The organism is Streptomyces sp. NPDC051907 (assembly GCF_040681075.1).
Lineage (GTDB): Bacteria > Actinomycetota > Actinomycetes > Streptomycetales > Streptomycetaceae > Streptomyces.
In genome coordinates, this window is sequence record NZ_JBFAYB010000016.1 from 1 (window position 1) to 56,108 (window position 56,108).

Sequence of the window (56,108 nt, forward strand, 5' to 3'; positions counted from 1 at the left end):
GGCGCGCGCGCTGCTCCGGCACCGCCAGCGAGGGCGCGGGCGGCGACGGCGCGGCCGACCCGCCGCCGTCCTGCGACGCGGCCGAGACCACCTGGTCCGGCGTGCCGAGCCGGCCGAGGATCCGGCGCACCGACGCGGGGGTGTCGCCGCCGGTCTCGGCGCGCTGCCGGTCGATCTCGTTCCGGAGCGTCGACACGAGCCGCATCCGCGTGCCGGACGGCAGCTGGCTCTGCTGAGCCAGGTCGCCGACCCGGCTCAGATAGTCGTAGACGAGCTGGTCGCTCTCGATCCCCACCGGCGTTCCCCTGACGTTCCCTACCGGGCCGTCCGCTCTTCCCGGGCCGCCCTGCCCCCGACGGTAGCGCTCCAGGCACTACCGTGGGGCGGATGGGGACCATGCCCGAAGGAAGCATTCCGCGCACGCTCGCCGAAGCGCTGCGCGCCCGCGGCGACGAGGATCTGGCCGCGCTTCTGCGCGCCCGCCCCGATCTGCTGAACCCGGTGCCGAACGACCTGACGCAGCTCGCCACCCGGGCGGGCACCCGCGCCTCCGTCGTACGCGCCCTGGAACGGCTCGACCGGTTCTCCCTGCAGACCGCGGAAGCACTCGCCGTGGCCCCCGACCCCGCTCCGTACGGCGCCCTGCTCGCCCTCCTGACCGGCGACGACGGCGACGCGGCCATCGAGGCGGCCCTGCCGCACGCGCTCGAGGTGCTGCGCACCCAGGCCCTGGTGTGGGGCGGCGACGACCGGCTGCGGCTGGTGCGCACCGCCCGCGAACTGCTCGCCCCGTCCCCCGCCCACCCCTCGCCCACCGGCCTCGGACCGACCGTCGCCGAGGCCACCTCGGGCATGTCGCCGACCCGGCTCCAGGAGATCCTCGCGACCGCCGGGCTGGCCACCACCCATGACCCGGTCTCCGCGGTCGCGGCGCTGACCTCCCTGTTCACCGACCGGACCCGGATGGCGCAGCTGCTGGACACCGCGCCGACGGAGGCGCTGACCGTGCTGGACCGGCTGGTCTGGGGCCCGCCGTACGGCGAGGTGACCGCCAACCCGACCCCGCCGGTGCGCTGGCTGCGCGACCGCGGGCTGCTGCTGCCCGCGTCCCCGCGCACGGTCGTGCTGCCGCGCGAGGCGGCGCTGCATCTGCGCGCCGGGCGTGCGCACCGCACACCGGAGCCCACCCCGCCGCAGATCGCGCCGGCCGCGACCGCGTCGATCGCGCAGGGCCGTCCACAGGTTGTGGACAGCACGGCGGCGGGCCAGGCGTTCACCGCGCTGTCGACGATCGAGGACCTGCTCAAGGACTGGCACGAGGGCGGTCCGCCGGTGCTGCGCGCGGGCGGCCTGTCCGTGCGGGACCTCAAACGCACGGCCACGGCCCTGGACACCACGGAGCAGATGGCCGGATTCTGGCTCGAACTCGCCTACGCGGCGGGCCTGCTGGCCGCGGACGGCGAGGCGGACGAGCGGTACGCGCCGACGCCCGCGTACGACGACTGGCTGGAGCTCCCGGCGCCCGAGCGCTGGGCCGCGCTCGCCGAGGCATGGCTGGCGGCGACCCGTACGCCCGGACTGATCGGCGGCCAGGACGCCAAGGGCCGTACGCTCTCCGCCCTCGGCCCCGACCTCGACCGCGCCGCCGCGTCCGAGGTCCGCAGACGGGTCCTCGAACTCCTGTCGTCCCTCCCCGAGGGCACGGCCCCCGACCCGCAGTCGGTCCTCTCCCGCCTCCAGTGGGAACGCCCCCTGCGCGGCGGCGGCGCCCTCGCCGACCTGCGCTCCCGCATGGCGACCTGGACGCTCACCGAGGCGGAGGTCCTGGGCGTGACGGGCCGGGGAGCGCTGTCGGCGCACGGGCGGGCGCTGCTGCGCGCCGCCCAGGAGCGCGCGGAGCACGGGGCCCTGGGGGAAGGGGCGGAGCGGACCGGAGCGGGCGCGGGACCGGAGGGATCAGCCGCGGGCGCGGCATCCGCATCGGGCGCACGCTCGCGTACGGCGGCGGCATCGGACGCCGTCGTACGCGCCCTCGCCCCGCTCCTGCCCCAGCCGCTCGACCACGTCCTGCTCCAGGCCGACCTCACCGCCGTCGCCCCCGGACCGCTGGACCGGCCGCTCGCCGAGACGCTCGCCGTCCTCGCCGACGTCGAGTCCAAGGGCGGAGCGACCGTCTACCGCTTCACGCCCGGCTCCGTCAGACGCGCCCTGGACGCCGGCCAGTCGGCCTCCGACCTGCACGAGTTCCTCGCCACGCACTCCCGCACGCCCGTCCCGCAGCCGCTCAGCTACCTCATCGACGACGTCGCCCGCCGCCATGGACATCTGCGGATCGGGGCGGCGTCCGCCTACGTACGCTGCGACGACGACGCCCTCCTCGGCGAGATCCTCGCGGACAAGCGCTCCCAGGGCCTGCGGCTGCGCCGCCTCGCGCCCACCGTGCTGGCAGCCCAGGCCGACCCCGGCGCGCTGCTGGAGGGGCTGCGCGCCATGGGATACGCGCCGGCCGCCGAGTCGGCCGAGGGCGATGTGCTGATCACCCGCGCCCACGCCCGCCGCACCCCGCCGCGCACCGCGCCCGTCCCCGTGCCCGACGGGCCGCCGCTGCCCGACGGGACGCTGCTCGGCGCCGCGGTGAAGGCGATCCGCGCGGGCGACCTCGCCGCCACCGTCGTACGCAAGCCCGCCCTCGAGCCCGCCCGCAACGGCGAGCTGCCCCGCACCACCTCCGCCGAGACCCTGGCCACCGTCCAGGCCGCCGCGCTCACCGGCTCGGCCGTGTGGATCGGCTACGTCAACGCGGAGGGCGCGGCCAGCCAGCGCGTCATCGCGCCGGTGCGGGTGGAGGGCGGCTTCGTCACGGCGTACGACCACACCGCGGACGAGGTGCGCACCTACCCCCTGCACCGCATCACGGGCGTCGCGGAGCTCGCGGACGACCCGGCGTGAAGCGGCCTGAACAGGACCTGATCGGCGCGTGAGGCCGGTGATCTGCGAGCCCGGTCAGCTCGAGGCCATGCCGGCGAGCAGCATCGCGATGTAAAACCCCCAGATCAGCCCCATGAGCACCTTCGTGAAGAAGAACGCCGTCATGCAGGCGAGCACCCCCCGCCTGATCCGCATCTCGCGGCGGTTGGAGTCCCCGTCCGGCCGCCATGTGGTCGCCACGACGGCGAGCGGGATCAGATAGCCCAGGGCCCACGAGTGGTCGGTCCACATCCCCGTGGTCGTCAGGTCGACGTACGCCGCCACCAGCACCAGCGGCGTGAACACCAGCGGCACCCGCCACCACAGCGGGTCGGCGACGCCCGCCGCCGCCGGGAACCGCCGATAGGCCGCCGGGCGACGCACCGGCCGCCGCCGGGCCGCCGGGTAGGACGCCGGCGCGTACAGATGCGCCAGCCCGGCCGGCCACTCGCCCGGCGCCTGCTCCGAAAGACGGTTCCGCTGGAGGATTCCCATGCCCCCATTCCACGCCCGGGACCGCGCCCGGGGCAGGGTGCGCGTACTCACTCCCTTCGGCCCAGGTACTCAGTACGGCACACTGGAGGTTTGGCCGCACAGGTCAGACGTATCGAAAGGGCGCAGGTGTGAACGGACCCCTCATCGTCCAGAGCGACAAGACCCTCCTCCTCGAAGTGGACCACGAGCTCGCCGACGCCTGCCGTCGTGCCATCGCGCCGTTCGCCGAGCTGGAGCGCGCCCCGGAGCACATCCACACCTACCGGGTCACCCCGCTCGGCCTGTGGAACGCCCGTGCCGCCGGACATGACGCCGAGCAGGTCGTGGACGCGCTCGTGGAGTACTCCCGCTATCCGGTGCCGCACGCGCTGCTCGTCGACGTCGCCGAGACCATGGCGCGCTACGGCCGCCTCACCCTGTCCAAGCACCCCGTCCACGGGCTCGTGCTGACCACGACCGACCGGCCGGTGCTGGAGGAGATCCTCCGCTCCAAGAAGGTCCAGCCGCTGGTCGGCGCCCGTATCGACCCGGACACCGTGGCCGTGCACCCCTCCGAGCGCGGGCAGGTCAAGCAGACGCTGCTGAAGCTGGGCTGGCCGGCCGAGGACCTCGCCGGGTACGTCGACGGCGAGGCGCACCGCATCGACCTGGACGAGAACGGCTGGGCCCTTCGCCCGTACCAGAAGCAGGCCGTCGAGGGCTTCTGGCACGGCGGCTCGGGCGTCGTCGTGCTCCCCTGCGGCGCCGGCAAGACGCTCGTCGGCGCGGGCGCGATGGCGCAGGCCAAGGCCACCACGCTGATCCTGGTCACCAACACCGTCTCCGCCCGCCAGTGGAAGCACGAGCTGGTCAGACGGACGTCGCTGACCGAGGACGAGATCGGCGAGTACAGCGGCACCAAGAAGGAGATCCGCCCCGTCACCATCGCCACCTACCAGGTGCTGACGACGAAGCGGAAGGGCGTCTACCCGCACCTGGAGCTCTTCGACTCCCGGGACTGGGGGCTGGTGATCTACGACGAGGTGCATCTGCTGCCCGCGCCGGTCTTCAAGTTCACGGCCGACCTCCAGGCGCGCCGCCGGCTCGGGCTGACGGCGACGCTGGTCCGCGAGGACGGCCGGGAGTCGGACGTCTTCTCCCTCATCGGGCCCAAGCGCTTCGACGCGCCCTGGAAGGAGATCGAGGCGCAGGGCTATATCGCGCCGGCGGACTGCGTGGAGGTACGGGTCAATCTGACGGACTCGGAGCGGCTCGCGTACGCGACGGCCGAGACGGAGGAGAAGTACCGCTTCTGCGCGACGACCGCGACCAAGCGGAAGGTGACGGAGGCGCTGGTCCAGCGGTTCGCGGGGCAGCAGATCCTGGTCATCGGCCAGTACATCGATCAGCTGGACGAGCTGGGCGAGCATCTGGACGCGCCGGTCATCAAGGGCGAGACGTCGAACGCGCAGCGGGAGAAGCTCTTCGACGCGTTCCGGCAGGGCGAGATCTCGGTGCTGGTCGTGTCGAAGGTGGCGAACTTCTCGATCGACCTTCCGGAGGCGACGGTGGCCATCCAGGTCTCGGGCACCTTCGGCTCACGCCAGGAGGAGGCTCAGCGCCTGGGCCGTGTTCTGCGGCCGAAGGCGGACGGGCACCAGGCCCACTTCTACTCGGTGGTCGCGCGCGACACGATCGACCAGGACTTCGCGGCGCACCGCCAGCGGTTCCTGGCGGAGCAGGGGTACGCCTACCGGATCGTGGACGCGGACGAGCTGCTGGCGACCGACGCGGAGGAGTGACGCGGAGGAGGAGTGAGGGGCGGGGAGATCGCAGGGGCGTACGGAACCGGGGATCAGTCCGGAGCCGCGGATCAGTCCAGAACTGCGGATCAGTCCGGAGCCGCGGATCAGTGGCGGCAGACGCCCGCCTCCTCGGCGAACTCCCCGAGGACGGCGACGCTGAACACGGCGCCGGCGAAGACCTTGACCGCGCGCAGGGCGTTGCCGATGAGGTGCGGAGAGTGGGCGCCGACGCCGGTGGCCGTCGCGCCCTGGCGGGGGTGGGGGACGTGGGTGCCTGGGCCTGGGGTGAAGGTTGCAGTACTCATGTCTCCATGATGGAATTCCGCCCCCTCTGACACATCGGTCTGCGGACTGAGCTGTGAGATCACCGGTGTACGACTCCAGACAGAGTCCATCCCCTACGGGGAGGACGTACGAGAGTCCTCCCCGTGGTCCGTCGTATGGCCCACGCGCAGGCCCCGCTCCCCGCTCGCGCCCGCGGAAATCCGTTGGGCCGGGATCGGCCGCCTCGCTACAATCGCCGGTCTTGCCCGCCTCCCCTCGTGGAGCGCCGCCGTCCGGACGGAAACCGGCCGGTCGTCCGTCCCGCCCCAGATCCGCTCTGCAGCCGCCGGAGGCGACCCGTGCCCGCGCACGTCCCTGTTCCCGAGACCGACTCCCCCGACTTCCCCGCCGACGCACCCCTCGATCCGCTTGATCCGCTCGATCCGCTCGATCCGCTCGGGCGTGAGCGGGCCCATCTGTCCGCGTCGCGCGCCGCGCTGCGGGCGATGCGCGAGGACGTGCAGTCCCTCGACATCCGCGACGTCACCGCGAACTGGGTCAACGCCGCAGTCCTCGAGTCGCAGATCGAGCAGCGCATCAAGGCGCTCGCCGACCTCTCCCACACCCCGCTCTTCTTCGGCCGCCTCGACTATCTGCACACCACGCAGGAGGGCCAGCGCTTCTACATCGGGCGCCGCCACGTCCACGACGGGGACGGCGACCCCATGGTCATCGACTGGCGAGCGCCGGTCTCGCAGCCGTTCTACCGGGCGTCGCGGAAGGACCCTCAGGACGTGGGGCTGCGGCGGCGGTTCGGGTACACGGGCGGCGACCTCACGGCGTACGAGGACGAGCATCTGACCGACCCGACCGAGCGGGAGCAGACCAGCAAGCTGCTCCAGGCGGAGATCGAACGGCCGCGCGTGGGCCCGATGCGGGACATCGTCGCGACGATCCAGCCGGAGCAGGACGAGATCGTACGGTCCGGGCTGACCGGAACGGTATGCGTCCAGGGCGGCCCGGGGACCGGGAAGACGGCGGTGGGCCTGCACCGGGTGGCCTATCTGCTCTACGCGCACCGGGAGCGGCTGGCCCGCACCGGCACGCTCGTCATCGGCCCGAACCGGTCCTTCCTCCACTACATCGAGCAAGTGCTGCCCGCGCTGGGCGAGTTGGAGGTCAAGCAGGCGACGGTGGACGACCTGGTCGCGCACGTCGAGGTGCGGGGCGCGGACGCGGCGGACGCGGCGGTCGTCAAGGGCGACGCGAGGATGGCGGAGGTGCTGCGCCGGGCGGTGCGCTCGCACGTCGTCGTCCCGACGGAGCCGGTGATGGTGGTGCGGGGGTCGCGGCGCTGGCGGATTCCGGCGTACGAACTCGAGGAGATCGTCGCCGAGTTGCTCGCGCGCGACATCCGGTACGGGGCGGCCCGCGAGGCCCTTCCGCAGCGGATCGCGCACGCGGTCCTGGTCCGCATGGAGGAGGCCGGCGAGGCGCCGGACGACCGGGTGCAGGACGCGGTGGCCCGCAACCCGGCGGTGAAGGCCGCGGTGAAGGCCGTCTGGCCGGCCGTTGACCCGGCGAAGCTGGTGCTGCGGCTGCTGTCCGACGCGGAGTTCCTGGCGGCGCACGCCGAGGGCGTGCTGTCCGAGGACGAACAGCGCACGATCCTGTGGCAGAAGCCCGCGCGGAGCGTGAAGTCGGCGAAGTGGTCGGCTGCGGACGCGGTCCTGATCGACGAGGCGAACGACCTGGTGCAGCGGACGCATTCGCTGGGCCATGTCGTACTGGACGAGGCGCAGGACCTGTCGCCGATGCAGTACCGCGCGGTGGGCCGGCGCTGCTCGACGGGCTCGGCGACGGTGCTCGGAGACCTGGCGCAGGGGACGACGCCCTGGGCGACGGCGAGCTGGGCGGAGGCGCTGTCCCACCTGGGCAAGCCGGACGCGGCGGTCGAGGAGCTGACGGCGGGCTTCCGCGTCCCGCGCGAGGTGATCGCCTACGCCTCCCGCCTGCTCCCCCACATGTCCCCGGGGCTGGCCCCGGTCTCCTCGGTCCGCGAGACCCCCGGCTCCCTGGTCGTCCGCGAGGCGGCGGACCTGGACGCGGCGGCGGTGCGGGCGTGCGAGGAGGCGCTGGCCCACGAGGGCTCGACAGGCCTGATCGCGGCGGACGCGCGCGTCCCGTCCCTGCGATCGGCCCTCGAGTCGGCGGGCCTGCCCTGCCTGGCCCCCGGCGACGAGACGACCGCAGCCTCCCGCCTGACCCTGGTTCCGGCGTCCCTGGCGAAGGGCCTGGAGTACGACTACGTGGTCCTGGACGACCCGATGTCCATCGTCACCGCGGAACCAGACGAACGCACGGGCCTGCGGCGGCTGTACGTGGCGCTGACGAGGGCGGTCTCGGGCCTGACGGTGCTCCATGGAGGCGAGCTCCCGAAGCAGTTGGGGTAGCGGCGCGGGGCGCGGCCCAGCCCCGCACATTCAGCCCCGCCGGCGATTGAGGCGCGGGGTCCGGGGCAGCGCCCCGCGGGCCGCCCGCACAGGGCACGTCACCCCCGCTCCAGGGGGCTGCGCCCCCGTACGGCCTTCGGCCGTGTCCTCAATCGCCGGACGGGCTGAGTTACCCCTCAAGCTCCTTCCGCCACTCCTCCACCGCTCCCGGCCTCACCCCCGCCGACCAGCCGTCCGGCCTCGCCGCGCCGCCGATGTGGAACGCGTTCACTCCCGCCTTCCGCAGCGTCGGCAGATGGTCCAGGCGCAGGCCGCCGCCCACCAGGATCTGGGGCTCGTAGCCCGGCTCTCCCCCGCGTGCCGCTTCCCGCAGCAGGGTCGCGAGGCCCTCGTCCACGCCCGACGGCGAGCCCGCCGTGAGGTATGCGTCGAGGCCGGGCAGGTCCGCCAGCTGCTTGCGGAGCGCGTCCCTGTCCGCCGCCTGGTCGATCGCCCGGTGGAACGTCCACCGGCAGCCCTCCACCTCCGCGGTCAGCCGCTCCACCGTCACGAGGTCCGGGTTCCCCGCCTCGTCGAGGAAGCCGAGCACGAACTCCTCCGCGCCCTCCGCCCGCAGCTCCGCCGCCCTGCGGACCAGTTCGTCCACGTCCGCCGGCGAGCCCGCCGAGAAGCCGTCGGCCAGGCGCAGCATCACCCGCAGCGGGATGTCCACCGCCGCGCGGATGCGCGCGAACGTCCTCCTCGACGGCGTCAGACCGTCCGCCGCCATGTCGGTGACCAGCTCCAGCCGGTCCGCCCCTCCGGACTGCGCGGCGACCGCGTCCTCCGCGTCGAGGGCGATCACCTCCAGGAGTGCACGGTTGCTCATGAGACCCCAATCCTCGGGTGACAGGCGAAACAGGTCTAGTCCAATGTCCAGCCTAATGCGCGCGCACGGCAAAAGCAGCCACACACCCCTCCCCTTCCCCCGATCCCCCCGGACACCCCTTGCGCGAGATACCCCCCAGGGGTATACATGGATCGAGAGCTGTACCCCCAGGGGGTATCAGGTACCATGAACCTCGGGAGGAACCATGTCGCACACCGCCGAACTCTCCATCGGGGGCATGACCTGCGCCTCGTGCGCGGCTCGCATCGAGAAGAAGCTCAACCGCATGGACGGCGTCGAGGCCACCGTGAACTACGCCACCGAGAAGGCGCACGTCAGCTTCCGCGGCGAGGACGTCTCCGTACAGGACCTCATCGCCACCGTCGAGGCCACCGGCTACACCGCCGCCGAGCCACCGCCCCCGGAACCCGCGCGGGCGCCCGGCGCCGCGGAGGCCGGCGCGCCGGAGCCGGCCGACGATCTGCGCGACCTCCGCCACCGCCTCGTCACCGCCGTCGTCCTCGCCCTCCCCGTCGTCGCGATGGCGATGGTCCCCTCCCTCCAGTTCCAGTACTGGCAGTGGCTCTCCCTCACGCTCGCCGCGCCCGTCGTGACGTACGCCGGCTGGCCCTTCCACCGCGCCGCCCTCACCAACGCGCGGCACGGCGCCGCCACCATGGACACCCTGATCTCGGTCGGCACCTCCGCCGCGTTCCTGTGGTCCCTGTGGGCGCTGTTCTTCGGGACCGCCGGGATGCCCGGCATGGTCCACCCCTTCGAGCTGACCATCAGCCGCAGCGACGGCGCGGGGAACATCTACCTCGAGGCCGCCGCCGGCGTCACCGCGTTCATCCTCGCCGGGCGGTACTTCGAGGCCCGCTCCAAGCGCAAGGCCGGCGCGGCCCTCAGGGCCCTCCTCGAACTCGGTGCCAAGGAGGTCACCGTCCTGCGCGACGGGCGCGAGGCGCGCATCCCGGTCGGCGAGCTGGCCGTCGGCGACCGCTTCCTCGTACGGCCCGGCGAGAAGATCGCGACCGACGGCGCCGTGGTCGAGGGCGCCTCCGCCGTGGACGCGTCCATGCTCACCGGCGAGTCCGTGCCCGTCGAGGTCTCCGTCGGCGACGCGGTCGCCGGCGCGACCCTCAACGCCCACGGCCGCCTCGTCGTCGAGGCCACCCGCGTCGGCGCCGACACCCAGCTGGCCAGGATGGCCAAGCTGGTGGAGGACGCGCAGAACGGCAAGGCCGCCGCCCAGCGGCTCGCCGACCGGATCTCCGCCGTCTTCGTGCCGATCGTGATCGTCCTGTCGCTCGCCGCCCTCGGCGGCTGGCTGCTGGCCACGGGCGACGCGACCGCCGCGTTCACCGCCGCCGTCGCCGTGCTGATCATCGCCTGCCCCTGCGCGCTGGGCCTGGCCACCCCGACCGCCCTCATGGTCGGCACCGGACGCGGCGCCCAGCTCGGCATCCTCATCAAGGGGCCCGAGGTGCTGGAGAACACCCGCAAGGCCGACACGATCGTCCTCGACAAGACCGGCACCGTCACCACCGGCCGGATGACCCTCCTGGCCGTCCACGCCGCCGAGGGCGAGAGCGACGCCGACGTACTGCGGCTGGCCGGCGCGCTGGAGCACGCCTCCGAGCACCCCATCGCCCGCGCGGTCGCCGAGGGCGCGGCGGCGAAGGCCGGCCCGCTCCCCGCTCCCGAGGACTTCGCGAACCTCGCCGGCCTCGGCGTCCAGGGCGTCGTCGACGGCCGCGCCGTGCTCGTCGGCCGCGAGAAGCTGCTGCACGAGTGGGAGATCCGGCTGCCCGCGGAGCTGCGGCGCGCCAAGGACGAGGCGGAGGCCGCAGGCCGCACGGCCATCGCGGTCGCCTGGGACGGCGAGGCCCGTGCCGTCCTCGAGGTCGCCGACGCCGTCAAGGAGACCAGCGCCGAGGCCGTGCGCAGACTGCGCGCGCTCGGCCTCACCCCGATCCTGCTCACCGGCGACAACACGGCCGCGGCGCACGCCGTGGCCCGCGAGGTCGGCATCGACGAGGTGTACGCCGAGGTGATGCCCGAGGACAAGGTCGAGGTCGTCAAGCGCCTTCAGGCCGAGGGCCGTTCGGTGGCGATGGTCGGGGACGGCGTCAACGACGCCGCCGCCCTCGCACAGGCCGACCTCGGGCTCGCGATGGGCACGGGCACGGACGCCGCGATCGAGGCCGGCGACCTGACGCTCGTACGCGGAGACCTGCGGGCCGCCGCCGACGCGATCCGGCTCTCGCGCAGGACGCTCAGGACCATCAAGTCCAACCTCTTCTGGGCCTTCGCCTACAACGTCGCCGCACTGCCGCTCGCCGCGGCCGGCCTGCTCAGCCCGATGATCGCGGGCGCGGCCATGGCCTTCTCGTCCGTCTTCGTGGTCGGCAACTCCCTGCGGCTGCGCGGCTTCAAGGCCCTGTAGCCCCCGGGCTCTGCAGCCCACCGCGCGGGGGGGGGGGGCCCCCCCCCCCCCCCCCCCCCCCCCCCCCCCCCCCCCCCGGCGCGGGCGCCCCCCCCCCCGGCCCCCCCCCGCCCGCCTTCTCACGTCGCCCCGTGAGAGTCGCCCCATAGAGTCACCGCATTAGAGTCGCCCCATGGCCGATCTCCGCGACCGCTGGACGCAGACCCTCCTCGCCGCCCGCGACGGCGCGAGCGACCCGGACCCCCTCCCGTACGCCGAGGACCTGCTCGCCCGCTGGGCCGAGCCGCAGCGGCGCTACCACACGACCGCCCACCTCGCCGCGGTCCTCGACCACGTCGACGCCCTCGCCGAGCATGCGGCCGACCCCGAACTCGTCCGCCTCGCCGCCTGGTTCCACGACGCGGTCTACCTCCCCGACCGCTCGGAGAACGAGGAGCGCTCCGCCCGCCTCGCCGAACGCGCCCTCGCCGAGGCCGGCCTGCCCGAGGACCGCGTCGCCGAGGTCGCCCGGCTGGTCCGGCTGACCGTCGGCCACGACGCCGAGGAGCCCGACGCCAACGGCGCGGTCCTGTGCGACGCCGACCTGGCGATCCTGGCCTCGGCCCCCGACGCGTACGCCGCGTACGCGCAGGCTGTGCGCGAGGAGTACGGATTCGTCCCCGACGACCTCTTCCGCGAGGGCCGCGCGGCGGTGCTGCGCCAACTGCTGGAGCTGCCCCGGCTGTTCCGCACACCGCACGGGCAGCGCGCGTGGGAGGCCGCGGCCCGCCGGAACCTGGCGGCGGAGCTGGAGACGCTGGAGCAGGCGCCTCAGCAGAAGTAGACGATCAGCCGCACGCTGCCGTCGCCGTGCAGTCCGCCCCTACGGCGCGGGGCGGTGCTTGGGTCGGCGCAGGCCCGCCTCCGTCAGCCGGCGGACCAGCTCCTTGGAGCCGATCTCCCGCGCGCCCGCCGCCACCGCGTCCCGGTAGCGGTCCGACGGAACGTCGTAGTGGTCCCGCTCGAAGGCCCGGGGCGGGCAGCCGATCGACGCGGCGAAGGCGTGCAGCTCCTCGTACGAGACGTCGCTGACCAGGTGCGACCACATACGGCCGTGCCCCGGCCAGGTCGGCGGGTCGATGTAGAGGGTCACCGGGGCAGCCCGCCGACCCGCGCCACGATCACGCCCGCCTTCCCGCAGACCCAGTGCGGGTCCGGACCCAGCTCCGGCTCCACCTCCAGCGCGTGCGGGTCGCCCACGTCGCACACCGGGCACAGCGGCCACCGGCCGTACCGCTCCAGCAGCGCGTCCTGGACGTCCTGGGCGACCAGCCCGGCAACGTACTCCACGCCCTCCGGCCACTGCTCGACCCACCAGCGGCGGTGCGTCACCGAGTCCTCGACGAGCGACACGACCGTCGCGTCGGCCACATCGCGGGCGGCCAGGTCGGCGAGGACCAGGGCGCGGGCCGCGTGGAGGGCCTGCTCAAGGACGTGCGCGTCGTTCATGGAGCCATTGTCACCCCAGGGGCGGCAGGCGGACCGGGCACTTCGATCAATCCCATCGATGTACTTCGATCAATCCCGTCGATCGAAAGGGAGCGGCAGGGCGCGGTGCGGGGGCCGAAGGGGGTTGACGATGGGCGAATGCCGAAAATATCTTTCAAAGGTGACCTATCCAGTGAAGGAAATTTTCAGCGGTGACGCCCCACCCGCCCCCGCCGCCCTCGCGGCCAAGGTCCGGACCCTCGCGCCGTCCATGACCCGCTCCATGCAGCGGGTCGCCGAAGCCGTGGCCGAGGACCCGGCCGGCTGCGCCGCCCTGACGGTCACCGGCCTCGCCGAGCTCACCGGCACCAGCGAGGCCACCGTGGTCCGCACCGCCCGCCTCCTCGGCTACCCCGGCTACCGCGATCTGCGCCTCGCCCTCGCCGGGCTCGCCGCCCACCAGCAGTCGGGCCGGGCCCCCGCCGTCACCGCCGACATCGCCGTCGACGACCCGATCGCGGACGTCGTCGCCAAACTCGCCTACGACGAGCAGCAGACCCTCGCCGACACCGCCGCCGGCCTCGACACCGTGCAGCTCGGCGCGGCCGTGGCCGCCGCGTCGACCGCCCGCCGCATCGACGTCTACGGCGTCGGAGCGTCCTCCCTCGTCGGCATGGACCTGGCCCAGAAGCTGCTGCGCATCGGCCTGATCGCGCACGCCCACGCCGACCCCCATCTGGCCGTCACCAACGCGGTGCAGCTCCGCTCCGGCGACGTGGCGATAGCGATCACCCACTCCGGGTCCACCGGCGACGTGATCGAGCCGCTGCGGGTCGCCTTCGACCGGGGCGCCACGACGATCGCGATCACCGGCCGCCCGGACGGTCCGGTGTCGCAGTACGCCGACCATGTGCTGACCACCTCCACCGCCCGCGAGAGCGAGCTGCGCCCGGCCGCGATGTCGTCGCGGACCAGCCAGCTCCTGGTGGTGGACTGCCTGTTCATAGGAGTCGCGCAACGCACGTACGAGACGGCGGCGCCGGCGCTCGCCGCCTCGTACGAAGCGCTCGCCCACCGGCACAGCCCGCGCACCCGCTGAACGCAGAGAAGAACACAGAGAAGACACACGCAGAGCAGGAAGAGCGGCCCTCCATGACCTCCACCTCGTCGGCGTCCTCACCCTCCTCGTCCGCCTCGTCCGCCTCGTCGGCCTCGTCGACGTCCTCGCCCGCCTCCTCCGCGGCGTACGGCGAGCTCCGCGCCGAGCTGGCCGCCCTCACCACCGAGGCGTTCCGCCCCGAGCTCGCCGAGATCGACCAGCTCCCCACCCTCGAGATCGCCCGGATCATGAACGGCGAGGACCAGTCCGTCCCCTTCGCCGTCGCCGCGCAGCTGCCGTCCATCGCCGCCGCCATCGACGGCGCCGCCGAGCGGATGGCGCTGGGCGGCCGGCTGGTCTACGCGGGCGCGGGCACGGCGGGCCGGCTGGGCGTACTGGACGCGAGCGAGTGCCCGCCGACCTTCAACACCGACCCGGCCGAGGTCGTGGGCCTGATCGCGGGCGGTCCCGCCGCCATGGTCAACGCGGTCGAGGGCGCCGAGGACAGCGGCGAGCTGGCCGTCGCCGACCTGGCCGCGCTCGAGCTGACCGCCCACGACACGGTGGTCGGCGTCTCCGCCTCGGGCCGCACGCCGTACGCGATCGGCGCGGTCGAGCACGCCCGCTCCGTCGGCGCGCTCACCGTCGGCCTGTCCTGCAACGCCGACAGCGCGCTCGGCGCGGCGGCCCACCACCGCATCGAGATCGTCGTAGGACCCGAACTCATCACCGGATCGACCCGGTTGAAGGCGGGCACGGCCCAGAAGCTGGTCCTCAACATGATCTCGACGATCACGATGATCCGCCTCGGCAAGACGTACGGAAACCTGATGGTGGACGTCCGCGCCTCCAACGAGAAGCTGCGCGCCCGCTCCCGCCATATCGTCGCGCTCGCCACCGGCGCGTCGGACGAGGCGATCGAGCGGGCGCTGGCGGCGACCGAGGGCGAGGTGAAGGACGCGATCCTGACGATCCTGGCGGGCGTGGACGCGCAGACGGCCAGGGAGCTCTTGGCGAAGAACGGGGGCCACCTGCGTTCCGCACTCCAGAGCAGCCCACCCCCTTCCAGCCCCGCCGACGTTTGAGGCGCGCAACCCACGTCACCCTCGCCCCAGGGGGCTGCGCCCCCGTACGCCCTACGGGCGTGTCCTCAATCGCCGGACGGGCTGGGATTCGCCGGCGATTGAGGCGCGGTCGCTGCTACCAGTAGACGACGGTGTAGCCGCTGCCCCCGGGCGTTCCGGGCGACCCAGGCGCGCCGGTGACCACGCCCGAGACGCCGCCCTCTCCCCCGTCGCCGCCGACCACCGCGCCCGCCGGCACGCCCACCGTGCCGTCAGGGGCGGCGCCGCCTTCTCCGCCGTCGCCGCCGGAAGTGCCGTTGCCGCCGGACAGGTTCACGCCGCCGGTGGCGCAGAGACCGGTGCCGCCTACGCCGGGCACCCCGTCCGCACCGTCCACGGCGCCCCCGCCGCCTCCGCCGCCGCCCCCGGTTCCGCCGGTGGCGGTGGCCAGCAGGCCGCCGTTCGGCGCGGCCAGGGTCGTCGCGGTGCCGGCGGTGCCGGGAGTCCCGGCGGTCCCGGCAGAGCCTGCCGAGCCGGCAGGGCCGCCCGCGCCGTTGGGGCCGCCGAGCCCGATGTCCACCACGTAGCTCTGCAGGGGCGTGACCTCGAGGGCGCACCATACGAAGCCCCCGGCGCCACCGCCGCCGCCGGTGCCACCGTTGCCGTTGTTCGGGCTGCTGCCGCCGCCACCGCCGCCCCCACCGCCGCCGCCGGCGCCCCAGACCTGGACGAAGACCGAGGTGACGCCCGCCGGCGGGACGAAGGTCCCGTCCGTGGTGAACTGCCGCAGCCCGTGGGGCGCCTGGGCCGCAGTCGGCGGCGCCGCAGGCGTCGTCGGGGGCCGGGTGGACGCGGGCGCCGTCTCAGGCGCGGGCGCCGTATCGGACACGGGCTGCTGCTCCTGCGCGGGCGGCCGCGCCTGGGCGGGCTGCTGCACCGGCTGCTGCCCTTGCGCCGGCTGCTGCTCTTGGGCAGGCGGGAGTGCCTGGGCAGGCTGCTGTTCCTGCGCGGGCGGGCGCGCCTGGGCGGGCTGCTGCTCCTGCACCGGCTGCTGCTCCTGCGCCGGCGGCCGCGCCTGGACGGGCTGCTGCTGCACGGGCGGGCGCTCCTGCGTCTGCGGCCGCTCCCGCGCCGGCTTCCTCGGCCTGTCGTGCCCGTCCGCCTGCGCGGCGGGAGACAGCGCGAGGATCTGGCCGGTCAGAGCGGCCACCACGGCGACGGAGGCAAGCAGTCGGCGGGAGCGGGCCCGAGGCAGCACCGCGGTGCCGGCCGGGCTCTGGCTGTTCACGTTCATGGCTTCCTTCCCCTCGGCGCCCGCTCGGGCTGCCGAGGGTGTGCGTGGGACGGGCGCGGGGCCGGGTGGGCCCGCACGCGCACATCCCATCGCCCGAGGCGTCCGCCCGCGCGCGGGCAGGTGCGAGAAGTGATCCAGTCAGGTGAGCAGTTGAGCCGACCGGCTTATGCCGATCGGCTCATGCAGAGCGGCTTGCGTCGACCGGCTTGTGTCGACCGGCTTAGGTCGCGGTCGCCGCATGCACCGGGCTCCAGGTCGGGCCGCGCGCCGGAGGCGGAAACGCCGAAGGGCGGCGCCCACTGGGAGTGGGGCGCCGCCCTCCGTCAGGACGGTCGATCAACCAGAGGTCGATCAGAAGTCCATGTCACCGCCCGGCATGCCGCCCGGAGCGGCGGCGGACGCCTTCTCCGGCTTGTCGGCGATGACGGCCTCGGTGGTCAGGAACAGCGCCGCGATGGAGGCCGCGTTCTGCAGGGCAGAGCGGGTCACCTTCGCGGGGTCGATGATGCCCTCGGCGATCATGTCGACGTATTCACCGGTCGCGGCGTTCAGACCGTGGCCGACGGCCAGGTTGCGCACCTTCTCGACCACGACGCCGCCCTCGAGGCCGCCGTTGACGGCGATCTGCTTGAGCGGGGCCTCCAGCGCGAGCTTCACGGCGTTGGCGCCGGTCGCCTCGTCGCCGGTGAGCTCGAGCTTCTCGAAGACCGAGGAGGCCTGCAGCAGGGCCACGCCGCCACCGGCGACGATGCCCTCTTCGACGGCCGCCTTCGCGTTGCGAACGGCGTCCTCGATGCGGTGCTTGCGCTCCTTGAGCTCGACCTCGGTCGCGGCGCCGGCCTTGATGACGGCCACGCCGCCGGCCAGCTTCGCGAGGCGCTCCTGGAGCTTCTCGCGGTCGTAGTCCGAGTCGGAGTTCTCGATCTCGGCGCGGATCTGGTTGACGCGACCGGCAACCTGGTCGCTCTCGCCGGAGCCGTCGACGATGGTGGTCTCGTCCTTGGTGATGACGACCTTGCGGGCGCGGCCCAGCAGGTCCAGGCCGGCGTTCTCGAGCTTGAGGCCGACCTCCTCGGAGATGACCGTGCCGCCCGTGAGGATGGCGATGTCGTTCAGCATGGCCTTGCGGCGGTCGCCGAAGCCCGGGGCCTTGACCGCGACGGACTTGAAGGTGCCGCGGATCTTGTTGACGACCAGGGTCGACAGGGCCTCGCCCTCGACGTCCTCGGCGATGATCAGCAGCGGCTTGCCCGACTGCATGACCTTCTCCAGCAGCGGGAGCAGGTCCTTGACCGAGGAGATCTTGGAGTTGACGATCAGGATGTACGGGTCGTCGAGCGACGCCTCCATACGCTCCATGTCGGTGGCGAAGTACGCCGAGATGTAGCCCTTGTCGAAGCGCATGCCCTCGGTGAGCTCAAGCTCCAGACCGAAGGTCTGGGACTCCTCGACGGTGATGACGCCTTCCTTGCCGACCTTGTCCATGGCCTCGGCGATGAGCTCGCCGATCTGGGTGTCGGCGGCGGAGATGGAGGCGGTCGAAGCGATCTGCTCCTTGGTCTCCACGTCCTTGGCCTGCTCGAGCAGGGCGCCGGAGACGGCCTCGACGGCCTTCTCGATGCCGCGCTTGAGGGCCATCGGGTTGGCGCCGGCGGCCACGTTGCGCAGGCCCTCGCGGACGAGCGCCTGGGCGAGGACGGTGGCGGTGGTCGTACCGTCGCCGGCGACGTCGTCCGTCTTCTTGGCGACTTCCTTGACCAGCTCGGCGCCGATCTTCTCGTACGGGTCCTCGAGCTCGATCTCCTTGGCGATGGAAACACCATCGTTGGTGATCGTGGGGGCGCCCCACTTCTTCTCGAGGACGACGTTCCGGCCCTTGGGGCCAAGGGTGACCTTGACGGCGTCGGCGAGCTGGTTCATCCCGCGCTCGAGACCGCGCCGTGCCTCCTCGTCGAACGCGATGATCTTGGCCATGTGAAGTGGTCCTCCCGGACTGGGGTGGATTTCTCCGGACCGCACTGGCGCCCGCGACGGACGGCCTGCACGCCGTGTGGTTCCTTGCCCCACCCGGCCTGCGGACCTCACCTGAACGGTCCTCGTTGTCACTCTCACCTTCAGAGTGCTAACGCCAATGATTAGCACTCGCCCATGGAGAGTGCAAGCGGCTTCGACGAAGCCCCAGCGTGGGACGGGCGTTCGCCGAGCGCCCCGCGCGGCGGCGGGCCCGGACCATCGGGGGCGGCGGCGACCGCGGGCCCTCGGGGCGCCCGGGAGGAGCGGACTGTCTGCGGACGCGCGAGGGGCCCGCATCCCAGATGGAATGCGAGCCCCTCGTGCGTGAGTGCGTCGGTGGTCTGTCGCGCCGAGATCAGACGGCGAGCTTGACCATGTCCGCCTGCGGCCCCTTCTGGCCCTGCGAGATCTCGAACTCGACCCGCTGACCCTCCTCCAGGGTGCGGTAACCGTCCATCTGGATCGCGCTGTAGTGGACGAAAACATCCGCACCACCGTCGACCGCGATGAAGCCGTACCCCTTCTCCGCGTTGAACCACTTGACGGTGCCCTGAGCCATGCCTAACTCCCCTATTACTGGCCCTTGCACAGGACCGCACTTCGCGGACCCGGGTCAGACCTCACCCCATGCAACCCATCTGGCAGGAGGGGTGTGCGTCGGAACGCGTCGACCGCGGCTGAATGTATCTGCCCAACTGCCCTCTGCAACAGGTCAATCGGACGAGAATTCTGGGCGCGGCCGAAGGGAGAATTGACCTGAATTCAAGAAATTCCGGGGCAAGTCGGGCCCGGCAAATGGCGCATAAGAGGCATTTCGACCGCACACTTTGGCTGCTTCTTGTCGCGCGGCGGACGCATTCTCATATGCGTGCGGCACAAGCAGCGGAGGGGACTTCCCAACTCTACCGCGTTCAACCATGCAGAATTGCCCCCTCCGCTTCTCTTGCGGAGGGGGCAATTCTGGTAACGCTGAGTACCTGGCGAACGGTCAGCAGCCGGGGGCCCGCTCGACGGCCAGAGCAACCGGTCCGGTGCCGGAGGGTCAGCCTCCGGCACGGTGGCTGACGGTTCAGAAGCCGGCACGCTGCTGAAGAGTCAGCCTCCGGCGCGATGCTCGACGGTCAACCTCCGGCACTGTGCCGGAAGGTCAGCCTCCGGCACGGTGCTCGACGGCCGGGGCGGCCGACCCGGCACCGGAGGGCCAGCCTCCGCACGCGGCCGGACGGTTCAGCAGCCGGCACAGTGCCGGACGGTCGCCCTCAAGCCCTGTGCCGGACGGTCAGCCTCCGGCGACGGCCGGGATGATCGAGATTCCCGCGCCGTCCGGCGTCGCCGTCTCGAGGCCCTGCTCGAAGCGGACGTCGTCGTCGTTGACGTACACGTTGACGAAGCGGCGCAGCTTGCCCTGGTCGTCCAGGACGCGCGCGGCGATGCCCGTGTGGTTCTTCTCCAGGTCGGCGATGACCTCGGCGAGCGTGCCGCCCTCGGCCGCGACCTCGGACTGGCCGCCCGTGTACGTACGGAGGATGGTGGGGATGCGGACGTTGACGCTCATGGTGGTGTTCTGCCTTCCGTAGGTAGTCAGCGGGCGAGGCCGGCGTCGCGGAACGCGTCCAGGCTCGGGCGGATCGTCGCGGTCGGGCCGGTCGTCGGCGCCACCGCGTCCAGCGTCTTGAGACCGTCGCCGGTGTTGAGGACGACCGTGGTGAGCGTCGGGTCCAGCACGCCCGCCTCGATCAGCTTCTTGGTCACGCCCACGGTCACGCCGCCCGCGGTCTCCGCGAAGATGCCCTCCGTGCGGGCGAGCAGCTTGATGGCGTCGACGACCTGCTCGTCGTCGACGTCCTCGACCGCGCCGCCGGTGCGGCGGGCGATGTCCAGGACGTATGGGCCGTCGGCCGGGTTGCCGATCGCCAGCGACTTGGCGATGGTGTTCGGCTTCTGGGGGCGCACGACGTCGTGGCCGGCCTTGAAGGCGGTGGACACCGGCGAGCAGCCCTCGGCCTGCGCGCCGAAGATCTTGTACGGCTTGTCCTCGACCAGGCCCAGCTTGATCAGCTCCTGCAGACCCTTGTCGATCTTCGTGAGCTGCGAGCCGGAGGCGATCGGGACCACGATCTGGTCGGGCAGCCGCCAGCCGAGCTGCTCGCAGATCTCGTACGCCAGCGTCTTGGAGCCCTCGCCGTAGTAGGGGCGGAGGTTGACGTTGACGAAGCCCCAGCCCTCGCCGAGCGGGTCGCCGATGAGCTCGGAGCAGAAGCGGTTGACGTCGTCGTAGTTGCCCTCGATGCCGACCAGCTCGCCGCCGTACACCGCGGCCATGACGACCTTGCCCTGCTCCAGGTCGTGCGGGATGAAGACGCAGGAGCGGAAGCCGGCCCGGGCGGCGGCGGCGCCGACCGCTCCGGCCAGGTTGCCGGTGGAGGAGCAGGACAGCGTGGTGAAGCCGAAGGCGCGGGCGGCCTCGACGGCGATGGCGACGACACGGTCCTTGAAGGAGTGCGTCGGGTTGCCGGAGTCGTCCTTGACGTACAGCCCGCCGGTGACGCCCAGCTCGCGGGCGAGGTTGTCGGCCTTGACGAGCTTGGTGAAGCCGGGGTTGATGTTCGGCTTCTCGGCCACGTCGGCGGGGACGGGCAGCAGGGGGGCGTAGCGCCAGATGTTGTCGGGTCCGGCTTCGATGCGCTTGCGCAGCGCTTCGGGGTCGCCGCTCGGCAGGTCGTACGCGACTTCGAGCGGCCCGAAACACAGGGCGCAGGCGAAGATGGGGCCGAGGTCGAACCGCTCTCCGCATTCGCGGCACGACAGTGCGGCGGCGGGACCCAGGTTCACGGGGGTGGTGGCGGTTGAGACGGTCTGCACAGCCATGTTGGCGAGGCCCTTTCTCCTCATCTTCCTCATGGCGCATTTCGCCATAAGACGGAATTGGCACCTTCCCCACCGTGACCTCGCGGTCGGCGGGAGGGTTGCCGGGGCTTCAACGGGCCGTTCCCTCTGCCCCTCTGGATGAGCGGTATTCGATTGTCAGCGCGACGACCCCGGCATGCGACGGCCGTCGGCGTTGTTCAAGACTGTAACCGAAGGCCGCGACTGTTGAGATAGTCGTCCGAACCGCGAGATGGATCACTCGGTCCGCGAGCAGAGGGAGACGGGCACGTGCTGGAAGAGGTGGAGCGCTGGCTGACCAGGCGTTCCTGGTCGGCGGCCGACCGCCCGCTCGACCGGCTGATGGCCGCCAAGCGCGGTACGACCGTCAGCGTCGTCCTGCCCGCCCTCGACGAGGAGTCGACCGTCGGGGACATCGTCACGGTGATCCGCCGCGAGCTGATGGAGAAGGTCCCGCTCGTGGACGAGCTGGTCGTGGTGGACTCCGGGTCCGGCGACCGCACGGCCGAGGTGGCCGCGGCGGCGGGCGCGCGGGTCGTGCACCGGGACGCGATCCTGCCCCGGCTGCCGGCCGTCCCCGGCAAGGGCGAGGTGCTGTGGCGGTCGCTGCTGGCCACCAGCGGCGATGTCGTGTGCTTCGTCGACGCGGACCTGCGGGACTTCTCCGCGGACTTCGTCTCCGGAATCGTGGGCCCGCTGCTGACCGACCCCGATGTGCAGTTCGTCAAGGCGATGTACGACCGGCCGCTCGGCGCCGTGGCGGGCGAGGGCGGGCGGGTGACCGAGCTGGTGGCGCGGCCGCTGCTCAATCTGCACTGGCCGCAGCTGGCGGGGTTCGTCCAGCCGCTGGGCGGCGAGTACGCGGCGCGGCGCTCGCTGCTGGAGCGGCTGCCCTTCCCGGTGGGGTACGGAGTGGAGCTCGGCCTGCTCGTCGACGCGCTGCACACCGTGGGCCTGGACGGGCTGGCGCAGGTGGACGTCGGCTCGCGCAAACACCGCCACCAGGACGGGCAGGCGCTCGGCCGGATGGCCGCCGCGATCTACCGCACGGCTCAACTGAGACTGTCGCGCGGGCACTTGGTGCGTCCGGCGCTGACGCAGTTCGAGCGGGGCGAGGACGGTTTCGTACCGCGTACGCATGCGGTGGACACGGAGGAGCGGCCGCCGATGCGCGAGATCGGTGAGTACGCGGCGCGTCGCGCGGCATAACCCGTACATAACCAATCATTTTGTCTACATTTCCCATGTATGGGCTTGAGACACCGTATGGGCGCTCCGCGCCGCATTGCCGGGCTGTCCCGGATCCTCGGGGCTCTGGCGGTCGTGACCACAGCGACGGCCGCGCTCACCGCGGCGGCCGTCCCGCACGAGGCCGCCGCCGAGGCTTCGGCTCCCTTCGAGAAACGTCTTGAGGAGCGTCTCGAGACGCGCCTCGAGACGCGCCTCGACGAGCGTTTCGAGAAGCGTTTCGAGGCCGCGCTCTACGGCGACTTCGCCACGATCGGGAACACGGTCATGGTCTGCCCGGACAGCCCGGCCGACGAGGCGGCCCGGTGCGCCCTGGCCGCCGACGGGCTCGGCGGCGACGACAACGACGCCTTCGACATGCGGCGGACCGACACCGCGGGGATGACCGAGGGCTTCGGTTCGAGCACCGGCAAGGTCACCGTCCCGCCGGGCGCGGAGATCGTCTACGCCCGGCTCTTCTGGGGCGGCAACGCCGGCGCGCACCGCGCGGCCGACGGGACCGAGCGCATGCGCTGCGACAACGGCGGGGGCGGTACGGGCGGGGTTGGCGGTACGGGAGGTGCTGGCGGCGCCGGCGCGGACGCCGTCCCCTCCCCGGGCAGGCCCCTCGACGCCGTGCCCGCGATCGGCGTGGCCGGCGGCGTGCCGGTCAAGGTCTCCCCGAAGAACCTGGTCAGGGACCCGGCGACGACCAGCGGGGCGCACTACTACACCGGCGAGGCCGACGTCACCGCCGCCTTCGACGGCCTCACCGGCTCGGGCGCGGCGATCCCCGTCGCGGTCGGCGACCTCTGGGCCGCGAACGGCCGGGGCTGCGTCGCGGGCTGGTCGCTCACCGTCGTCTACGGGTACGACGGCCCCGACGAGACGTACGCCCCCGAGCGGCGCCGCGTGTACGTGTACGGCGGCCACGCCCTCCAGCGCCCCGGCGCCCCCGCGACCACCGTGGCCGTGGACGGCTTCCGCCGGACGGGCGACAGCGCGGTCCGGGCGAGCGTGACGGCGCTGGAAGGCGACTGGAACGCTCCCGGCGACCGCTTCCGCGTCCACGGGCGCGAGATCGCCGACGACCGGGCCGACGGCGCCGCGAACTTCTTCGCCGGCGCGAGCGACGGCGCGGTCGACCCCCAGTACGTCGACAACCTCGGCGTCGACGCCAGGGCCTTCGCGCTCCCGGCTGCGACGATCCCGCCCGGCGAGACCTCCACCACGCTCTCCCTCGCCACCGAGGACGACTCCTACCTCTCCACCGCGCTCGCGCTGTCGGTCCCGGTCGCCGACCTGGAGGTCACCAAGACGGCGTCGGCGACGACGGTCGCGCCCGGCGATACCGTGACGTACACGATCACCGCGGAGAACGTGAGCGGGCGGGACTACCCCAACGCCCGGTTCGGCGACGACCTGACCGACAACCTCGACGACGCGGTCTACAACCTGGACGCGCGGGCGACGGTCGGCACGGTCTCGTACGAGGTGCCGAGGATCCGTTTCGTCGGCGACATCCCGGCGGGCCGGTCGGCGACCCTCACCTACACGGTCACGGTCGACGACCCGGTCACCGGGGACGGCCGGCTCGGCAACAGCGTCGCGGTCGACTCCCCCCGCTCGAACTGCGGCCAGGACAGCGGGGATCCCCGGTGCGGCGCGACGCCGCTGCTCGCCCCGTCGCCCTCGCCGTCGCCGTCGCCGTCGCCGACCCGAACGATCCAACTCCGCCCGGCGCCGGCGCCCCCGACCCCGACCGACGCCCCCACGCTCGCCCACACCGGCACCAAGGCGGAACGCCTCTGGCTCCTGGGCGGAGTGGCCCTCAGCCTGACGGCAGCGGGGGTGGTGGCGGTGGCGGCGTCGCGAGGTCGCCGCCAATAGGGCGCGGCCTGAGGCGCGCATTCAGCCCCGTGGGGGTCCCCCCGGACGAAGTCTGGGGGAGATTGAGGCGCGGGGTCCGGGGCAGCGCCCCGCGGGCCGCCCGCACAGGGCACGTCACCGTTGCCCCAGGGGGCTACGCCCCCGTACGGCCTTCGGCCGTGTCCTCAATCGCCGGACGGGCTGAGTTTCCCGGCGTTTGAGGCGCGGGGTCCGGGGCGGAGCCCCGCGGGCAGCCCGCACAGGGCACGTCACCGTGACAGGCTGAAAACGCTGGAATCGGCGCCTTGCGTGACGTACTCACGTTTGAACATTTACGCGACTGGCTAGGTTCGCCACATGGTCTCCGCGCCGCCCCCGCCCCCCGCCGCCCAGGTCCTCGTCGCGTCGAATCGAGGGCCCGTCTCGTACAGCCTGCGCGACGACGGCGGCCTCGACGCCCGTCGCGGCGGCGGAGGGCTGGTGTCCGGGCTCTCGGCCATCGGGGCCGAGGCCGACGCGCTGTGGGTGTGCGCCGCGCTCGGCGACGGCGACCGGGAGGCCGTGCGGCGCGGCGTCGGCGAGCCCGGCGTGCGGATGCTCGACATCGAGGAGTCCGTCCACTCCGACGCGTACAACGGCATCGCGAACTCGGTCCTGTGGTTCGTCCACCACATGCTGTACCAGACCCCGCTGGAACCCGTCTTCGACGAGGAGTTCCGGCGGCAGTGGGCGGCGTACGAGACGTACAACCGCGCCTTCGCCCAGGCCCTGGCCGACCAGGCCGCCGACGGCGCCGCCGTGCTGATCCAGGACTACCACCTCGCGCTCGCCCCCGGCATGCTCCGCGAGCTCCGGCCCGACCTGCGGATCGGCCACTTCTCGCACACGCCCTGGGCCCCCGTCGACTACTTCCGGATGCTGCCCGACGACATCGCCGAGCAGCTGCTGCGCGGACTGCTCGGCGCGGACCGCACCTGCTTCCTGACCCGCAGGTGGGCGGACGCGTTCACCGCGTGCTGTACGGAGCTGCTGGGCGCCGACTCCCTCTCCGGCACCCGGATCGGGGTGCACGGCCTCGGCGCGGACGCGGACTTCCTGCGCGAGCGCGCGCACCGGCCGGACGTGGACGAGCGGCTCGAGGCGCTCCGGGAGCAGATCGGCCCGGGCCGGAAGACGATCGTCCGGGTGGACCGCACCGAGCTGTCGAAGAACATCGTGCGCGGGCTGCTCGCCTACCGCCATCTGCTCGAGTCCCGGCCCGAGTGGCGCGAGCGGGTGGTGCACATCGCGTTCGCCTACCCGTCCCGGCAGGACCTGGCGGTCTACCGCGCGTACACCGCCGAGGTCCAGCGACTGGCCGAGGAGATCAACGCGACGTACGGGACGGCGGGCTGGACCCCGGTCGTCCTGCACGTCAAGGACGACTTCGCCCGCTCGCTCGCCGCGTACCGGCTGGCGGACGCGGCCCTCGTCAACCCCATCCGGGACGGCATGAACCTGGTCGCGAAGGAGATCCCGGTGATCTCGGAGCGCGGCTGCGCGCTGGTGCTGTCGCGGGAGGCGGGGGCGTACGAGGAGCTGGGCGAGGACGCGCTGGCGATCAATCCGTACGACGTGACCGGCACGGCGCAGGCGCTCCACGAGGCACTGACGATGCCGGACGGCGAGCGGTCGGAGCGCAGCAAGCGGCTCGCGGTCGCGGCGACCGCGCTGCCGCCGCAGCAGTGGTTCCTGGACCAGCTGCGGGCGCTGCGGGAAGGCGGCTGACGCGGCGGGTCAGCCCCCCGCGCCTGCCCAGAGGCGGACCGCTCAGAGGTGGATCGCCAGAGGTAGACCGCTCAGAAGCGGACCGCTCAGAGCTCCCTGGCGAGCGCCGCCAGGAACTCCACGACCGCCGCCGGCCCCGGCACCAGCAGATCCGCGCGGGCCGCGACCTCCTGCACCTCCGCGCTGCCGCTGCACACCAGCAGCCCCGGCACGCCGTCCGAGCGGAGCTTCTCGACGGCGGAGAAGGCGGGCAGGTCGCCCAGGTCGTCCCCCGCGTACAGAACCGCCTGGGCGTCCACCTCGCGTACGTACTCCTGAAGCGCCACGCCCTTGTCCATGCCCGGCGGGCGCAGCTCGAGGACCATGCGGCCCGGCTCCAGGATCAGGCCGTTGCGGGCGGCCAGCTCGGCCAGCGGCCCGCGCAGGGCCTCGAAGGCGGCCTGCGGGTCGGACGCGCGGCGCGTGTGGACCGCGACGGCCTGGCCCTTCTCCTCGATCCAGGTGCCGCGCCAGGCGCCGATCCGGTCGAGGAACCCGGGGAGCTCGGCGCGGGCGGCGGCGACGCCGGGGTGCGCGGCGGGGGTGCGGACGGTGCCGCTGACCGCGTCCCAGCGCTCGGCGCCGTAGTGGCCCAGGACGACGAGGTGGTCGAGGCCCGGCACGCCCGCGAAGCCGCCGTACCGCACGGCCACGCCGGCCGGGCGGCCGGTGACGACGGCGACGGAGGCGACCTTCGGCGCGAGCGCGGCGAGGGCGGGGACGGCGCCGGGGTGGGCGCGGGCCTGTTCGGGGTCGGGGACGATCTCGGCGAGGGTGCCGTCGAAGTCGAGTGCGACGACGGCCTTGTCGTGCCGCGCGAGGAGCGCGGCCAGGCCCTCACGGCCTGCGGGGGTGGACGGCGTCGGCAAGGGGTGCGCGTACGGGGAGCTGCCCATGCCCCGACCCTATCGGCGGGCTCTCCGCGCGTCTCTGACTCGGCGCAGCCGGTTGACGGTGACGGGGTCGTGGGCGAGGGCGCGCTCGTCGTCCAGGAGGGCGTTGAGGAGCTGGTAGTAGCGGACCGGGGAGATGCCGAGCTGCTCCCTGATGGCGCGTTCCTTTGCGCCGGGGCCGGGCCAGGAGCGGTGCTCCATGGCCAGTACGGCGCGGTCGCGCTCGGAGAGCGCCGGCGTCTCGGTCATACGATCCAACATATCGGCCTCCGCCGGGACGCATCCCGCATTCGGCCGAGGGAGCACCGCGACGGGGGACGCTGCCCGATGCGCCCGGGCGGCTGGGGCTGGTCGACCACCGGGCTCGGCGGCCTTGGCTGCTCGACGACCGGGGCTGGTCAGCGGCCTTGGCTGCTCTGCTCGACGACCTCGGCTGCTCGACGACCGGGGCTGATCGGCGACCGGGCCGCTCCCCGACGCGCCCGCCCGCTACTCCGCGCTCTCCGCCACCGTCGCGTCCCGGGAGATCTTGCCGAGCGTCGCGGACGGGCTGCCGCCCTTCCCCACCGCCTTGCCGATGTTCTGCTTGATGCTCTCGCTGACCGCGGCCCACGAGGTCTTGCCGACCGGCGGCAGCACGGAGGTGTCCAGCTCCTGGAGGAACTTCCTCAGATCCGCGTGCTTGGCGTCGCCCTCCATCGCCTCGGAGGCGGAGACGGTGACCGGCAGCAGGTCGTTGTGGCCGGCGAACTCCAGGACGTTCTCGTCGCTGAAGACGAAGTCCAGGAACGTGCCTATCTCCTCGCGGTGGCCGTTCTGCTTGAAGCCCATGATCCAGTCGGCGACGCCCATCGCCGCCTTGGCCTTGCCGTCGCGGCCGGGCAGCGCCACCATGCCGACGTCCACGCCGGCCTTCTCGGCGGCCTGCATCAGCGACGGGTGGCCGTTGAGCATGCCGACCTCGCCGCGGGTGAACGCGTCGAAGGCGTCCTTGCGGTTGAGCTCGGCGGGGGCGATGGGGCCGGTGAGGCCCTTGTCGACCAGGTTGTCCTTCAGCCAGTCGAAGGTGGCGACGTTCTCGGGCGAGTCGATGGAGTACTTGTCGACCGCGTCCGTGTAGCCGTCGCCGCCGCTGAGCAGCCACATCATGGTCTCGGCCTGGGCCTCCTCGGGCCCGAGCGGCAGCGCGAAGGGGAACTTCGCGTCGGTGCTCGCCTTGATCTTCGCGGCGGCGGACTGGAGGTCGTCCCAGGTCTTGGGGTCCTCGGTGACGCCGGCCTCGGCGAAGAGCTCCTTGTTGTAGAAGAGCAGCCGGGTGGAGGCGACGAACGGCAGTCCGTACTGCATGCGCTGCTGCTCGCCGGCGTCGACGAGCGGGCCGAGGAAGTTGGACTGCACCGGGATGGAGAGCAGCTGGTCGGCGGTGTAGAGCTTGTCCTGCGCCGCGTAGTCGGCGTACGCGCCGATCTGGGCGATGTCGGGGGCGTCGCCGCTCTTGACCGCCTCGGCGACCTTGCGGTCGACGTCGCTCCAGGACTCGATCTGGACCTCGACGTCGATGTCGGGGTTCTGCGCCTCGAACTCCTTGACCAGGTCGGCCCAGTACTTCTTGGTGCTCTCGTCGCCGGCGACGTCGTAGTCGGCGGCGATCAGCTTGAGGGTGACGTCGCCGGAACCGCTGGAGCTGCCACAGCTCGTGAGCACTGCCGTCATACCGAGCGCGGCGACTGCCGCGGTCAGACCAAAGAAGCGCCGCTGCAAGGCTCTTCCCCACCCTCTGCCGTTGATTGCTTTTCTGATCGTCCTCGTGGGTCCCCCGAGACGCCAAACCGAGATGAGCTGCGATTTTCTCTCATCCGGAGGCATGAGGTCTACACCAAGGTCTACACCACTCTGGTATCACTTCCGCAACGCGGGTCCAGGGGCGGTCCAGGGCGGGTCCAGGGGGAGGGCCGTACGTTACCCGACCGTATGGGGCGGGTAGGCACGGTCCTGTCCCCGCACGGCGCAACTCCCGTCGCCGACTCGCCCGCACCTGTTACCTGGTAGGAGAACGCCTCGCATGTCCCGTACCTCAGCAGAGATAGCCACCCAGCCGGCCTGCTGGCGCCGAGCGGCCGAGGCCGCGGCGTCCTTCGAGGGGCTGCCGCAGCCGGGCGAGCGGGTCGCCGTCACCGGGTGCGGTACGTCGTGGTTCATGGCGATGGCCTACGCGGCGCTGAGGGAGGCGGCGGGGCAGGGCGAGACGGACGCGTTCGCGGCCTCGGAGTTCCCCGCGGGGCGTGCGTACGACCGCGTGGTCGCCATCACGCGCTCCGGCACGACGACGGAGGTGCTGGAGCTCCTGGCGGGGCTGCGCGGCGAGGTCCCCACGCTCGCCCTGACGGCCGACCCGCGCACCCCGGTCATGGCGGCGGCGGACGCGGTAGCGGTGCTGGACTGGGCGGACGAGGAGTCGGTGGTCCAGACGCGGTTCGCGACGACGGCGCTGGCGTTCCTGCGGGCGGGACTGGGAGCCGTACCAGGCGTGAAGACGATCGCCGAGGCGGCGGTCGACGCGGAGCTGGCACTGACGGAGCCGCTGCCGGAGGCGGTCCTCGCGGCGGAGCAGTGGACGTTCCTGGGCCGGGGCTGGGCGTACGGCCTGGCCCTGGAGGCGGGGCTGAAGATGCGCGAGGCGGCGGGGGCGTGGACGGAGTCGTACCCCGCGTTGGAGTACCGCCACGGCCCGATCGCGATCACCGCCCCCGGCCGGGTGACCTGGATCTTCGGCCCGGTCCCGGAGGGCCTGGCGGCCGACGTCTCCCGCGTCGGCGGCACGCTCGAGGCGAACCACGTGGACCCCCTGGCAGACCTGATCCGCGCGCAACGCCTGGCGGTCACCCTGGCGGAGGCGAAGGGCTACGACCCGGACAGACCGAGGAACCTGACGCGCAGCGTGATCTTGGGATAGCGGGGGGCTTGTGGCGCGGGTTCACCGTGGGTGCGGGGGCTTGGGCGTGCGGGGGTGCGCGGGGCGGCCGGTCTTGTTCGGTGCGGGGCCTGAGCCTCCGGGCCCCGGACCGGCGGTCCTGTTTGGCGCGGGCACCCGGGCACGCGGGGTGCCCCAAGTCGCGGGCTCTCCATAGGTGCAGGCACCCGTGCCTCCGGGCCCCGAGCCAGCCCGTCCTGTTCCATGCGGGTGCCCGGGCACGCGGGGTCGCCCGAGCCAGCCGGTCCTGCTCGGTGCGGGTGGCGCGGTGCCCCTCCGGGCTCGACTCCTCGGGGTCGGCGGCGTACAGGCTCTTGTCCCGCGCACCCCGGTTCTGCCGCCGATCCCCTGCGGGGACGACCCTGCACGGCCCCACATGGAGCACCCCAGCGGACCAAGACCCCGCACCGCTCCAACTGCCGAAGGACACAGGGCCCATAGGCCTGAGGCACCCTCGCGGCGCGAAGCCGCCGCGAACGGGGCTTGTAGGGGCGCAGCCCCTCCATGAACCCCGGACTCGGCCCTCCGCCCCGAGCACCACCGCGGCAGCGGCGCGAGCCGCCGCCGGGGCGTGGTGCCCCAGACCCCGCTCCCCTCGGCCGAGAGCCCGGGCGCTCTCGCGGCGCGAAGCCGCCGCAGCCGAGGCTGTAGGGGCGCAGCCACTCCATGAATCCCGCCGAGGGATTCCGCCCACCACCCGAGTCCCCCGCCGCGCCAGCGGTGCGAGCCCGGCCGGGGGCAGGGGCGCAGCCCCTGAGTCCTCGAGCGACTCGGTCCTCCGCCCCGAGCACCACCGCGCCAGCGGCACGAGCCGCCGCACCCAGGTCGGGGCACCCCAGATCGAATCCACCGCCGTAGGCGTAGAGGCCCGGGCGCCCCCGCGCCCGCCGGGCAGCGCAGGGGGCGCAGCCCCCTCGCTCACCCCAATCCCCCGCGGCGCGAAGCCGCCGCCCACCGGGGGTGCGGGGCCCCGCCCCCACACCCCACCTCCCCCTTGGGGGGCTGGGGGCTTGCCCCCAGTTCAGGGAAGGGGCGGGGTGGGGGAGAACACACCCCGTTTGTATGGGGACGCAACAAATCCGTGACGCAGTGGACTAGACCTTTCCCCTCTCCACCCGCCAGACTGTCCACGTGAGACACGTCATCGCCCTCGATGTGGGCGGCACCGGAATGAAAGCCGCCCTCGTCGGGGTGGACGGGGCCCTGCTGTACGAAGCTCGGCGCGCCACCGGGCGGGAGCGGGGGGCCGATGCCGTCGTCGAGTCCATCCTCGCCTTCGCCGCCGACCTCCTCGCCCACGGCCGCCGGCGCCTCGGCCAGCGCGCCGAGGCCGCCGGCGTCGCCGTTCCCGGCATCGTCGACGCCGAGCACGGGGTCGCGGTCTACGCCGCCAACCTCGGCTGGCGCGACGTACCCCTGCGGGACCTGCTCACCGAGCGACTCGGCATCCCCGTCGCCCTCGGGCACGACGTACGGACCGGCGGGCTCGCCGAGGGGCGGATCGGGGCCGGCAAGGGGGCCGACCGGTTCCTCTTCGTTCCCCTCGGCACCGGAATCGCCGGCGCCATCGGCATCGCGGGGTCCATCGAGGCCGGCGCCCACGGCTGCGCCGGCGAGATCGGCCATATCGTCGTCCGGCCCCAGGGCGCCGAGTGCGGCTGCGGCCAGCGCGGCTGTCTGGAGACCCTCGCCTCCGCCGCCGCCGTCAGCCGCGCCTGGGCCCAGGCGAGCGGCGACCCGGACGCCGACGCCGCCGACTGCGCCAAGGCCGTCGAGTCCGGCGACGCCCGCGCCCGCGCGGTCTGGGACGAGGCCGTGAGCGCGCTCGCCGACGGCCTGGTCACCGCGCTCACCCTGCTGGACCCCCGCACTCTCATCATCGGTGGCGGTCTCGCCGAGGCAGGGGAAACCTTGTTCACACCACTGCGGGCCGCCGTCGAGGAGCGCGTCACGTTCCAGAAGGTGCCCGCCATCGTCCCCGCCGCTCTGGGAGACACCGCCGGATGCCTCGGCGCGGGCCTGCTCGCCTGGGACCTGCTCGACACCGACGCCGACACCGAGACGGACACCGACGCCGACACGGACGCCAACGCCGACAGCCACACCGACACGGAGGTAACCGCCTGATGGCCGACCGCATGGTTCTCACCGGCGCCAAGGTGGTGCTGCCCACCGGAGTCGTCGAGATGGGACGGGTGATCGTCGAGGGCGCGGAGATCGTCGGCGCCGCCCCCGCCGACGCGCCCTCCCACGACCTCGCCGGCCACTGGGTCGTCCCCGGCTTCGTCGACATCCACAACCACGGCGGCGGCGGCGCGTCCTTCACCTCCGGCAGCGCCGAGGACGTCCTCAAGGGCGTGCGGACCCACCTCGAGCACGGCGCCACCACCCTCGTCGCCTCCACCGTCACCGGCGAGATGGACTTCCTCGCCCACCGGGCCGGCTTCCTCTCCGAGCTCGTCGAGCAGGGCGACCTGGCCGGCATCCACTTCGAGGGCCCGTTCATCTCGCCGTGCCGCAAGGGCGCGCACAGCGAGGCGCTGCTCCGCGCCCCCGACCCCGCCGAGGTCCGCAAGCTCGTCGATGCCGCGCGCGGCACGGCGCGCATGATGACGCTCGCCGCCGAGCTGCCCGGCGGCATCGACTCCGTACGCCTGCTCGTCGAGCACGGCGTGGTCGCCGCGATCGGCCACACGGACGCGACGTACGAGCAGACCGTCGAGGCGATCGACGCGGGCGCCACCGTGGCCACCCATCTCTTCAACGCGATGCCCCCGCTCGGCCACCGCGCCCCCGGCCCCATCGCCGCCCTCCTGGAGGACGAGCGGGTCACCGTCGAGCTCATCAACGACGGCGTCCACCTCCACCCCGCCGCCCTGGAGCTCGCCTTCCACCGCGCGGGCGCCGGCCGCGTCGCGTTCATCACCGACGCCATGGACGCCGCCGGCTTCGGCGACGGCCGCTACCAGCTCGGCCCGCTGGCCGTGGAGGTCAGGGACGGCGTCGCCCGGCTCGCCGACGGCGATTCGATCGCCGGCTCCACGCTCACCCTGGACACCGCGTTCAAGCGCGCGACCACCGTCGACCGGCTGCCCGTCGAGGACGTCGTCCAGGCCATCTCGGCCAACCCCGCGAAGGTGCTCGGGATGTACGACCGGGTCGGCTCGCTGGAGCCCGGCAAGGACGCGGACCTGGTGGTCCTCGACGCGGACTTCGAGCTCAAGGGCGTGATGCGCAAGGGCGAATGGGTGATTGAGCCGCAAGTAGGGTGATTTCTGGGCAAGTTACGGCAAGGCGGTTGGTCGAAGGATCCATTCCGGGGTCTGGGCCAACCGCCTTCCGTTTGGCATGATCAGGACCGTACGAACGCGACCAGCACGTTTCCGGGGGGTGTCCACGGGTGATCCTCACGGTCACGCTCAACACCGCACTCGACATCACGTACACGGTCCCGGCCCTGGTCCCGCACACCGGCCACCGCGTCGGCGACGTCCGCGAACGCCCCGGCGGCAAGGGGCTGAACGTCGCCCGCGTCCTGACCGCCCTCGGGTACGAGAGCGTCGTCACCGGCTTCGTCGGCGGGCCCACCGGGGCCGTGGTCCGCGAACTGCTCGCCCCGCTCGCCCCGCACGACGCCCTCGTCCCCGTCGCCGGGGCCACCCGCCGCACCGTCGCCGTCGTCGACGCGTCGAGCGGCGACACCACCCAGCTCAACGAGCCGGGACCGACGGTCGGCCCCGAGGAGTGGGCCGCGTTCCTCGCGTCGTACGACTCCCTGGTGCGCGAGGCCGCCGCGGTCGCCCTCTGCGGCAGCCTGCCGCCCGGCGTCCACGTCGGCGCGTACGCCGAGCTGATCCGCCGGGCCCGCGCCGCCGGAGCCCCCGTGCTGCTGGACACCAGCGGCGAGCCGCTGCGCCGCGGCATCGCCGCCCGCCCCGACCTGGTCAAGCCCAACGCCGAGGAGCTCGCCCAGCTCACCGGCGGCCGCGAGCCGCTGCGCGCCGCCCGCGACGCACGCCGCCGAGGGGCGCACGCCGTGGTGGCCTCCCTCGGCGCGGAGGGCGTCATGGCGGTCACCGCGAAGGGCGTCTGGCACGCGATCCCGCCGGCCCCGGTGAAGGGCAACCCGACGGGCGCGGGCGACTCGGCGGTCGCCGGGCTGCTCTCCGGCCTGGTGGACGGGCTCTCCTGGCCCGACCGGCTCTCCCGCGCGGTGGCCCTGTCGACCGCGACCGTGCTGGCCCCGGCGGCAGGCGAGTTCGACCCCACGGCGTACGAGGACCTGCTGGAGCGCGTCACGGTGACCGAACAAGCGGTCGCGGCGTGAGAACGAGCGGCTGCGGCATGCGGACGAGCGGCCTCTGCCTGAGAACGGGCGGCCGCGGTACGAGGACGAGCTGTCGCGGCATGCGGACGAGCGGCCGCGGCCTGAGTCCGACGCCCCCGGTGCCCCCGGCGAGCCCAGCCGAGCCGCCGCGCCCAGCCGACCCGGCGGACAAGGCCCGAGATCCCCACGATCGGGCGCGCCCGCCCGGGAAGTGAGCTGGACCATGCCCCTCGTCTCCACCGGTGAACTCGTCTCGGCCGCCGCGGCCGGATCGCACGGCGTCGCCGCCTGGAGGCCGACGGCACGACCGTGGACCCCCGGAAATACCTCGCCCCGGCTCGCGAGGCGATGACCGGGACGGTGACGGAGTTCTTGAAGACGCTCGGCCAGCCGGCCGGCGCCTGACGGATTCAGGCCGCCCGAGTCAGGGCGCCCGCGCCGGGCTGGTGGTCGGGCTCACAGGCCCTCTGTGCCACCTGGCCGGGCTGTCCAGGCCGCCCGCGCCGCCCCTGCCCGGCTGCTGGTCGGGCCGACCCTGCCGGAGCTGACCCGACAGGGGCTCGGTCAGCTCTTGACCTGGCCCGGCTTCAGCGACACCTGGTCGAGGAACGCCTCGCACTGGTCGCCCTGCTCGCAGGAAATCTTCAGGTCGTTCTTGCCGGGCTTGAGGTTCACATAGGCGTAGGTGCGGGTCCAGCCCTTCTCCCAGTCGCCCTCCTTCGCCCTGGCGAAGTTCGACATGTTGATCGCGCGAGGAGTGCCGCCGTTGATGGTCAGCGTCGTCTTGGCGTCCTTGCCCGGCACGCCGTACGTGATGAACATCGTGTACTCGCCGCCCGCGGGCACGTCCACCGACCAGCTCGCCGAACCGCCGACGCCGTTGAACGACACATACGCGCCGTCAGCGCCCTTCGCGCCCTTGACGTCGGTGGCCAGCCTCGCAGGGCCGCCCAGCTGGAGCGTCGCCGCGTCCTGCGCCGGCAGGTCCTTCGGGGGCTCCTTCGAGGCGGACGGCTCGGAGCTCGGCTTCACGGTGTCCGCCGCGGTCGGGCCGCCGGACGAGCCCGGCTCGCTGGCCTTCTTGTCCTTGTCGTCGCTGGTCATCAGGGCCGCGCCGATGCCGATGACGACGACCGCGACGACCGCGATGGCGCCGATGAGCAGGCCCTTGGTGTTGGGGCCGCCGCTGCGCCCGCCGCCGCCGCTGCCGTGGCCGCCGGGCTGCGGGGTCTGACGGGTCGGCGCGCCGCCGGGGTAGGTCTCGGGGGCCGCGTAGTGCGCGGTGGGCTGCTGCGCGCCGGGCTGGCCGTAGCCCTGCTGGCCGTACGCCTGCTGCTGCGGCACCTGCTGGCCGTACTGGCGCTCGCCGACCGTGCGCACCTGGTTGTACGAGGTTCTGGGGACGCCCGGCTGCGCCGCCGGACCGGGGTAGCCGTAGCCGCGACCCTGCCCAGGCGGAGTCGCGCCCGCTGCCTGACCGTCCGCGTACAGGTAGCCGAACGGGTCGTCGTCCTCGGGCGTGCTCGCGCCGTTGTTCGCGGCCGTCATCCCTAGTCACTCCTCACCATGTCGTCAGCACATCGCCGACGCGGGCGAGCCTACCCGGTTCGGAGTAGCCAAACAGGCGGCTCCGGCCTCAGCCTGCCCTGCGGTGCACCTTGGCCCGCGAACGCTTCTCGATGTACATCCGCTGGTCGGCGGATTGCAGGACCTCCTCGACGGACATCCCGCAACTGGCCCAGCCGATGCCGAAGCTCGCCCCGACCCGTACCCCGCGACCGCCCACCCGGATGGGCAGGATGATCGCGTTCCGCAGGCGTACGGCCAGGTCGGCGGCGTCGGCCGCGCCCAGGCCGTCGGCGAGGACGACGAACTCGTCGCCGCCCAGCCGGGCGACCGTGTCGCCCTCGCGCACCCCCGTGGTGAGGCGGCGCGCGACCTCGACCAGCACGGCGTCGCCGGTCTGGTGACCGAACCGGTCGTTGATCGACTTGAATCCGTCGAGGTCGCAGAAGAGGACGGCAAGCCCCTTGGCGCCGTCGTCGACGTCTGTGTCGGGGGCCACGGTGTGGACGTGGTCGAAGGGACCGGCCGGCGCACTGTCGAATCCGTCACTGCGGAAGGCGTGCTCGCCGTCGGCGGACTCCGCGCTGTCGTACGTGTCGTAACTCTCGTACGGATCGAAGGAGCCGTAGGCCGCGGCGGTCGTGCGCGCCGAGACCGGGCGCTCGCACAGCCGGGCGCTGAGCCGGGCGCGCAGCTCGGCGCTGTTGGGCAGCCCGGTGAGCGAGTCGTGCGAGGCGCGGTGCGCGAGCTGGAGCTCGTGGCGCTTGCGCTCCTCGATGTCCTCGACGTGGGTGAGCAGGAAGCGGGGGCCGTCGGCGGTGTCGGCGACGACGGAGTTGCGCAGCGAGACCCATAGATACGTCCCGTCGCGGCGGCCCAGGCGCAGCTCGGCGCGCCCGCCCTCGGCGGACGTGCGCAGCAGCGTGCCGACGTCCTCGGGGTGGACCAGGTCGGCGAAGGAGTAGCGGCGCATCGCGGAGGCGGGGCGGCCGAGCAGCCGGCACAGCGCGTCGTTGGTGCGCAGCAGCCGCCCGTGCTGGTCGCCGCCCATCTCGGCGATGGCCATGCCGCTGGGGGCGTACTCGAAGGCCTGCCGGAAGGACTCCTCGCTGGCGCGCAGGGCCTGCTGCTCGCGCTCGAGCCGGACCAGGGCGCGCTGCATGTTGGCGCGCAGCCGGGCGTTGCTGATGGCGATGGCCGCCTGGGAGGCGTACATCTGAAGGGCCTCCTGGCCCCAGGGTCCTGGGCGGCGGCCGTTGCGCGGGCGGTCCACGGAGATCACGCCGAGCAGCTCGCGCCCGCCGCCGGAGGCGTACATGGGCGCGTAGAGACGGTCCTGCGGGTGCCACTCGTCGTCGAAGCGGGGGTCGGGGCCCTCGGTGTGCCACTGGGGGACGTCGTCCTCTATCAGGACCCAGCCCTCGGTGTGCGGGATGAAGCGGAGCTCGCCCCAGGCCTCGCCCATGGAGAGCCTGCGCTCCCAGGAGGGGCGGGAGCCGACGCGGCCGGTGATCAGGGCCTCGGCGGCGGCGCTGCCGGCGAAGGCGGCGACGACGAGGTCGCCGTCGGGGCGCACGAGGTTGACGCAGGCCAGCTCATAGCCGAGTCCGGCCACGACTCCGTCGGCGACGGTCTGCAGAGTGTCGGCCAGGCTCCGGGCGGTGTTGAGCTCGGCGACGACCTGATGCAGCTGCCGCAGGGTCGCAAGACGGACGTAGGGCTCCGACTCGGTCTCCATGCTCGCTCTCCCCGAGACCTCGACAGCAACTCCAGGGTTCTCATCGGCATTCTTGGTGCGGTATCACGGCCACTGAATCACAGCGAGCTGCCCACTCGGTACACAGGGTCAACAATTACTAGGCTCTGTGACTCAAGTCACATCAGAGGGTGGAGAGTTGCCCGATCCCTGTGGGAGCGCTCCATAGATTTGTTGAATACACATCAAAATTCCGGACCAGCTCCGTCCGCCGCCGACGGTCCTAGGACCAGGCTGGTCCCCTGGTCCGATGCCCCGGGCGGACGGCCGAGACTAGCGTTCCTCGTGTGTTGCAGACGACCCCTTCACCCGGCCCTGATCTCATCCCGCATGCTGAGGGGGTGAGCAACGAGGAGTTCCGCACCGCCATGTCCCGGCTGGCGGCGGGCGTGGTGCTGGTGACCGCGCACGACGCCGAGGACGGCCCGCGCGGCGAGGACGTCGGCATGACGGCGACGGCCTTCATGTCGGTCTCCCTGGACCCGCCGCTGGTGCTGGTGAGCCTGCGCAACGGCTCCCGCATGGACGACCTGCTCGCCGAACAGCCGCTGTGGGGCGTGTCGGTGCTCGCGGAGAGCCAGCGTCAGATCGCGGGCCGCTTCGCAATGAAGGGCCGGGTGAGCGACCGGCTGCTCTTCGCGGACGTCCCCAGCCGACGGGGCGAGACGAGCGGGGCGCTGCTGGTCGACGGAGCGCTGGCCACGCTGGAGTGCCGAACGGAGCAGCGGGTGGCGGCGGGGGACCACACCCTGGTGATCGCCCGCGTGCTCACGGTCGGGCTGCCGAGCGGGGACACGGGACCGCTGCTGTACTTCCGGGGGAAGTACCGGCACTTGGGCTGAGGGGGGCGGGGGGCGAAACGGGGTCCCCGAGCGTCAGGGCGGGCGGCCCGGCGGAGGACGCCGAGGCGGTGAGCGGGGGTGCCGAGCCGGTGTCCGAACGGCCCGGCGGGCGGGCCGGCGCGACGTCCTACGAGCAGCATGCGGCGGCGCCCGCAGTGCTCGGCCGACTGGGCGAGCGGCTCTGTCGTGAGGCCGCTGGGGCCGACGAGGGGTGCGGCACGGGGCTGAGGCACGGGACGTGCCGATGGGGCGTGATGGGACGTGCCGATGGGGTTGGCCGACGAGGGCTGCGCCCAGGAGGCGACCGACGTGACGGGACCGGGAGGGCGCTCTCGGCTGGCCGACCGCGGGCTGGCCCGGTGCGCTGCCGGGACTACCAGTCGCGAGACGAACGGCCGCGCTTCGTCTCCGAGCGCTGCTTCTTCTCCCGCAGCCGGCGCTCGTTGATCCCCCGCGGGATCCTCGTCGGGCGCCGCGGCCTCGGCGGCGGGGCCGTCGCCTCCGCCAGCAGCGCCGCCAGCCGGATCGCCGCCGTCTCGCGGTTGCGCCACTGGGAGCGGTGCTCCGAGGCCCGTACGGTGATCACCCCGTCCACCAGCCGGCTCGCCAGCCGCTCCAGCGCACGCTCCTTCCAGACCGGAGGCAGCGACTCCGTCCGCGCGAGGTCGAAGCGGAGCTCCACCTTCGAGTCGGAGGTGTTGACGTGCTGGCCGCCGGGCCCGGACGAACGGGAGAAACGCCAGTTGAGCTCGGGCTCCGGGAGGGAGACCGAGCCGCGGATGAGATAGGGGCCGGACATGCCTCCATGGTCCCGTGCCCCCGACCTTCGCGTCACCCTCTTTTCATTCGCGGCTTCCGTATGGAACCTCGCGGTCCCCTGCCGGCGTTATGACGATTGACGGTAGCTTCAGGAGCGCTCGAAGCCCGCACACTCGAACACGAAGGGGACTTCCCAATGGCAGTAAGCCTGTCCAAGGGCGGCAACGTCTCGCTCACCAAGGAGGCACCGGGCCTGACCGCCGTCACGGTCGGCCTCGGCTGGGACGTCCGCACCACCACCGGCACCGACTTCGACCTCGACGCCTCGGCGATCGGCGTGAACCCCGGCGGCAAGGTCGCCTCGGACGCCCACTTCGTCTTCTTCAACAACAAGGCGACGCCGGACCAGACCATCGTCCACACCGGTGACAACCGCACCGGCGAGGGCGGCGGCGACGACGAGCAGATCAACGTCAACCTCGCCGGTCTGCCCGCCGACGTCGACAAGATCGTCTTCCCGGTCTCGATCTACGACGCCGTCAGCCGCAGCCAGAACTTCGGCCAGGTGCGGAACGCCTACATCCGCATCATCAACCAGGCCGGCGGCGCCGAGATCGCGCGCTACGACCTGAGCGAGGACGCCGCCGTCGAGACCGCCATGGTCTTCGGCGAGCTCTACCGCAACGGCGCGGAGTGGAAGTTCCGCGCCGTCGGCCAGGGTTACGCCTCGGGCCTGGAGGGCATCGCCCGGGACTTCGGCGTCAACCTCTGAGCCGTGCGGCTCCTGTAGCCGCAGCTCTCGCTGTGAGCTCTCGCTGTGAGCTCTCGCTGTGAGCTCTCGCTGTGAGCTCTCGCTGTGACGAGGCCCCGGCCGCCGCGACGCGGAGGCCGGGGCCTCGTCGCGTCCAGCAGGGGGGCGAAGCAGGGGTGAGGGGGTCAGGGCGTGTCCGGCCTCTCGTCCCCGTACAGCCAGACGTCCCACACCTCGCTCAGATCCTCGCCCGACTTCTCCTCTACGTACTCGGTGAAGTCGGCGGTCGAGGCGTTCCCGTACCGGTGCTCGGCCGGCCAGCCCCGCAGGATCTCCCGGAAGACGTCGTCGCCGACCGCCTGCCGGATCTTGTGCAGCACCATCGCGCCCCGCCCGTACACCGGCGCGCTGGAGATGTCCGCGGCCGAGGGCGGCGCCGCGGGCGGAAACTCCCAGTTGGCCTCGTCGGCGAACGCCTCGTCGAAGCTCTCCTGCGCCGGCATGTCGTCGAAGTCCTCGGCCCAGAGCCACTCCGCGTAGGTGGCGAAGCCCTCGTTGAGCCACATGTCCCGCCAGCTCGCGGGCGACACGGAGTCGCCGTACCACTGGTGCGCGATCTCGTGCACCAGCGTCGGGAGGTCGAACTGCCCCTGCGGGAAGACCGGCCTGGTCTGCGTCTCCAGGGCGTAGCCGACGTCGCCGTCCGGCACGACGATCGCGCCGGCGGCGGAGAAGGGGTACGGACCGAAGTTCTCCGTCCCCCACTTCACGACCTCGGGGACGCGGCCCAGCAGCGCCTTGCTGTCGTCGGCGAGCTCCGGGTCGACGGCGTTGACGACGGGCAGGCCGGAGGCGGTCCGGGTGGACTTCACGTCGTACGGCCCGATGGCGAGCGTGGCCAGGTAGCTGGCCATGGGCTCCTTCGACGTCCAGACGAAGGACGTGCGGCCGCCGTCGGCGCGCTCGCTCTCCAACTCGCCGTTGGAGACGGCCTTGAGCGGCTTGGGGACGGTGACCGCGATGTCGTACGTCGCCTTGTCGGAGGGGTGGTGGTTGCCGGGGAACCAGCTCATCGAGCCGGTCGGCTCGCCGACGGCCAGCGCTCCTTCCTCGGTCGCCAGCCAGCCCTCCTTGGAGCGGTCCGCGTCGACGACGGTGCGGGGGACGCCGGAGTAGCGGACGACGGTACGGAAGGTCTCGCCCTTGTCGAGGTCGCGGCGGGGGCGGACGGTCAGCTCGTCGCCGGCCCGGTTGGCGGCGGCCTCGCGGCCCTCGACCTGTACGCCGTCGACGGTCAGCCCGTGCAGATCGAGGTTGAACGCGCTCAGATCCTGAGTGGCGCGGGCGGTGATCTCCGCGGAGCCGGTGAGGCGGCCGGTGCGGGGCTCGTAGTCGAGGGTCAGGTCGTAGTGCTCGACGTCGTAGCCGCCGTTGCCGAGCTTGCGGAAGTACGGGTCGCGCAGGCCGGCGGCCCCGGGCTCGCCTTCGACGCCCGCGCCCCCGCCCGTGCACCCCGCCGAGCTCACGAGGAGCAGCAGGGCGAGGGCGGGGGCGACGGCGCGTACGAGAGCTCGCTGGTCCACACAGTGATCCTATGCGGGGGCGGGCGGGGGCCGGGCCTGCGGTGCTTGGGCGCTGGCGCTGCGGTGCTGGGGCGCTGGCGCTGCGTGCTGGGGGCCCGGGGAGGGGGTGCCCGGCCCTCGCTGGTGAGGGGCGGGGCGGCCTCCGGTTCGGCCGCGGATCAGCCTCCAGGTCGGCCGCGGATCAGCCTCCGGTCAGGACCGCGGATCAGCGGGAGAGCGCGGCCACGCCCGCCTTCGCGAACTGCTCGTCCAGGTCGCCGCTCGGCGCGCCCGCGACGCCGATGCCCGCGATCGGGGCGCCCTTCGACTGGACCGGGACGCCGCCGCCGAGGAAGAGGGTGCCGGGGATGTCCTTCAGGTTCGGGGCCTGCTCCAGGCGCTTGACCAGCTCGGAGGTCGGGGCGTTCCAGGAGGCCGCCGTGAACGCCTTGCGCTCGGCCGACTCGTACGACTGCGGGCCCGCGCCGTCGCCGCGCAGGACGACGACGGTGTTGCCGTTGCGGTCCACCACGGCGACCGTGATCCGCTGGTTCGCCTTCTCGGCGGCGTCGAGGGTCGCCTGCGCGGCCTTCGTCGCGGCGTCCACGGTGAGGTGCGTGGACTGCTGGAGGTTGCGGTTCGCGGTGTCGGCGACGGTCGCGGTCTTCGTCTCGGCGGCGGGCGCGGAGGCGTTCGCGGAGACGGCGCCGAACGTGCCGGCGGCGAGGGCGGCGGCAGCGGTCGCGCCGATCAGGATCTTCTTCACGGTGGGCTCCTTCGAGGTGGCTGAGAGGCTCTGCGTTCGATCCTCCGGCCGCCTGCGGGCCCGTACGGTCCACGGACCGGCTGCCGTGCGCGGGCATGATGGACGACGGCCGGGTCAGCCGATCGGTTGATGCGGGCGTGGTCCCGCCGGGTCACGATGCAGGAGGAGGCGCAGCGCAGGAGGAAGGCGCAGCGCGGAGAAAAGCCCTGCCCAGGCCGCAGGAGTCTGCCCGCGGCCGCGGAGCAGCCCCGCAGGAGAAGAGCCACCCGAGAAGAGCCACCCGATGTCGCACCCACCGTCCGCGCCGGAGCCGTCGAGCCGCCCTACGGGCCCCACGGGCCCGAGGAAGCCGGCGGACCCGAGGGAGCCGGCGGACCCGATGACGCCGAGGGAGCCGGCGGACCCGATGACGCCGAGGGAGCCGTCGACGCACACAGCGCCCTCGGAGCCGTCCGCCGCGCCATCGGAGCGGCCGCCGCAGTCGCCGGAGTCGGCATCAGGGCCGTCGGGGCCGTCGGGGTCGTCGTCGGGGCCGTGGTCGGGCGCCGCGCCCCCGGCGTCCCCCGCGGTCTCGCCGCCGTCCCCCGCCCTCCCGGCACCCCCCGCGGTCTCGCCGACGCGTGCGCACCCCTCGGGCGCGACCGGCCGGTACGCCGACGCCCGATGGCTGCTGACCGTCATGAACACCGCCTTCCTCGCCCTCCTCGCCGGCTCCCTCATCCGCTACCTCCTCAAGCACCCGGAGAGCCCCCGGCTCCCCTGGGTCGTCGCGCTGAGCGTCGTGCTCGCCGTGCTCCAGCTCGCCGGCCGCCGGCTCGGCGCCCAGCGCCCGGGCCGCCGCGGCCTGCTCCACCTCGGCGCGGTCGTAGCGGTCTGGGTGGTGCTCGTCCTGCTCGCGCCGAGCTTCGCCTGGGTGGCCGTACCGCTGATCTACACCGGTCTGCGGTCCCTGCCCACCCGCGCCGCCGTCGCGCTGGTCGCCGTGCTCTGCGCGCTCGTGATGATCGCGGAGTGGCGGCTCGCGGAGGGCGTCGAGCCCAACCTGTTCCTGGTGCCGCCGACCGTCGCGGTGCTCGCCACCGCCGTCTTCATCTATATGCGCCGGCAGTCCGACCGCCTCCAGGCGCTGGTCGACGACCTGATCCGCACCCGCCGCGAACTGGCCGCCACCGAACGCCGCGAAGGCGCCCTCGCCGAGCGCCAGCGGCTCTCCATGGAGATCCACGACACCCTCGCCCAGAACCTGTCCAGCCAGCAGATGCTGCTCCAGGCGGCGGAGCGCACCTGGGACAGCGACCCGGCCGCCGCCCGCGGCCATGTCCGTACGGCCGAGTCGATCGCCGAGCGCAGCCTCGCCGAGGCGAGACGCTTCGTACACGACCTGGCCCCGGCCGAGCTGGCGGAGGGCGGCGGCCTGGCGGAGGCGCTGCGGGCGCTGGCCGCGCGGGAGTCGGCGGGCTTCCGGGTCGACGGCACGGCGGTCCCGCTGCCCCTGCGGGTGCAGTCCGCGCTGCTGCGCATCGCCCAGGGCGCGCTGGCGAACGTGCGCGAGCACGCGGCGGCGAGCGCGGCCGGGCTGACGCTGACGTACCTCGACGACCAGGTCGTCCTCGACGTCGCGGACGACGGCCGCGGCTTCGAGCCGGGCCGGGAGCGCCCCGGCGTCCGGGGACACGGACTGCCCGCGATGCGGGCGCGCGTACGCCAGCTCGGCGGCACGCTCACCGTCGAGTCCACACCCGGCGAGGGCACGGTGCTGTCCGCCGCGATCCCCTTGGAGCACGCATGACGGCGGTACGGATCCTGCTCTGCGACGACCACGCGGTCGTACGCGCCGGGCTGCTCGCCCTCCTCGGCAGCGAGCCGGACATCGACGTGGTGGGCGAGGCAGGCAGCGGCGAGGAGGCGGTCGCGATGGCCGCAAAGCTGAAGCCGGACGTGGTGCTGATGGACCTTCAGCTGGGGCCCGGCATCGACGGGGCGGAGGCCACGCGTCGCATCGCCGCCGTCCCGGACGCCGACGTCCACGTCCTGGTCCTGACGACGTACGACACGGACGCGGACGTCACCCGCGCCATCGAGGCGGGCGCGACGGGCTACCTGCTGAAGGCGGAGCGCCCGGAGGAGCTGTTCGCGGCGATCCACGCGGCGGCGCAGGGCCGTACGACGCTCTCGCCGCCGGTGGCCGGCCGTGTGATGGACCGGATGCGCGGGGCGTCCCGCCCGCCCCTGACCGAGCGGGAGCAGGACATCCTGGGCCAGCTGGCGCGCGGCCTGGGCAACCGCGAGATCGCCCGGGCGCTGTTCATCAGCGAGGCGACGGTGAAGACGCACCTGGGCCGCATCTACGCGAAGCTGGGCGTGGACACGAGGGCGGGCGCGGTCTCGGTGGCGAAGGAGCAGCGGCTCCTGCCGTGAGCGAGCGCCGACTCAGAACTCGCCGGTGTCGAGATCGAATCCGAGAGGGTCGGGCAGTGGAACGATCTTGGACAGCTTGTACGCCGTCTTCTGCTCGTAGTCCTCTCCCGCAGGCGAGGAACAGAGGACAGCCTGTCCCGACTCCCGGTCGACAAGCAGGTACAACGGGATTCCGGCTCGTGCATAGCCGCGGATCTTCTTGACACGGTCATTCCCGGCAGTCGAATCCGATGTCACTTCGGCGACCAGCAACACGGGAGACGGGTCGTGATACTCCTGCCGGTCCGCGAAACTGCCCTTCCGCGCCACCACCAGATCCGGCACGATCTTGCCGGTGATGGATGCCCCTGGCACGAAGAGTCCGATTCCCGTGTATCGAGCCAGATCCTTGCGGTGGTCGCGCACCTGCCCGCTGAGCTCAGAAACGATCTCTTCGTGCTCACCGTTGGCCGGAGGCGTCACGTGGATCTCCCCTTCGATCAATTCCACGCGCCACCCGTCGGGAGCAGCCGCACTGAATACGTCGAAGGCCTCTTCCACCGACATCGCCGGGTTCTTGTGCTCGAACACGTCGCTCTCGGCCCCGTAGTCGGGCACAGGCAGCGCCACGGCAGACCTCCTTCGCGCAGTGCGACACTGCCAGCGTATGCCGCGCACCGAGCCGCGGACCCAACTTCTTCACTCGAACGCGTGAACCATTCGTCTCCGGCGGTGCGGAGTCTGGCGAGCGGCTCCGGCCGCGAGGGGTCTGACCCGAGGCTCTGGGACGTACGCCTGCCAACCCCGCCCTCTCCCCCGCGCGGCTGAGAGGGTCTGCCGTACGGGACGAAGCCACGGCGCCCCGTCCACGGCGAGTCTGTACGGCATGACGACGACCACCGCTCGCGCCGCCGCCGAGACCGCCCCCACCGCCCCCACCACCTCCGCCGCCCGCCGCGCCGCCCACGCCATCGCCCTGTGCGCCGTCCCCTCCGGCCTGTGGCGGCTCGTCATGGCCGCCGGGCTGCCCGTCGGCTACAGCGACGAGGTGCTGCGCGAGGTGTACGGCATCCCCGGCTGGGGCATCGCGTACGTCGTCGGGCTCGCCGTCCTCCAGGAGTGCGCGGCCCTCCTCCCCCTGCTGCTGGTCAGCGAGCGCGTACGGCTGCCCCGCCCGCGAGCCGTCGCCGCGACCGCCTGGGCCCTGTCGGCGCTGGTCACCCTCTTCTGCCTGAGCCAGCTGGTGCTCGCCTTCTTCGTCGAGCCGGACCCGAACATGTCCGCCGCCGGGCACCTCGTGGTGAACATCCTCTACGCCCCGCTGCTCGCGACCGGCCCCTTGCTGGCCGTCGTCGCCCGCGCCTACGGGCGGCGGATCCGCGCCTGACATCGGCGCGTACGGGACGCGGCGGCGCGCATGACACCATCGAACCGTGCTCGACATCGGCTACTCCCTCTCCCGCCGCTTTCCCGACCCTCCGCAGACCGACTACCGGCGCGCGGACGCCCACGCCCTGCGCCACGACCTCTTCTGCGGCGACGTCTATCTCGCCGACACCAAGGAGGACCGCGAGGTCTCCACAGCCTGGGGATGGGTGCCCGTCCTCGACTTCGCCTGGGCCCTGTGCGACATCGTCGAGCAGCTCGACCGCGACCCCCTCGGCAGCAGGGCGTCCAAGCCGCAGTACGCCGAGCTGGACTTCACCGAGTCCTCGGACCGGATGCTCTTCGAGCGGCGGTTCGGCTGGGTGGACGTGGAGGCCGACTGGATGCCCGGCGACGAGCCGCCGCTCACGTTCGGCCACGACGCACTGCGCCGCGAGGTCCGTGACTTCCTGCACGACCTGATCGCCGACCTCACCGACATGCACGAGGGCCTCGCCGACAACCCGATCGTCTGGGACCTCCAGGCCCGCTTCCCGCGCATGCCCGCCCGCCGCCGCGGCCGCCGCGGATAGCCGTCCACCGAGGCAGGCGCGGATAGCCGTCCGCCGAGGCCCGGAGCCGGCCCCCGGGATCCGATGTCACAGAACAGGGCCCCCGCTCCGTCCCACCCCTGAGAGCCCATCAGAGCCACTCAAGGGAGAGACGACCATGCGCCAGCTCACCGTCATCGGCGGCGGTCTCGCCGGACTCACCGCGGCCATCACCGCCGCCGAGGCCGGCGCGCGGGTGTGCCTGCACGAAGCCCACCAGACGCTCGGCGGCCGGGCGCGCACCGGCGAGGGCCCGTACAGGACCAACGAAGGCCCCCACGCCCTCTACTCCGGCGGCCCCCACTGGACCTGGCTCAAGCAGCGCGGCCTGCTCGGCCCGCTCGCTCCCCTCCCCCCGCTCGAAGCCGCCCGCCTCCGCTTCCGCCGCGGCGGCGCGCTGCGCAGGACCCCGCCGCTCGGCCTGCTCAGGCTCTCCCGCCGCAGGGCGGAACAGACCCCGGTGGACGTCGACTTCCACACCTGGGCGAGCGCCCAGGTCGGCGAGGAGGGCGCCCGCGCCGCCGCGCACTACATGGGCGTCGCCCTCTTCCACCACGACCCCGGCTCGCTCTCCGCCGCCTTCGTCCAGGAGCGGCTGCGGCGCGCGACCGCCCTCCCGCCCGAGGCCCACTACGTCCGCGGCGGCTGGGGCCAGGTCATCGACCGGATGGCCGCGCACGCCTGGGATCTGGGCGTACGGATCGAGACCGAGTCCCGTCTCGACGCGCTGCCCGAGCGGGACGGCCCGGTGATCGTGGCGACCTCCCTCGACGCGGCCCGCCGCCTCCTCGGCGACGACACGCTGCGCTGGGAGAGCGGCCGTACGACGCTGGTCGACCTGGCGCTGCGCACCCGCAAGGGCGACCCGTTCGTGGTCTCGGACCTGGACGCCCCGGGGTGGCTGGAGCGGTTCACCGCCCAGGACCCCTCGCTCGCCCCGGCCGGGCAGCAGCTCCTCCAGGGGCAGCTGCCGGTCGCCCCCGGCCAGTCCAAGGCGGACGGCGTCGCCCACGCCGAGGCGCTGCTCGACCTCGGCTTCCCCGGCTGGCGCGAACGCACGGTCTGGCGGCGCGAGGCCCTCGCCCAGGGCCGTACGGGCGCGGTCGACCTGCCGGGGACGACGTGGCGGGACCGGCCCGCGATCGACCGAGGCGACGGGGTCTATCTGGCGGGCGACCAGGTCGCCGCTCCGGGTCTGCTCTCGGAGGTGTCGTTCAACAGCGCTCTGGAGGCGACGAGTCTGGCGCTTCTCTCGACGAGGCTTGACCTCAAGTTGGCTTGAGGTCGGAGAGTTGCCTGGACGACACCGGAGACACATTTCCAGGGGAGCCCGCCATGTCCGCCCAGCCCGCCCAGCCCGCCGTGAGCGCCCAGTCCGCCGTGACTGCCCAGCCCGCCCAGTCCGCCGTGAGCGCCCAGTCCGCCCAGCCCGCTCAGTCCGCCATGCACGCCATCCGCCTCCACGAGTTCGGCCCGGCCGAGAACCTCGCGTACGAGACGGTCGACGCCCCCGAGCCCGGCCCCGGCCAGGTCCGCATCGCGGTCGCCGCCGCCGGCGTGCACCTTCTGGACACCGCGCTGCGCGAGGGCATGCCGGGCCCCTTCCCCGCGCCCGCCGAGCTCCCCACGATCCCCGGCCGCGAGGTCGCCGGCACGGTGGACGCGCTCGGCGAGGGCACGGACGCCGACTGGCTCGGCAAGCGCGTCGTCGTCCATCTGGGCATGGTCCCCGGCGGGTACGCCGAGTTCGCCGTCGCCGACGCGGTGAAGCTCCACGAGATCCCGGCGGGCCTCGACGAGGCGGAGGCCGTCGCGATGATCGGCACGGGACGCACCACCATGGGCATCCTGCAGTTCGCCGAGCTCGGCCCGGACGACGTCGCGATCGTCCCGGCAGCCGCCGGGGGCATCGGCACGCTGCTCGTCCAGTACGCGAAGAACGCCGGGGCCGTCGTCGTCGGCCTCGCCGGCGGCCCCGCCAAGGTCGCGAGGGTCGTCGAGAACGGCGCCGACCTCGCCGTCGACTACACACTCCCCGACTGGCCCGAGCAGGTCCGCGCGTACCTCGACGGCCGGGCGGCCACCATCGTCTTCGACTCGGTCGGCGGGGACACCGCGCGCGCCGCCGTCGACCTGCTCGGCAAGGGCGGCAAGCACCTCGTCTTCGGCTGGTCCAGCGGGGGCCTGCACGAGGGCGAGGCGCTGACGTACACGCAGGAGGAGCAGGCGGAGCGGGGCATCGTCTCCGAGAGCGTGCTCGGCCCGGCGATGCTCCAGAAGGCCGGGGGCGACGTACGCAACCTGGAGCTCCGCTCGCTCGCCGAGGCGGGCGCCGGCCGGCTGCGCCCGGCGGTCCAGCGCTTTCCCCTCGCCGAGGCCGCGGCCGCGCACCGCGCCCTGGAGACCCGCGGCACGATCGGCAAGGTGGTCCTGGTCCCGTGACCGACTGACCGCCGGGCCTGGTCGCCCCGCCGATCCCGACCAACCGCCCCGCCGGGCCTGGCCGGTCTTCTGGACTCCAGAGGACCGGCCAGGGGGCTGGGACCGTTCTACAACGACCCGCCCTACGAAGACCGTCCTACGAGCCGAGCCGCCGAAGCGCGTCGTCCGTCAGCCGGTACACCGTCCACTCGTCCTGCGGCAGCGCGCCCAGCGCCTTGTAGAAGTTGATCGACGGGGTGTTCCAGTCCAGGACAGACCACTCCAGCCGCTCGTACCCGCGCTCCACGCAGATCCGCGCCAGCTCGGTCAGCAGCTCCTTGCCGTACCCGCCGCCCCGCAGCTCAGGGCGTACGTACAGGTCCTCCAGGTAGATCCCGTTCGTGCCGCGCCACGTCGAGAAGTTGAGGAACCAGAGCGAGAAGCCCGCCACCTGGCCGTCAGCCGTCTCGGCGATGTGCGCGAAGACGGAGGGCCGCTCCCCGAACAGCGCCTCGCGCAGCTGCTCCTCGGTCAGCCGGACCTCGTCCGGCGCCTTCTCGTACTCCGCGAGCTCTCGGACCATCGCGTGGATCACAGGGACATCGGCAAGCACAGCTGTACGAATCATGCGGTCAAGCCTGCCTCGCGCCCCCGAGCCGTGCCAGCAGCGACCGAGCAATGGACACCTGGTCCTCGTCGAGGGCGGTCTCCTCGTCCTCGACGTCCCACAGCGCGTTCTGCAGCACGCGGCCCAGCGTCCACGCGGCCGCCCGGTCCCTGGCCCCGTCCATGCCCAGGGCCTCTGTCATCAGGTCGAAGCGCCACAGCACCTCGGCGGGGTCGAAGCGGTTGCGGAGCGCCGGCATCAGGTCGAAGCCCGGGTCGCCCGCCAGCGGCTTGGGGTCGATGACCAGCCAGGGCTCGCGCTCGCCCGCCAGCACGTTGTCGTAGTGCAGATCCCAGTGCAGCAGCCGGTCGCCGGGCTCCCCGGCAACTTCCCGTACCGCCGCCGCGCAGTCCAGCAGCAGCCGCCGCTGCCCCGCGTCCGCGAGCGAGCGCGCCGCCCTCGGGGCCTCGTCCAGCATCTGGGCGGCGATGTCGCCGAGCCGCCGCAGGCCCGCCGGGGCCGGGGCCGCCGTCAGCCGCGCGAGCAGCCCGGCGAGGATCCGCGTCGCCTCCCGCGCGTCGGCGACGGCCGACAGATGGCGCGAGGAGTCCAGCCGCTCCAGCAGCAGCGAGCCGGTCGGAGCGTCGTGCTCCAGCAGCCGTACGACCCCGTCGCCGCCCCACGCCCGCAGCGCGAGGGGCTCGCCCTCGCTCTCCTCGTCGAGCAGCTGGAGCTTCAGCGCGGCGGGCGTCCCATCGGCCCGCCGCACCGGCAGCACCAGCGAGGCCACGCCGTGCATCGAGGGCCCGGCGAGCCGCAGCGACCACCGCTCCAGGAACTCCGCCGCCCGGCCCGGCAGCGCCTCGACGAAGGCGCGTCCGGCCTCGCCGTTGTACTCGATCTGGGTCTCCGCGAGCTCTTCGGGAATGTCGATCACGATGTCGATCACGCTTCGATCGTACGGGCGCTTCCACGGCCCGCTCCCCTGGACAGGAACCTGACCTCAGGTGTACCAACAGCCCCATGAGCACGATCAACGGCGGCATCTCCTTCTGGTACGCACAGGACGGGATACCGGCCCCCCGTGAGCCCCTGCCCGGCGACGCCACCGCGGACGTCTGCATCGTCGGCGGCGGATACACCGGCCTGTGGACGGCGTACTACCTCAAGAAGGCCGTGCCGTTCCTGAACATCACGGTCCTGGAGGCGAAGTTCTGCGGCTACGGGGCCTCCGGCCGCAACGGCGGCTGGCTCTACAACGGCATCGCGGGCCGCGACCGCTACGCCAAGCTGCACGGCCACGAGGCGGCCGTACGCCTCCAGCAGGCCATGAACGACACGGTCGCCGAGGTCGTCAACGTGGCCGCCGAGGAGAACATCGACGCCGACGTCCACCAGGGCGGCGTCCTCGAAGTCGCCTACACCCCGGCGCAGTTGGCGCGGCTCAAGGCGTTCCACGCCGTGGAGATCGCGTTCGGCGAGAAGGAGCGCGTGCTGCTCGGCGCCCGCGAGACGGCCGAGCGGGTGCGCGTCGCGGGAGCGGTCGCCTCCACCTGGACCCCGCACGGCGCCCGCCTGCACCCGGTGAAGCTGGTCAAGGGCCTGGCGGCGGCCGTCGAGGAGCTCGGCGTCACCGTCCACGAGTCGACGCCGGTCACCGAGATCAAGCCCAAGCACGCGATCACGCCGTACGGCACCGTCCGCGCCCCGTACATCCTGCGCTGCACCGAGGGCTTCACGGCGAGCCTCAAGGGCCACAAGCGCGCCTGGCTCCCGATGAACTCCTCCATGATCGCCACCGAGCCGCTGCCCGCCGAGATCTGGGAGACCATCGGCTGGGAGGGCCGAGAGACGCTCGGCGACATGGCCCACGCCTATATGTACGCCCAGCGCACGGCGGACGACCGCATCGCCCTCGGCGGCCGGGGCGTCCCCTACCGCTTCGGCTCCCGCACCGACAACGACGGCCGCACCCAGGCCGCCACCGTCGAGGCGCTCCGCGAGATCCTGGTCCGCTTCTTCCCGCGGACGGCGGGCGTGCGCATCGACCACGCCTGGTCGGGCGTCCTGGGCGTCCCCCGCGACTGGTGCGCCACGGCGACCCTGGACCGCTCCACGGGCCTGGGCTGGGCGGGCGGCTACGTGGGCTCCGGCGTGGCCACGTCCAACCTGGCGGCCCGCACCCTGCGCGACCTGATCCAGCAGGACTCGGGCCAGTCGGGCCCCACGGACCTCACGGCGCTGCCCTGGGTCAACCACAAGGTCCGCAAGTGGGAGCCGGAGCCCCTGCGCTGGCTGGGCGTGCAGACGCTGTACGCGGCCTACCGCGGGGCGGACCGCCGCGAGTCCACGGGCCATACCGCCGCCACGGACCGCGTAGCCCAGCTCGCGGACCGCGTCTCGGGCCGCCACTGAGGACGACCGCCGAGGAGTCCGGCGGAGATCCCAGAGGACGGCAGAAGAAAAACGAGGGCCCGGGACAGCGTCCCGGGCCCTCGTTTCTCTGCGGAGCCCCCTGTCGGATTCGAACCGACGACCTACGCATTACAAGCGCCAGATGTGTCCTGTCGGATAGGTTCACGAAGTGCCGCCGTATGGCGGTAGTCGCAGGTCAGCGCCCTACGGCGGCGCTTCCCGTGCCAGCCCGTGACAACCGGTACAGAGCAGTTCGGGCACGCAACGGGCACGCAATGGGCACGCGCCGGGCACCGGAAAAAGACCGATTGACCTGCGAAAACGTCGATAGCTCGACCGACACGCTACACCGGACCCACGACACACAGAAGGGGCCGCGCGGCTTGCGCCGTGCGGCCCCTTCCCCCCGTGTTTCAGCCCTATGCCGCACCCGGGTCGGGATGCGGCTGACTTCCTCGCCGTCTGCCATCCGAGGCGGGGGGAAGGGCGTTCAGGACGAGCTCCAGGGCTATGGCCCCGGTATCTGTGATGTGGCGGTCGTCGAGCAGGATGTGGCGCTCATCGGCATGAGCAGCGCCGGCGGCGGGCGCTTCGTCGTCGAGTCGGGTACGGCGGACGCGGTACAAGGTGCCTTCCCCCCTGGTGGCATGACGGAGCCAGGCAATCGAACTGACGTTCGAGAGCGGGGCTACTACACAATACCTACACAAACACCGCAGGTCACGCATTTAGGACTGGGAGTCACTGCCGCCCGTAGACACGACCCGGATGTCGCCGAGCCCGAGCGCCCTTAGCCGCTCCTTGAGAACGGGTAGATCGTCGAGGGTGGTTCCCGACTGGTAGGCAACAACGATCGTTGTTTCAGGGGTACTTGCCTGTAGCAGGTCCCCGACCCTCAGGCCGGTCCATTCCTCCGACGCCGCCGCCTGCACTTCGGCGAGCGGGCGCCCGGTGGCCGCGGCGACCGCGCCGACGAGCCAGCGCTCACGTCGGTACCCCTCGCCCTTCGCCAGTTTCGGCAGTTGATTGTGCGGGATGCGCTTGCCGGTCTCAGGGTCGACGGCGCGCTCGGAGAAGCTGCGCAGCGTCTCCCCCTTCGCCTCCAGCGCTGCGGCAACGATGTCTCGGAAGGGACATGCGGGGTCGGTGGGCGCACAGTCGGCCGCCCCATCGGCCGCTAGCTCACCTATCGGGGTGTCGTTCTCCGACACGGTTTCTCATCTCCGTTCTTGTCGCAGAACACGAACAGTCGTATCTAACCAGCGATCTCACCCTGTTGCACACCTCAGAAGTGCGTTGACGTCGGGTTTCTTCCAGACTTACGGTGGTCATGTTCGCGAACAGGAACAGACTCTAGCCGTTTTCGGCGAGGGTTCTCGCGCTCCCTGTTCGTGTTCAGCGACAGATCGGAGGGGATCTAGTGACCGTGAAGTTCATCGCCGGCCCGCCGCCGGAACGGCAGAACGTGAAGCATGCGCTGCTCGTCGAGCAGCTCAAGTCGCGCCCGGGCAAGTGGGCTGAAGTCCAGCGGAAGGCCACGATCAGCCGCGCGTCTTCGGCGGCGCAGGCCATTCGTAGCGCGCAGCTCACCTCTTACGCGCCGGCTGGCACATTCCAGGCCATGGCTCGGACCGTCGTCGAGAACGGGGCCGCCCGCTACGTGGTGTACGCCCGCTACGTCGGTGCCGGCGAGCCCGCGGCGTGATCTGCGATTTCTGGGACGGCGCCACGGGTGCCTACTGCCGCACGATCGGCACCCGCCGCTACATCGTCGGCAACCGGTGCCCCGCCCATACGCCCGCCGCGCTTGCTGGCCGGCCCGAACCTCCGGGCTCGCCGATACCCGTAAGGAGACGTTCCGTTGAGCCTCGATGCGACGGATTGGGTCTGGTCCCAGTCCGACAGCCGAGGCGCCGCTCGTCTGGTGCTGCTCGCCATCGCTGATCGGGCCGACGCCGGCGGCGTCGCCTACGCCGGCACTGCCTCGCTCATCCGGCGCACCCGCGCCGCCCGCTCGACCGTCCGCAGTGCCGTCGACGCCTTGCTCGCCTCGGGGGAGCTCGCCGTCGTCAAAGGCGAGCTCGGGCCCGGGGGTGAGACGGTCTACCGCCTCCCCCAGCTCGACGTGAGGGGGGCCGGAGATCAGCCCGGGCCGGATTCCGACCCGGGCCGGACATCGGCCCCCAGGGGACCGGTGAGCGGCCCCGGGGAGGGCCGGACATCGGCCCCGGGGGGACCGGCTACCGGCCCCCAGAACAAAAGAAGCTCTCTACAAGACAAACAGCAGCAGCCGCGCGCGACGAATACCGCGGCAGCGCTGATTCCCGAACTGCGTCCGCTCGGAGCCGCTCTCGTCGCCGCCTCGATCGAAGTCCGGTGGTCGCTCGGGCTCGGCGAGCAGCGCGACGTCTATCAGCTCGTACAGGCGCACGGCGTCGAGGCCCTGGTGGGCCTCGCCGCCCGCCGCAGCAGTCCGGGCGAGGCGCCGAAGAGCGCCCGCTACTGGCTCAAGGTCTGGTCCGACCTCGATCGGCCGGTGCCGAACACGCCGCCCCGCAAACCGGCCTCGACACCGAGCTACGCCGACAACCTCGCCGCCGGCCTCGCCCTTCTCGCCCAAAAGGAGAGCCGCACATGACGCCCGAACAGATCGCCGCTCTGCTGGCATTCGCCGGAACGCTCGACTCCCGGGTGCGCCGCGCCCTCGCCGACCCGCAGCAGTCCGCCCGCACCATCTCGGAGTGGACCGCCGCCGTCGCCGACGTTCCGGCCACGATGCCGGAAGTCGGATGGGACGCCGCCCGCGCCACCCGCCGCTACTACGAGCAGCAGGGCGGGAACCGCAGCTCGCAGTACCGGCCGATCGAGCCGCACGACCTGCTCGCCGCGTGGGGGCCGCTCCGAGCCGAGCTCATGAACCGCCACACCGACCCGGTGCCCGATGTCGACCCTGACAACGTCGCCGCGTGGCGCGAGGAACTGCTCGGAACCCGAACCGCGGTTGCCCTCGGACAAACCGCCCCCGCGCAGTACCGCGCCGAGATCAACCCGGCAGGGCAGAAACGTCTCGCCGCCCTGGTGTCCGGTGTCGGCGACGGCCGCCGGCGCTATATGCCCGCGCGCGTCGCGGCCGAGCTGCGCCCGTTCCGTACGGCTCGCGCCCACCGCGAGCAGCTCGTCGCCGAGGGCATCCCGGACCCGCTCGGCGTGAGGTGCCCTTACTGCCTCGCCGCCGTCGACGAGCAGTGCCGATCGAGTTTCCGCAACCGCGGCAAGGGCAGGCGGCCGCTCTCCGGCGTCCACCCTTCGCGCGTCGATGCGCTGGTCGCTCATCTCGGGGTCGACGAGCAGGCCGAGGCCGAGCAGATCAGGCTCGCCCGGATCATGTGCCAACCGCCCGCGCCTCGAGGAGATGCCCGAGCTCGGCACACCAGCGGCGGGGGCGAGACCCGATGATCCCCGCCGCCGCCCAAGCCGTGATCGCCGCCCACCTGACCGACGAGCTCGACGTGCACCCGCACCGCGCGACCGTCATCGTCGCCGCCCTCGCCGACCGCCTGTCATTCGACGGTTGGCACAGTCCCGAACCCACCCCCGCGCTACGGGTCGCGCCAGGGGCGGGTGAGACCCCGCGCGCGAGGCGCTCCCTTTCTCGGCTGCTGCGCCGTGCCCGAACGAACGAGGGAAACACCCCATGAGCTCGTCCCTGCTCGCCCTCGCCGTCGTGCTCGCCCTCGCGCTCGGCGCGTCCCTGGCCTACACGGTCCGGATCGAGGACCGCCTCGACCGCGAGCTGCGCCGCCTCGGCCGCCGTCCCTGCCCGACCACGCGCACCGCCTGCTCGACTACCCGCCGAGCCGAGAACGGAGAGACCCCGTGAACCACAACACCCGGACCCGGTCGCGGCGTGGGCGTGCCGCCACCCGCGAGGCGGTGCGCAACCATCGACGCGACGCGCTGCGGCTGCTGCTCGCCCGCGCCAGCCGAGGCGCGCTCACCCCGGGGGACGCGACCCGACTCCGCGACCTGGCCGAGGCCGAGATCGCCGAGTGCGACACCCTCCGGCGCTCCGCCGCCGGGCAGCAGACGGCCGC

The 56,108-nt window shown here is 72.8% G+C and carries 51 protein-coding genes, 1 pseudogene and 1 riboswitch (1 of these 53 running past the window's edge); of the genes and pseudogenes, 28 read left to right on the forward strand and 24 right to left on the reverse strand.

From position 1 onward, the window contains the following. Positions 1-295 (reverse strand): annotated as a pseudogene (locus AB0M39_RS12210) (hypothetical protein); the annotation flags it as partial. 92 nt (positions 296-387) lie between these two features. Between AB0M39_RS12210 and AB0M39_RS12215 the strand changes: the two are divergent. Next, entirely contained in the window at positions 388-2,949 is a 2,562-nt protein-coding gene (locus AB0M39_RS12215) for a helicase C-terminal domain-containing protein (RefSeq protein WP_365363020.1), read from the forward strand. A gap of 54 nt (positions 2,950-3,003) precedes the next feature. Here AB0M39_RS12215 and AB0M39_RS12220 read toward each other — a convergent pair whose 3' ends face one another. Further along, complete coding sequence (locus tag AB0M39_RS12220) at positions 3,004-3,462, reverse strand: hypothetical protein (protein WP_365363022.1); 459 nt, start codon at positions 3,460-3,462, stop codon at positions 3,004-3,006. Between the two features lie 128 nt (positions 3,463-3,590). Here AB0M39_RS12220 and AB0M39_RS12225 point away from each other — a divergent pair, with 128 nt between their 5' ends. After that, entirely contained in the window at positions 3,591-5,243 is a 1,653-nt protein-coding gene (locus tag AB0M39_RS12225) for a DNA repair helicase XPB (protein ID WP_365363024.1), read from the forward strand. Positions 5,244-5,350: 107 nt separating this feature from the next. Here the strand turns inward: AB0M39_RS12225 and AB0M39_RS12230 are convergent, their stop codons facing one another. Continuing rightward, on the reverse strand, positions 5,351-5,551 hold the full coding sequence (locus AB0M39_RS12230; protein WP_365363026.1) for a hypothetical protein: 201 nt from the start codon (positions 5,549-5,551) through the stop codon (positions 5,351-5,353). A gap of 435 nt (positions 5,552-5,986) precedes the next feature. Between AB0M39_RS12230 and AB0M39_RS12235 the strand changes: the two genes are divergently transcribed. Beyond that, entirely contained in the window at positions 5,987-7,963 is a 1,977-nt protein-coding gene (locus tag AB0M39_RS12235; RefSeq protein ID WP_365363220.1) for a UvrD-helicase domain-containing protein, read from the forward strand. A 169-nt stretch (positions 7,964-8,132) separates the two neighbouring features. Here the strand turns inward: AB0M39_RS12235 and AB0M39_RS12240 are convergent, their stop codons facing one another. Continuing rightward, complete coding sequence (locus AB0M39_RS12240; RefSeq protein WP_365363028.1) at positions 8,133-8,831, reverse strand: copper homeostasis protein CutC; 699 nt, start codon at positions 8,829-8,831, stop codon at positions 8,133-8,135. 205 nt (positions 8,832-9,036) lie between these two features. Here AB0M39_RS12240 and AB0M39_RS12245 point away from each other — a divergent pair, with 205 nt between their 5' ends. Both AB0M39_RS12245 and AB0M39_RS12250 read left to right on the forward strand, forming a co-directional pair. Then, entirely contained in the window at positions 9,037-11,280 is a 2,244-nt protein-coding gene (locus tag AB0M39_RS12245) for a heavy metal translocating P-type ATPase (protein WP_365363030.1), read from the forward strand. A 172-nt stretch (positions 11,281-11,452) separates the two neighbouring features. After that, on the forward strand, positions 11,453-12,103 hold the full coding sequence (locus tag AB0M39_RS12250; protein ID WP_365363032.1) for a hypothetical protein: 651 nt from the start codon (positions 11,453-11,455) through the stop codon (positions 12,101-12,103). Positions 12,104-12,142: 39 nt separating this feature from the next. Here AB0M39_RS12250 and AB0M39_RS12255 read toward each other — a convergent pair whose 3' ends face one another. Next, positions 12,143-12,412, reverse strand: a complete 270-nt coding sequence (locus tag AB0M39_RS12255; RefSeq protein WP_365363034.1) for a DUF4031 domain-containing protein — start codon at positions 12,410-12,412, stop codon at positions 12,143-12,145. Continuing rightward, positions 12,409-12,768 (reverse strand): hypothetical protein, encoded by a 360-nt coding sequence (locus tag AB0M39_RS12260; protein ID WP_365363036.1) that lies wholly within the window; start codon positions 12,766-12,768, stop codon positions 12,409-12,411. The genes AB0M39_RS12255 and AB0M39_RS12260 overlap by 4 nt, the downstream gene beginning before the upstream one ends. 160 nt (positions 12,769-12,928) lie before the next feature. On the opposite strand from AB0M39_RS12260, the gene AB0M39_RS12265 reads away from it, so the two are divergent. Then, the gene (locus tag AB0M39_RS12265; RefSeq protein WP_365363038.1) at positions 12,929-13,846 is read left to right on the forward strand and encodes a MurR/RpiR family transcriptional regulator; all 918 of its coding nucleotides are present in this window, start codon (positions 12,929-12,931) and stop codon (positions 13,844-13,846) included. Positions 13,847-13,899: 53 nt separating this feature from the next. Further along, positions 13,900-14,931: an N-acetylmuramic acid 6-phosphate etherase gene (gene murQ, locus AB0M39_RS12270; protein WP_365363040.1), complete on the forward strand. Its 1,032-nt coding sequence runs from the start codon at positions 13,900-13,902 to the stop codon at positions 14,929-14,931. Between the two features lie 115 nt (positions 14,932-15,046). On the opposite strand, the gene AB0M39_RS12275 is transcribed toward murQ, so the two are convergent. The 5 genes from AB0M39_RS12275 to thrC form a co-directional block, all read right to left on the reverse strand. After that, positions 15,047-16,204, reverse strand: a complete 1,158-nt coding sequence (locus AB0M39_RS12275) for a hypothetical protein (RefSeq protein WP_365363042.1) — start codon at positions 16,202-16,204, stop codon at positions 15,047-15,049. Positions 16,205-16,555: 351 nt separating this feature from the next. Beyond that, positions 16,556-18,178, reverse strand: coding sequence for a chaperonin GroEL (gene groL, locus AB0M39_RS12280; protein ID WP_365363044.1), 1,623 nt, complete (start codon positions 18,176-18,178; stop codon positions 16,556-16,558). A 394-nt stretch (positions 18,179-18,572) separates the two neighbouring features. After that, the gene (locus AB0M39_RS12285; protein ID WP_005315736.1) at positions 18,573-18,776 is read right to left on the reverse strand and encodes a cold-shock protein; all 204 of its coding nucleotides are present in this window, start codon (positions 18,774-18,776) and stop codon (positions 18,573-18,575) included. A 720-nt stretch (positions 18,777-19,496) separates the two neighbouring features. Next, the gene (locus tag AB0M39_RS12290; protein ID WP_365363046.1) at positions 19,497-19,772 is read right to left on the reverse strand and encodes a MoaD/ThiS family protein; all 276 of its coding nucleotides are present in this window, start codon (positions 19,770-19,772) and stop codon (positions 19,497-19,499) included. A 26-nt stretch (positions 19,773-19,798) separates the two neighbouring features. Beyond that, positions 19,799-21,085, reverse strand: coding sequence for a threonine synthase (thrC, locus tag AB0M39_RS12295; protein WP_365363048.1), 1,287 nt, complete (start codon positions 21,083-21,085; stop codon positions 19,799-19,801). A 17-nt stretch (positions 21,086-21,102) separates the two neighbouring features. Continuing rightward, positions 21,103-21,230: riboswitch (SAM riboswitch) on the reverse strand. 143 nt (positions 21,231-21,373) lie between these two features. Between thrC and AB0M39_RS12300 the strand changes: the two genes are divergently transcribed. From AB0M39_RS12300 to AB0M39_RS12310, 3 genes are all read left to right on the forward strand, one after another. Next, positions 21,374-22,312, forward strand: coding sequence for a glucosyl-3-phosphoglycerate synthase (locus tag AB0M39_RS12300; RefSeq protein ID WP_365363051.1), 939 nt, complete (start codon positions 21,374-21,376; stop codon positions 22,310-22,312). Between the two features lie 114 nt (positions 22,313-22,426). Then, positions 22,427-24,220, forward strand: a complete 1,794-nt coding sequence (locus AB0M39_RS12305) for a DUF11 domain-containing protein (RefSeq protein WP_365363053.1) — start codon at positions 22,427-22,429, stop codon at positions 24,218-24,220. 336 nt (positions 24,221-24,556) lie between these two features. Continuing rightward, complete coding sequence (locus AB0M39_RS12310; protein ID WP_365363056.1) at positions 24,557-25,966, forward strand: trehalose-6-phosphate synthase; 1,410 nt, start codon at positions 24,557-24,559, stop codon at positions 25,964-25,966. An 86-nt stretch (positions 25,967-26,052) separates the two neighbouring features. Here the strand turns inward: AB0M39_RS12310 and otsB are convergent, their stop codons facing one another. The 3 genes from otsB to AB0M39_RS12325 all read right to left on the reverse strand — a co-directional run bounded on the left by otsB (position 26,053) and on the right by AB0M39_RS12325 (position 28,611). Next, positions 26,053-26,901, reverse strand: coding sequence for a trehalose-phosphatase (gene otsB / locus AB0M39_RS12315; protein ID WP_365363059.1), 849 nt, complete (start codon positions 26,899-26,901; stop codon positions 26,053-26,055). A 9-nt stretch (positions 26,902-26,910) separates the two neighbouring features. Beyond that, on the reverse strand, positions 26,911-27,159 hold the full coding sequence (locus tag AB0M39_RS12320; RefSeq protein ID WP_365363062.1) for a DUF3263 domain-containing protein: 249 nt from the start codon (positions 27,157-27,159) through the stop codon (positions 26,911-26,913). Between the two features lie 228 nt (positions 27,160-27,387). Then, positions 27,388-28,611 (reverse strand): extracellular solute-binding protein, encoded by a 1,224-nt coding sequence (locus tag AB0M39_RS12325; RefSeq protein WP_365363065.1) that lies wholly within the window; start codon positions 28,609-28,611, stop codon positions 27,388-27,390. Between the two features lie 349 nt (positions 28,612-28,960). Here AB0M39_RS12325 and AB0M39_RS12330 point away from each other — a divergent pair, with 349 nt between their 5' ends. The 4 genes from AB0M39_RS12330 (at position 28,961) to AB0M39_RS12345 (ending at position 34,196) form a co-directional block, all read left to right on the forward strand. Continuing rightward, positions 28,961-29,851, forward strand: a complete 891-nt coding sequence (locus AB0M39_RS12330; protein WP_365363067.1) for a sugar isomerase — start codon at positions 28,961-28,963, stop codon at positions 29,849-29,851. A 1,149-nt stretch (positions 29,852-31,000) separates the two neighbouring features. Next, on the forward strand, positions 31,001-31,996 hold the full coding sequence (locus AB0M39_RS12335; protein WP_365363069.1) for an ROK family protein: 996 nt from the start codon (positions 31,001-31,003) through the stop codon (positions 31,994-31,996). Next, complete coding sequence (nagA, locus tag AB0M39_RS12340; RefSeq protein ID WP_365363071.1) at positions 31,996-33,141, forward strand: N-acetylglucosamine-6-phosphate deacetylase; 1,146 nt, start codon at positions 31,996-31,998, stop codon at positions 33,139-33,141. Before AB0M39_RS12335 ends, nagA begins: the two co-directional genes overlap by 1 nt. 128 nt (positions 33,142-33,269) lie before the next feature. Next, positions 33,270-34,196: a 1-phosphofructokinase family hexose kinase gene (locus tag AB0M39_RS12345; protein ID WP_365363073.1), complete on the forward strand. Its 927-nt coding sequence runs from the start codon at positions 33,270-33,272 to the stop codon at positions 34,194-34,196. Positions 34,197-34,760: 564 nt separating this feature from the next. Here AB0M39_RS12345 and AB0M39_RS12350 read toward each other — a convergent pair. Both AB0M39_RS12350 and cdgB read right to left on the reverse strand, forming a co-directional pair. Continuing rightward, on the reverse strand, positions 34,761-35,744 hold the full coding sequence (locus AB0M39_RS12350) for a CBM35 domain-containing protein (protein WP_365363075.1): 984 nt from the start codon (positions 35,742-35,744) through the stop codon (positions 34,761-34,763). Between the two features lie 88 nt (positions 35,745-35,832). Next, a complete protein-coding gene (cdgB, locus tag AB0M39_RS12355) occupies positions 35,833-37,500 on the reverse strand; it encodes a diguanylate cyclase CdgB (protein WP_365363077.1) in 1,668 nt (555 codons plus the stop codon). Between the two features lie 305 nt (positions 37,501-37,805). Between cdgB and AB0M39_RS12360 the strand changes: the two genes are divergently transcribed. Beyond that, entirely contained in the window at positions 37,806-38,360 is a 555-nt protein-coding gene (locus AB0M39_RS12360; protein ID WP_365363079.1) for a flavin reductase family protein, read from the forward strand. Positions 38,361-38,733: 373 nt separating this feature from the next. On the opposite strand, the gene arfB is transcribed toward AB0M39_RS12360, so the two are convergent. Beyond that, entirely contained in the window at positions 38,734-39,159 is a 426-nt protein-coding gene (gene arfB, locus AB0M39_RS12365) for an alternative ribosome rescue aminoacyl-tRNA hydrolase ArfB (protein WP_365363081.1), read from the reverse strand. A 156-nt stretch (positions 39,160-39,315) separates the two neighbouring features. Here arfB and AB0M39_RS12370 point away from each other — a divergent pair, with 156 nt between their 5' ends. After that, positions 39,316-39,891 carry a TerD family protein gene (locus AB0M39_RS12370; RefSeq protein WP_365363083.1) on the forward strand — a complete coding sequence of 192 codons (576 nt, stop codon included), beginning with the start codon at positions 39,316-39,318 and terminating at the stop codon, positions 39,889-39,891. Between the two features lie 164 nt (positions 39,892-40,055). Here AB0M39_RS12370 and AB0M39_RS12375 read toward each other — a convergent pair whose 3' ends face one another. The 3 genes from AB0M39_RS12375 to AB0M39_RS12385 form a co-directional block, all read right to left on the reverse strand. Continuing rightward, positions 40,056-41,453 carry a M1 family metallopeptidase gene (locus AB0M39_RS12375; RefSeq protein ID WP_365363085.1) on the reverse strand — a complete coding sequence of 466 codons (1,398 nt, stop codon included), beginning with the start codon at positions 41,451-41,453 and terminating at the stop codon, positions 40,056-40,058. Positions 41,454-41,658: 205 nt separating this feature from the next. Further along, positions 41,659-42,198 carry a heme-binding protein gene (locus AB0M39_RS12380; RefSeq protein WP_365363087.1) on the reverse strand — a complete coding sequence of 180 codons (540 nt, stop codon included), beginning with the start codon at positions 42,196-42,198 and terminating at the stop codon, positions 41,659-41,661. Positions 42,199-42,312: 114 nt separating this feature from the next. Further along, complete coding sequence (locus AB0M39_RS12385; protein WP_365363089.1) at positions 42,313-42,879, reverse strand: hypothetical protein; 567 nt, start codon at positions 42,877-42,879, stop codon at positions 42,313-42,315. Here AB0M39_RS12385 and AB0M39_RS12390 point away from each other — a divergent pair. Together AB0M39_RS12390 and AB0M39_RS12395 are read left to right on the forward strand one after the other, a co-directional pair. Next, entirely contained in the window at positions 42,878-43,987 is a 1,110-nt protein-coding gene (locus tag AB0M39_RS12390; protein ID WP_365363091.1) for a sensor histidine kinase, read from the forward strand. The genes AB0M39_RS12385 and AB0M39_RS12390 overlap by 2 nt on opposite strands. Then, positions 43,984-44,616 (forward strand): response regulator transcription factor, encoded by a 633-nt coding sequence (locus tag AB0M39_RS12395; protein WP_365363093.1) that lies wholly within the window; start codon positions 43,984-43,986, stop codon positions 44,614-44,616. Before AB0M39_RS12390 ends, AB0M39_RS12395 begins: the two co-directional genes overlap by 4 nt. 12 nt (positions 44,617-44,628) lie before the next feature. Here the strand turns inward: AB0M39_RS12395 and AB0M39_RS12400 are convergent, their stop codons facing one another. Next, positions 44,629-45,162: a Uma2 family endonuclease gene (locus tag AB0M39_RS12400; RefSeq protein WP_365363222.1), complete on the reverse strand. Its 534-nt coding sequence runs from the start codon at positions 45,160-45,162 to the stop codon at positions 44,629-44,631. A gap of 319 nt (positions 45,163-45,481) precedes the next feature. Between AB0M39_RS12400 and AB0M39_RS12405 the strand changes: the two genes are divergently transcribed. The 4 genes from AB0M39_RS12405 to AB0M39_RS12420 all read left to right on the forward strand — a co-directional run bounded on the left by AB0M39_RS12405 (position 45,482) and on the right by AB0M39_RS12420 (position 49,013). Further along, a complete protein-coding gene (locus tag AB0M39_RS12405) occupies positions 45,482-45,982 on the forward strand; it encodes a hypothetical protein (protein ID WP_365363095.1) in 501 nt (166 codons plus the stop codon). A 46-nt stretch (positions 45,983-46,028) separates the two neighbouring features. Further along, positions 46,029-46,553 carry a hypothetical protein gene (locus AB0M39_RS12410; RefSeq protein WP_365363097.1) on the forward strand — a complete coding sequence of 175 codons (525 nt, stop codon included), beginning with the start codon at positions 46,029-46,031 and terminating at the stop codon, positions 46,551-46,553. Positions 46,554-46,689: 136 nt separating this feature from the next. Beyond that, positions 46,690-47,853 carry an NAD(P)-binding protein gene (locus AB0M39_RS12415; protein ID WP_365363099.1) on the forward strand — a complete coding sequence of 388 codons (1,164 nt, stop codon included), beginning with the start codon at positions 46,690-46,692 and terminating at the stop codon, positions 47,851-47,853. Between the two features lie 161 nt (positions 47,854-48,014). Further along, positions 48,015-49,013, forward strand: a complete 999-nt coding sequence (locus AB0M39_RS12420) for a zinc-binding dehydrogenase (protein WP_365363224.1) — start codon at positions 48,015-48,017, stop codon at positions 49,011-49,013. Positions 49,014-49,149: 136 nt separating this feature from the next. On the opposite strand, the gene AB0M39_RS12425 is transcribed toward AB0M39_RS12420, so the two are convergent. After that, positions 49,150-49,620, reverse strand: a complete 471-nt coding sequence (locus AB0M39_RS12425; RefSeq protein WP_365363101.1) for a GNAT family N-acetyltransferase — start codon at positions 49,618-49,620, stop codon at positions 49,150-49,152. Between the two features lie 4 nt (positions 49,621-49,624). Beyond that, positions 49,625-50,548, reverse strand: coding sequence for an aminoglycoside phosphotransferase family protein (locus AB0M39_RS12430; RefSeq protein WP_365363103.1), 924 nt, complete (start codon positions 50,546-50,548; stop codon positions 49,625-49,627). Positions 50,549-50,622: 74 nt separating this feature from the next. On the opposite strand from AB0M39_RS12430, the gene AB0M39_RS12435 reads away from it, so the two are divergent. Then, positions 50,623-52,014: an FAD-dependent oxidoreductase gene (locus AB0M39_RS12435; protein WP_365363105.1), complete on the forward strand. Its 1,392-nt coding sequence runs from the start codon at positions 50,623-50,625 to the stop codon at positions 52,012-52,014. 728 nt (positions 52,015-52,742) lie between these two features. Here AB0M39_RS12435 and AB0M39_RS12440 read toward each other — a convergent pair. Beyond that, positions 52,743-53,225, reverse strand: a complete 483-nt coding sequence (locus AB0M39_RS12440; protein WP_365363107.1) for a hypothetical protein — start codon at positions 53,223-53,225, stop codon at positions 52,743-52,745. Between the two features lie 215 nt (positions 53,226-53,440). Here AB0M39_RS12440 and AB0M39_RS12445 point away from each other — a divergent pair, with 215 nt between their 5' ends. From AB0M39_RS12445 to AB0M39_RS12465, 5 genes are all read left to right on the forward strand, one after another. Then, the gene (locus AB0M39_RS12445; protein WP_365363109.1) at positions 53,441-53,719 is read left to right on the forward strand and encodes a hypothetical protein; all 279 of its coding nucleotides are present in this window, start codon (positions 53,441-53,443) and stop codon (positions 53,717-53,719) included. Positions 53,720-53,875: 156 nt separating this feature from the next. Then, positions 53,876-54,652, forward strand: a complete 777-nt coding sequence (locus AB0M39_RS12450) for a hypothetical protein (RefSeq protein ID WP_365363111.1) — start codon at positions 53,876-53,878, stop codon at positions 54,650-54,652. Beyond that, positions 54,649-55,470, forward strand: coding sequence for a hypothetical protein (locus AB0M39_RS12455; RefSeq protein WP_365363113.1), 822 nt, complete (start codon positions 54,649-54,651; stop codon positions 55,468-55,470). The genes AB0M39_RS12450 and AB0M39_RS12455 overlap by 4 nt, the downstream gene beginning before the upstream one ends. A gap of 238 nt (positions 55,471-55,708) precedes the next feature. Continuing rightward, a complete protein-coding gene (locus AB0M39_RS12460; RefSeq protein WP_365363115.1) occupies positions 55,709-55,894 on the forward strand; it encodes a hypothetical protein in 186 nt (61 codons plus the stop codon). After that, on the forward strand, positions 55,891-56,108 hold the 5' portion of the coding sequence (locus AB0M39_RS12465; RefSeq protein WP_365363117.1) for a hypothetical protein. Its footprint extends 121 nt past the window's final position; 218 of the gene's 339 nt are visible here — the first part of the coding sequence; the start codon lies at positions 55,891-55,893; its stop codon lies off the right edge, out of view. Before AB0M39_RS12460 ends, AB0M39_RS12465 begins: the two co-directional genes overlap by 4 nt.

Coding starts and splice junctions, on each gene's coding strand:
- AB0M39_RS12215 (WP_365363020.1), top strand. CDS start 388: ATGGGGACCATGCCCGAAGGAAGCATTCCGCGCACGCTCGCCGAAGCG.
- AB0M39_RS12220 (WP_365363022.1), bottom strand. CDS start 3,462: ATGGGAATCCTCCAGCGGAACCGTCTTTCGGAGCAGGCGCCGGGCGAG.
- AB0M39_RS12230 (WP_365363026.1), bottom strand. CDS start 5,551: ATGAGTACTGCAACCTTCACCCCAGGCCCAGGCACCCACGTCCCCCAC.
- AB0M39_RS12240 (WP_365363028.1), bottom strand. CDS start 8,831: ATGAGCAACCGTGCACTCCTGGAGGTGATCGCCCTCGACGCGGAGGAC.
- AB0M39_RS12245 (WP_365363030.1), top strand. CDS start 9,037: ATGTCGCACACCGCCGAACTCTCCATCGGGGGCATGACCTGCGCCTCG.
- AB0M39_RS12250 (WP_365363032.1), top strand. CDS start 11,453: ATGGCCGATCTCCGCGACCGCTGGACGCAGACCCTCCTCGCCGCCCGC.
- AB0M39_RS12260 (WP_365363036.1), bottom strand. CDS start 12,768: ATGAACGACGCGCACGTCCTTGAGCAGGCCCTCCACGCGGCCCGCGCC.
- murQ (WP_365363040.1), top strand. CDS start 13,900: ATGACCTCCACCTCGTCGGCGTCCTCACCCTCCTCGTCCGCCTCGTCC.
- AB0M39_RS12275 (WP_365363042.1), bottom strand. CDS start 16,204: ATGAACGTGAACAGCCAGAGCCCGGCCGGCACCGCGGTGCTGCCTCGG.
- groL (WP_365363044.1), bottom strand. CDS start 18,178: ATGGCCAAGATCATCGCGTTCGACGAGGAGGCACGGCGCGGTCTCGAG.
- AB0M39_RS12285 (WP_005315736.1), bottom strand. CDS start 18,776: ATGGCTCAGGGCACCGTCAAGTGGTTCAACGCGGAGAAGGGGTACGGC.
- AB0M39_RS12290 (WP_365363046.1), bottom strand. CDS start 19,772: ATGAGCGTCAACGTCCGCATCCCCACCATCCTCCGTACGTACACGGGC.
- thrC (WP_365363048.1), bottom strand. CDS start 21,085: ATGGCTGTGCAGACCGTCTCAACCGCCACCACCCCCGTGAACCTGGGT.
- AB0M39_RS12310 (WP_365363056.1), top strand. CDS start 24,557: ATGGTCTCCGCGCCGCCCCCGCCCCCCGCCGCCCAGGTCCTCGTCGCG.
- otsB (WP_365363059.1), bottom strand. CDS start 26,901: ATGGGCAGCTCCCCGTACGCGCACCCCTTGCCGACGCCGTCCACCCCC.
- AB0M39_RS12320 (WP_365363062.1), bottom strand. CDS start 27,159: ATGTTGGATCGTATGACCGAGACGCCGGCGCTCTCCGAGCGCGACCGC.
- AB0M39_RS12325 (WP_365363065.1), bottom strand. CDS start 28,611: ATGACGGCAGTGCTCACGAGCTGTGGCAGCTCCAGCGGTTCCGGCGAC.
- AB0M39_RS12330 (WP_365363067.1), top strand. CDS start 28,961: ATGTCCCGTACCTCAGCAGAGATAGCCACCCAGCCGGCCTGCTGGCGC.
- nagA (WP_365363071.1), top strand. CDS start 31,996: ATGGCCGACCGCATGGTTCTCACCGGCGCCAAGGTGGTGCTGCCCACC.
- AB0M39_RS12350 (WP_365363075.1), bottom strand. CDS start 35,744: ATGACGGCCGCGAACAACGGCGCGAGCACGCCCGAGGACGACGACCCG.
- cdgB (WP_365363077.1), bottom strand. CDS start 37,500: ATGGAGACCGAGTCGGAGCCCTACGTCCGTCTTGCGACCCTGCGGCAG.
- arfB (WP_365363081.1), bottom strand. CDS start 39,159: ATGTCCGGCCCCTATCTCATCCGCGGCTCGGTCTCCCTCCCGGAGCCC.
- AB0M39_RS12370 (WP_365363083.1), top strand. CDS start 39,316: ATGGCAGTAAGCCTGTCCAAGGGCGGCAACGTCTCGCTCACCAAGGAG.
- AB0M39_RS12390 (WP_365363091.1), top strand. CDS start 42,878: ATGAACACCGCCTTCCTCGCCCTCCTCGCCGGCTCCCTCATCCGCTAC.
- AB0M39_RS12385 (WP_365363089.1), bottom strand. CDS start 42,879: ATGACGGTCAGCAGCCATCGGGCGTCGGCGTACCGGCCGGTCGCGCCC.
- AB0M39_RS12395 (WP_365363093.1), top strand. CDS start 43,984: ATGACGGCGGTACGGATCCTGCTCTGCGACGACCACGCGGTCGTACGC.
- AB0M39_RS12400 (WP_365363222.1), bottom strand. CDS start 45,162: ATGTCGGTGGAAGAGGCCTTCGACGTATTCAGTGCGGCTGCTCCCGAC.
- AB0M39_RS12405 (WP_365363095.1), top strand. CDS start 45,482: ATGACGACGACCACCGCTCGCGCCGCCGCCGAGACCGCCCCCACCGCC.
- AB0M39_RS12415 (WP_365363099.1), top strand. CDS start 46,690: ATGCGCCAGCTCACCGTCATCGGCGGCGGTCTCGCCGGACTCACCGCG.
- AB0M39_RS12420 (WP_365363224.1), top strand. CDS start 48,015: ATGCACGCCATCCGCCTCCACGAGTTCGGCCCGGCCGAGAACCTCGCG.
- AB0M39_RS12425 (WP_365363101.1), bottom strand. CDS start 49,620: ATGATTCGTACAGCTGTGCTTGCCGATGTCCCTGTGATCCACGCGATG.
- AB0M39_RS12435 (WP_365363105.1), top strand. CDS start 50,623: ATGAGCACGATCAACGGCGGCATCTCCTTCTGGTACGCACAGGACGGG.
- AB0M39_RS12455 (WP_365363113.1), top strand. CDS start 54,649: ATGACGCCCGAACAGATCGCCGCTCTGCTGGCATTCGCCGGAACGCTC.
- AB0M39_RS12460 (WP_365363115.1), top strand. CDS start 55,709: ATGAGCTCGTCCCTGCTCGCCCTCGCCGTCGTGCTCGCCCTCGCGCTC.